Origin of the sequence: Streptomyces sp. NPDC059917, assembly GCF_042730635.1 — a bacterium.
In the GTDB taxonomy this organism is placed as follows: Bacteria; Actinomycetota; Actinomycetes; order Streptomycetales; family Streptomycetaceae; genus Streptomyces.
On the sequence record NZ_JBHWLC010000045.1, the window covers coordinates 1 to 56,604 of the forward strand.

Here is a 56,604-nt window from a genome sequence, read left to right on the forward strand (position 1 = left end):
CCCCCCACGTGGGGGGCGGGCGGCCCTTTCCGTTCCGTATTGGTGTGACCGGCTCGGTTACGGGAGGGCGAGCATGCGCTCCAGGGCGAGCTTGGCGAAGCTCTCGGTCTCCTTGTCCACCTGGATCTGGTTGACGAGGTTGCCCTCGGCCAGGGACTCCAGGGTCCACACCAGGTGGGGGAGGTCGATGCGGTTCATGGTCGAGCAGAAGCAGACCGTCTTGTCGAGGAAGACGACTTCCTTGTCCTCGGCGGCGAATCGATTCGCCAGGCGGCGGACCAGGTTCAGCTCGGTGCCGATGGCCCACTTGGAGCCGGCCGGGGCCGCCTCCAGCGCCTTGATGATGTACTCCGTCGAGCCGACGTAGTCGGCGGCGGCCACGACCTCGTGCTTGCACTCGGGGTGGACCAGCACGTTCACGCCGGGGATGCGGGCGCGGACGTCCTCGACCGACTCCACGGAGAAGCGGCCGTGCACCGAGCAGTGCCCGCGCCACAGGATCATCTTGGCGTTCCGCAGCTGCTCGACCGTCAGGCCGCCGTTCGGCTTGTGCGGGTTGTACAGGACGCAGTCGTCCAGAGACATGCCCATGTCGCGGACGGCGGTGTTGCGGCCGAGGTGCTGGTCGGGCAGGAAGAGGACCTTCTCGCCCTGCTCGAAAGCCCAGTCCAGGGCCCGCTTCGCGTTGGACGACGTACAGATCGTGCCGCCGTGCTTGCCGGTGAAGGCCTTGATGTCGGCGGAGGAGTTCATGTAGGAGACGGGCACCGTGACGTCGGCGATGCCGGCCTCGGTCAGCACGTCCCAGCACTCCGCGACCTGCTCGGCGGTGGCCATGTCGGCCATCGAGCAGCCGGCGGCCAGGTCCGGCAGGACGACCTTCTGGTCGTCCGTGGTCAGGATGTCCGCGGACTCGGCCATGAAGTGCACGCCGCAGAAGACGATGTACTCGGCCTCCGGCTTGGCGGCCGCGTCCTTGGCCAGCTTGAAGGAGTCGCCGGTGACGTCGGCGAACTCGATCACCTCGTCGCGCTGGTAGTGGTGGCCGAGGATGAAGACCTTGTCCCCGAGCTTCTCCTTGGCCGCGCGGGCACGGGCCACCAGGTTCGGGTCCGAGGGCGAGGGCAGGTCGCCGGGGCACTCCACCCCGCGCTCGCTCTTGGGGTCGGCCTCGCGGCCGAGCAGCAGCAGGGCAAGGGGCGTCGGCTGGACGTCCAAAGGCTGGGCGGTGGTCACGACACGCACCCTTTCTGTTCTGCGACTAGGGACTTCTGGAGAGAACTCTCTCCGAGGGGGACTGCGGGGACTGCGGGGGACTGCCACTTCTCGTCTATTTGACGTTATCTATCATAACCGCTTCACGTCACTTTGACGATGCCGATAGTGTCGATGTGACGCATTCGCCCGGCCGACGGGTGTGCGAGCATGAATGTCTGGAACAAGCGCCGGACCCGGAATGAATCGGCGGCCGCGCTCGTTGCCACCGACGGCAAGAGTCCGACCGACGTTTCCCTGCCCCTGCCGGGAAGCCGCCCACTTCGGGAGTGAATGCAGATGTCCGTTCAGGACGAAAAGACCACTGTGAGCGACGGCATCCTCCTGTCCGACGCCGCCGCCGAGAAGGTCAGGACCCTGCTGGAGCAGGAAGGCCGCGAGGACCTGGCGCTTCGCGTCGCCGTCCAGCCCGGCGGTTGCTCCGGCCTGCGCTACCAGCTCTTCTTCGACGAGCGCTCCCTCGACGGCGACGTGGTCAAGGACTTCGACGGCGTCAAGGTCGTCACGGACCGGATGAGCTCCCCGTACCTGCACGGTGCGTCGATCGACTTCGTCGACACGATCGAGAAGCAGGGCTTCACGATCGACAACCCGAACGCCACGGGCTCCTGCGCCTGCGGCGACTCGTTCAGCTAGCCCCTGAGCCGGTAGGCACACACGCACGGAAGGGGCCCGACCACCTGATGGTGGTCGGGCCCCTTCCGCGTGTGCGGGTGCCGGTTTCCGCGCGTGCCGGTGCCGGTTCCCGGCTACTGGCGGGGCAGCTCCTTGCCCGTGGTCCCGTCGACCACCTTCCGGGCGCCCAGCGGCTGCTCCAGCGTCACCGACACGGACATGTCCTTGGCGAGCATGATGCAGGCCCCGCCCGGGTTCGTCGGGGTGTCCGTGATCTTCACCGTCACCGCGTCGGCGCTCTCCCGGGCCTCGGCGGCGTACGCGCTGCACGCCCCGCCCCAGAAGTTCACCGTCAGCTTCCGGTCCGCCGCGGAGTACGAGAACCCCGGCACCGTGCGCCCGGGCCGCGGCGCGGGGGCCGCGTCCCGCGCCGCGGGCTGGGCCACCGTACGACCCGCGCCGCCCCCGGTGCCCGCCACCTCGAAGAGCCAGGCGGGCACCAGCCCGCGGGCGCCGTCCACGGTCCCCGCGGCCAGGCCCAGCACCGCCGTGCGGACCGTCTCCGTCCGCGGCGGCTTCATCGGGCGCGGCTCCGGGTTGCAGGGCGGGGTCTCGCCCGGCGCGATCGGGGCCACCGGCTCCAGCGGCACGGACGTGGCGCACCCGCTCGGCCCGGTCCCGGGACCGGGGGCGGACGCGGCGTTCAGCCGGTCCAGGGCCTCCTGCGCGCCGACCACCTGCTGCTCGCCCGACTTCACCGGCGCCTTCAGCTCGCCGCCGGCGGCCACCACCTGGCCGTCCGCGCCCACGCTCACCGTGCTCTGCCAGCCCTGCGTGGGCAGCCCGCCGACCACCGGGTCCGCGGTCACCACCCGCACCGAGCCCTGGAGCTGCCGGGCGTCCAGCTTCGCGCCCTGCTGGCCCGCCGCCGCGAGCAGCGGGGCCGCGGCGGCCTTCGCCGCCTCCTCGCTCACCGGCTTGCCCGCGCCCGCGACCGTGCTCGCGCCCGCGTCCGAACCGGCCACCGCGGCGGGACCTGGGCCCTGGCCCCCGCTGGGGGCCTGCGCGCCGCCGCCGGGCAGGGTCGCGGGACCACAGGTGTCCTTGCCGCGCCGGCAGTCGTCCGAGCCGCCCGCGAGGTGCCGGGTGAAGGTCCAGGTCCCGGGCGCCTTGAGGTTCACCTGGAGGCGCGGGCCGGAGGGGTCCCCGACCACCCCCGCCTGCCAGAGCTCGCCCACCAGCCGCGGGGCGGCCGTGATGCCCAGGGCGCTCGCGAGCCGGGCCACCTCGGCCTCGGTGACCTCGCCGCCCGCGGCGAAGGACGGCGCGGCGGCCGGGCCCTGGGGGAGGGGGCCCTCGGCCCGGTAGGTCACCCCGGAGCCGTTCGGGTTCGGCTCGCCCGGCGCGATGCCGGGGGCCGAGGGGCCGACGGAGCCGGGAGCGCCGGGCGAGGCCGCCCTGGCCGCGGCGTCCCCCGCGGACAGCGACGCCGCGGCCGCGCCCGTGCCGCCGTGGGCCGTGGCGGCCCAGTACGCCGTACCGCCACCGGCCAGCAGGACGGCGGCCGCGACCGAGGCGACCGCCCAGCGGGGGCGCCGTCGTGGGGCACCGCCCGGCCGCGCCGCGACGTCGGCCAGTTCGGTCGAAGCGGCCGCTTCGACCGGTTCGGTGTTGTCAGTCGGACCGGAATGCTCGGTGGTCACCGGATCGCTCCTTCGCCTGCCTCGCCGTGCGTGATGCGAGTGGGACGGAACAGGAGCGAAACCGGTTCCCCGGTCCCGAGGGATCGGTACCGGGGTCAGTACCCGTACTGCGCGGTGGAGGCGATCAGCCGCGCGGAGGCCGGCGGCACGCGCACCCCGTGGATCTGCGAGGGCGCCACCGGGGCCGGCCGGGGGCCCGCCGGGACCGACCAGTGGGGCGCCATCCGGGCGCAGTCGCCCAACAGCCGGGCGAAGCCCGGCCGGCGCGAGACTTCCGTGGTCCGCCCGGGAGCGGTGTACTGCGGGTGCCCGAAGCCATCGGTAGAGGTCATGAGGGCACCGTAAGCAGTGCCGCCGGTGCGAAGAAAGGCCTACTACGGGGTAGTTTCAGCCGGTCGGCCTCGCGGCGTCTACCGGGTAGGTTTGATTGTCAGCTTGCCGCCCTCCGCAGGAGCATCCACGCCGTGCGCATCGCAGTCACAGGCTCCATCGCCACCGACCACCTCATGACCTTCCCCGGCCGCTTCGCCGACCAGCTGGTCGCGGACCAGCTGCACACGGTCTCCCTCTCCTTCCTCGTCGACAACCTCGACGTGCGACGGGGCGGTGTCGGCCCGAACATCTGCTTCGGTATGGGGCAGCTCGGAAGCCGCCCGGTCCTCGTCGGCGCCGCCGGCTACGACTTCGACGAGTACCGTGCCTGGCTCGACCGCCACGGCGTGGACACCGAGTCCGTCCGCATCTCCGAAGTGCTGCACACCGCGCGCTTCGTGTGCACCACGGACGTCGACCACAACCAGATCGGCTCCTTCTACACCGGCGCCATGAGCGAGGCCCGGCTGATCGAGCTGAAGTCCGTCGCCGACCGCGTGGGCGGCCTGGACCTCGTCCTGATCGGCGCCGACGACCCCGAGGCGATGCTGCGCCACACCGAGGAGTGCCGGACGCGCGAGATCCCCTTCGCCGCCGACTTCTCGCAGCAGATCGCGCGGATGGACGGCGAGAACATCCGGACGCTGATGGAGGGGGCGACGTTCCTCTTCTCCAACGAGTACGAGAAGGGCCTCATCGAGTCGAAGTCCGGCTGGACCGACGCGGAGATCCTCACCAAGGTCGGCACCCGCGTCACCACGCTGGGCTCGAACGGCGTCAAGATCGAGCGGGTCGGCCACGACCCGATCGTCGTCGGCTGCCCCGAGGAGACCGCGAAGGTCGACCCCACCGGTGTCGGCGACGCCTTCCGCGCCGGTTTCCTCACCGGCCTGGGCTGGGGCGTCGGGCTGGAGCGCGCGGCGCAGATCGGCTGCATGCTCGCGACCCTCGTCATCGAGACCCTCGGCACCCAGGAGTACACCCTGGCCCGCGCCCACTTCATGGAGCGCTTCGCCAAGGCCTACGGCCCGGAGGCCGCGGCCGAGGTCCAGGCGCACCTGGCGTAACGACGCCACCCGGCGCCGCTCACACCAGGCGCCGCACCGTGTGAGCGACCCCCACCCCACCCGGGGCGGGGGTCGCTCCCACGTACTCCTGGCCCCGCATCCCGCACCACGCCGGAATGTCCAGCCGCGCCACCTCGTCGTCCGACAGGACCGTGACCGTCCCGCCGACCGCCACGCTCCCGATCGCGTTCCCCAGCTCGATCACCGGCTGCGGGCACCGCAGCCCGAGCGCGTCGACGACCAGCGAGTCGGCCGAAGCCGCCGGCTGCGCGGACGGCGCCACGCCGAGCCGCGTCCGCACCCCGGCCACCACGGCCGGCAGCACCTCCAGGAAGCCGTTCACCTCCTGCGCCGTCGTGCCCACCGGCAGCGAGATCCGGACGTTCCCCTCCGAGAGCACCCCCATCGCCTTGAGCACGTGGCTCGGGGTCAGCGTGGAGCTCGTGCACGAGGACCCGGACGACACCGAGTACCCGGCCCGGTCCAGCTCGTGCAGCAGGATCTCCCCGTCGACGTAGAGGCAGGAGAAGGTGACCAGGTGCGGCAGCCGCCGCAGCGGATCGCCGACCACCTCGACGTCCGGGACCAACCGCGCCACCCGCCGCCGGATCCGGTCCACCAGGACCGAGAGCCGCTCCGACTCGGCCCGCGCCTCGGCCCGTACGGCCCGCAGCGAGGCCGCGGCCGCCACGACGGCCGGGATGTTCTCGAAGCCGGGGGAGCGGCCCGACTCCCTTTCCCCGCCCGGGCCTTGGGGCGCGAAGCGGACCCCCTTGCGGACGGCCAGCAGGCCGACCCCGGGCGGACCGCCCCACTTGTGCGCGCTCGCGGTCACCAGCGACCAGCCCTCGGGCGCCGGACCCCAGGGCAACGACTGCGCCGCGTCCACGAGCAGCGGCACCCCGGCCGCCCGGCAGCGCTCGGCCACCTCGGACACCGGCTGGACCGTCCCCACCTCGTGGTTGGCGGACTGCAGGGCGGCCAGCGCGGTGTCGGGGCGCAGCGAGCGTTCGAACACCTGCGGATCCACCGCTCCGGTGCGGTCGACCGGGACTTCGGAGAAGGAGCCACCGCGTGACTCGACTGCCGCCGCCGAATGGAGGACAGAACTGTGTTCGACCGCGGACACCACGAGGTGCGCGCCGACGCGCCGACGGCCCGCCAGGGCGCCCTCGATGCCCGCGTGAACGGCGTGCGTCCCCGAAGGAGTGAAGACGAGTTCGTCCGGGCGGCAGCCGACGGCCTCGGCCGCCGCCTCCCGCGCCGCGTCCAGCAGCAGCCGGGCCCGCCTGCCCTCCCGGTAGAGCCGGGCCGGGTCGGCCCAGCCCTCGTCCAGCGCGGCCTGCAGGGCCTGCCGGGCCACAGGGTGCAGCGGAGCGGCGGAGGCGACATCGAAGTACGGCATCCGCCCACGCTATCCGGCGGCCCTGCGGGGTCGGACGTCCGCCGAGGTCAGGGGCCGTCAGATGCCGTCCGGACACCGCCATTCAGGTGCACGGAGGCCTTCCCCCGTACGGCGGATCCACCCCTTCGGGCGCAGTAGCGGCGCGTTGGGCACCCTCCCCGCGCGACCCCAAATAGCGTCCAGTAGGGTTTGGTCCGCATAAACATCCAAACCCCTGCCTGCGTCAGGGCCGGCGACCGACCCGAACACGGCCGCGGCCGACCGCGCGGGCCGAGACTCTCGGGAAGGCGCTACGTGAGTCCCTACGGCTCCGACCGCTCGCCGCGGCGCCCGATGCGGCGGAAGCTGCTGCAGGCGCTGACTGCGGGCGTGGTCCTGGCGACCGCCACTGGTTGCTCGTATTCATATAAGAACTTCCCCAACCTCGGTATGCCGGACCCGGTCACCAAAGAGGCGCCGATCATCCTCTCCCTGTGGCAGGGGTCGTGGGCGGCAGCGCTGATCACGGGCGTCCTGGTCTGGGGCCTGATCATGTGGAGCGTCATCTTCCACCGGCGTAGCCGGACGAAGATCGAGGTTCCGCCGCAGACCCGGTACAACATGCCGATCGAGGCCCTGTACACGGTGGTCCCGCTCATCATCGTCTCGGTGCTGTTCTACTTCACCGCGCGTGACGAGTCGAAGCTGCTCTCCCTCTCCGCCAAGCCGACGCACACGATCAACGTGATCGGCTACCAGTGGAGCTGGGGCTTCAACTACATCGAGAACGTCGACGGCGACGCGGCGACCCCGAAGGCGGGCACGGTTCCCAAGGAACTGGCCTCCATCCCGGACCGCTTCACCAAGGACTTCCCCGCGGGCGCCGAAGGCGTCTACACCAAGGGTGTCCCCGGAGACGTGAACCCGGACAAGGCTGCGGAGGGCGTCAAGTGGCCCGGTCCGACGCTTTGGCTGCCCAAGGGTGAGAAGGTTCGCTTCATCCTGTCGTCCAACGACGTCATCCACTCCTTCTGGGTGGTCCCCTTCCTGTTCAAGCAGGACGTCATCCCGGGGCACACCAACGTCTTCGAGGTCACCCCGACCGAAGAGGGCGTCTTCATGGGCAAGTGCGCCGAGCTGTGTGGCGTCGACCACTCCCGGATGCTCTTCAACGTCAAGGTCGTCTCCCCCGAGGAGTACCGCAAGCACCTCAAGGACCTGGCGGAGAAGGGGCAGACCGGTTACCTCCCGGCCGGCATCAAGCAGACCGACCCGGCCCGCAACGCTGAGGTGAACAAACTGTGAGCATCCTCAACCAGCCTCAGGGTGCCGCCGCCGACTCGTATGAGAACGAGCTTCCGGTACGGCGCAAGCAGCCGGGCAACGTCGTCGTGAAGTGGTTGACCACCACCGACCACAAGACGATCGGCACGATGTACCTGGTCACGTCGTTCGTGTTCTTCATCATCGGCGGGATCATGGCGCTCTTCATGCGCGCCGAGCTGGCCCGTCCGGGCACGCAGATCATGTCGAACGAACAGTTCAACCAGGCGTTCACCATGCATGGCACGATCATGCTGCTGATGTTCGCCACCCCGCTGTTCGCCGGCTTCGCGAACTGGATCATGCCGCTGCAGATCGGCGCGCCCGACGTGGCGTTCCCGCGGCTGAACATGTTCGCGTACTGGCTGTACCTCTTCGGTTCGACCATCGCGGTGGCCGGCTTCGTCACCCCCTCGGGTGCCGCCGACTTCGGTTGGTTCGCCTACTCCCCGCTGTCGGACGCCGTCCGCTCGCCGGGCATCGGCGCCGACATGTGGATCATGGGTCTGGCCTTCTCCGGCTTCGGCACGATCCTCGGTTCGGTCAACTTCATCACCACGATCATCTGCATGCGCGCTCCCGGCATGACGATGTTCCGCATGCCGATCTTCGTCTGGAACGTCCTGCTGACCGGTGTGCTGGTCCTGCTCGCGTTCCCGGTCCTCGCCGCCGCGCTCTTCGCGCTGGAGGCCGACCGGAAGTTCGGTGCGCACGTCTTCGACGCGGCCAACGGCGGCGCACTGCTGTGGCAACACCTCTTCTGGTTCTTCGGACACCCAGAGGTGTACATCATCGCCTTGCCCTTCTTCGGCATCATCTCCGAAGTGATCCCGGTCTTCTCGCGCAAGCCGATGTTCGGTTACATCGGCCTGATCGCCGCGACGATCGCGATCGCCGGCCTCTCCGTGACCGTGTGGGCCCACCACATGTACGTCACCGGTGGCGTGCTGCTGCCGTTCTTCTCCTTCATGACCTTCCTGATCGCGGTACCGACCGGTGTGAAGTTCTTCAACTGGATCGGCACCATGTGGAAGGGCTCGTTGTCCTTCGAGACCCCGATGCTCTGGGCCGTCGGCTTCCTGATCACCTTCACCTTCGGTGGTCTGACCGGCGTCATCCTGGCCTCGCCCCCGATGGACTTCCACGTCTCCGACTCGTACTTCGTCGTCGCGCACTTCCACTACGTCATCTTCGGCACCGTGGTCTTCGCGATGTTCTCCGGCTTCCACTTCTGGTGGCCGAAGTTCACGGGCAAGATGCTGGACGAGCGCCTGGGCAAGATCACCTTCTGGACGCTGTTCGTGGGCTTCCACGGCACGTTCCTGGTGCAGCACTGGCTGGGTGCCGAGGGCATGCCGCGTCGTTACGCGGACTACCTCGCCGCCGACGGCTTCACCGCGCTGAACACGATCTCGACGATCAGCTCGTTCCTGCTCGGCCTGTCGATGCTCCCCTTCATGTACAACGTCTGGAAGACGGCGAAGTACGGCAAGAAGATCGAGGTCGACGACCCGTGGGGCTACGGCCGCTCGCTCGAGTGGGCGACGTCCTGCCCGCCGCCGCGGCACAACTTCCTCACCCTGCCGCGGATCCGTTCCGAGTCCCCGGCGTTCGACCTGCACCACCCGGAGATCGCGGCCCTGGACCACCTGGCGGACCACGGCACGGCTTCCTCGGCGGTCACCGGCGGCAAGGAGTCCGGCAAGTGAAGATCCAGGGCAGGATGTTCCTCTGGCTCTCCCTGTTCATTCTGATCATGGCCGTCGTGTACGGCGTGTGGTCGAAGGAACCGGTCGGGACCACCGCTCTCTTCCTGGCCTTCGGCCTGAGCGTCATGATCGGCTACTACCTGGCCTTCACGGCCCGGCGCGTGGACGAGATGGCCCAGGACAACCTGGAGGCCGACGTCGCGGACGAGGCCGGCGAGCTGGGATTCTTCTCCCCGCACAGCTGGCAGCCGCTCTCCCTGGCCATCGGTGGCGCCTTCGCCTTCATGGGCGTCATCTTCGGCTGGTGGCTGATGTACTTCTCGGCGCCGCTGATCCTGATCGGTCTGTGGGGCTGGGTGTACGAGTACTACCGGGGCGAGAACGCCAACCAGTAGTCGGACCCGCCGCGTAACCCACTTGGGGCCCGGACACCTCGTCAAGAGGAGTCCGGGCCCCTCGTTTGCAGTCACCCCGCGCGCCGTAATAGTCATATCTTCATAGCGTGGACTCATGAACCACACTCCGCGTCTTTGGACGGTAGTCGGCTGCTCCCTGCTGGTCGCGTCCCTCGGGGCCGGCGCCACCGCCTGCGGGTCCGGCGACAACAACCCGCTGTCAGCCCGCCCCTACGACGCGGGCGACGAGGTCGCCTTCAACCAGGCGTCGGGCGGCCGGCCGGTCGACCCCGACCGCCCCCTCGAAGTCACCGCCAAGAAGGGCGACGGCCGGATCACCGACGTGAGCGCCGTCGACACCCACGGCCGTCACCTCGCCGGCGAGCTCTCGGCCAAGGGCGACCGCTGGCACAGCACCGCGCCGATGGCCGCGGGCGTCCGATACACCGTCACCGTCGGCACGGAGGACGAGCGCGGCGCCCAGGGGCAGCGCACGCTGAACTTCGACACCACCCCGGCCAAGAAGGTCGTCCACATCGAATTCGGCCCGGAGGCGGGCAAATACGGCGTCGGCCAGCCCCTGACGGCCGAGCTCACCGAACCGGTCAAGGACAAGGCCGCCCGCGCCGTCATCGAGCGCGGCCTGGTCGTGGAGTCCCAGGGCAACGTCCAGGGCGCCTGGCACTGGGTGGACGACAAGAAGCTGCACTTCCGGCCCAAGGACTACTGGCCCGCCAACACCGAGGTCTCCGTACGGAGCAACCTGGAGGGCATCAAGATCGCGGACGGGCTCTACGGCGCCGCCGCGAGCTCGCTCAAGCTGGAGATCGGCGACCGCGTCGAGGTCACCACGGACGCCTCCTCGCACTACCTGACCTTCAAGCGCAACGGAGAAGTGATCAACACCATTCCGGTCACCACCGGAAAGCCCGGCTTCTCCACCCGCAACGGCGTCAAGGTCGTACTGGGCAAGCAGTACTTCGTCCAGATGCGCGGCGACACCGTCGGCATCGGCGGCAGCGAGTACTACAACCTCCCGGTGTACTACGCCACGCGGGTGACCTGGAGCGGTGAATACGTGCACGCCGCGCCGTGGTCCGTCGGCTCCCAGGGCTACGAGAACGTGAGCCACGGCTGCACCGGCATGAGCACCGGCAACGCCGCCTGGTTCTACGAGAACATCAGCGAGGGCGACATCGTCCGGGTGATCAACAGCATCGGCGACGACATGGACCCCTTCGGCAACGGCTACGGCGACTGGAACCTCGACTGGAAGGAGTGGCGCGAGGGCAGCGCGCTCCTCAAGGGCACCCAGGACGGCCGCAGTCCCGTCGACGCGGCCCGGCTGCGCCCGCAGGTCTGAGGCACCGTCGGATATCCGGCGCCCCCGGACGCACAGCGGCCCCTGGAAGCCCGTAGGACGGCTTCCAGGGGCCGCTGAGCGATCTCCCGGACCAAACGGCCGAACGGCCCGACTCAGGCGTTCAGGGACAGGCGCGAGCGCAGTACGTCCGCCAGGGCCTCGGGGAAGTCCACCGGGTCGACCGGCAGCGTCACCGCGCGGTCGGCGCGGCTCCAGGTGGCCAGCCAGGCGTCCTGCGGGCGCCCGATCAGCAGGAGCACCGGGGGGCAACGGAAGATCTCGTCCTTGATCTGGCGGCACACGCCCATGCCCCCGGCCGGTACGGCCTCACCGTCCAACACGCAGGCGTCGATGCCGCCCGCGTCCAGTTCCTTGAGGACGGCGGCCATGGTGGCGCACTCCAAGAACTCCACCGGCGGCAGGTCCGCTGCGGGCCTGCGCCCGGACGCCAGCCGCACCTGCTCCCGGGTGTTGGCGTCATCGCTGTAGAGCAGAACCCGCGCAGTCGCCCGCATTTCGTTCCTCCACGTGTCACATGAATCACGTTGATGATGTCGCGGATGCTACTCCGTCCGACACCCTGTCAACATCGGTTCGCAGGGGCCTCCGATGGGCCGTTCGGGCCTTGCACACGCCCCGGACACTCCGAACGGCACCCCCCGGGGTGAGGGCGGGATAAGCGACCGACATAATGTCGGTCGTGGCGACAGCAACGACAGTAGATACCGGGCACGCGCACCCGACGGTCAACAGGCCGAACCTCGTCAGCGTCGGAACGATCATCTGGTTGAGTTCCGAGCTGATGTTCTTCGCGGCCCTCTTCGCGATGTACTTCACCCTGCGATCGGTGATGGGCGCCGAGCATTGGGCAGAACAGGCCGAGGCCTTGAATCTGCCCTTCTCGGCGACGAACACCACGGTCCTGGTGCTTTCCTCGCTCACCTGCCAGCTCGGCGTATTCGCCGCCGAGCGCGGTGACGTGAAGAAGCTCAGGACGTGGTTCATCATCACGTTCGTCATGGGTGCGTTCTTCATTGGCGGGCAGGTGTTCGAGTACACCGAGCTGGTCAAGAAGGACGGCCTGAGTCTCTCGTCCGACCCGTACGGCTCGGTGTTCTACCTGACCACCGGCTTCCACGGGCTGCACGTGACGGGCGGCCTCATCGCCTTCCTCCTGGTCCTCGGCCGGACGTACGCGGCCAAGAGGTTCACCCACGAACAGGCCACGTCGGCCATCGTCGTGTCCTACTACTGGCACTTCGTCGATGTCGTCTGGATCGGCCTCTTCGCCACGATCTACCTGATCAAGTAGCGAACACGTCGCCGGGCCCGGCCCGGCACTCCATCCAGACACACCGACGCAGAAGATCCTGACACCGGGGTAATCCGTGAAAAAGCTCTCCGCACGACGACGCCATCCGCTGGCGGCGGTCGTCGTTCTACTCTTCGCACTGGCGGTCACTGGGGGGCTGTACGCCGCCTTCGCGCCCGCGGGCAACGCGCAGGCAGACGAAACCTCCCAGTCCCTCGCCATCGAGGAGGGCAAGAAGCTCTACGCCGTGGGCTGCGCAAGCTGCCACGGAACCGGCGGTCAGGGTTCCTCTGACGGCCCGAGCCTGGTGGGCGTCGGCTCCGCCGCCGTCGACTTCCAGGTGAGCACGGGCCGTATGCCCGCCCAGCAGCCCGGCGCTCAGGTGCCGAAGAAGCCCGTCATCTACACCCAGGCGCAGACCGACCAGCTGGCCGCGTACATCGCGTCCCTCGGTGCCGGTCCGATCACGCCGACCGAGAAGCAGTACGACCCGGCGGGTGCCGACATCGCCGCAGGTGGCGAACTGTTCCGCAACAACTGCGCGCAGTGCCACAACTTCACCGGTGAGGGCGGCGCGCTGACGCACGGCAAGTACGCCCCGAACCTCGAGGGCGTCGAGCCGAAGCACATCTACGAGGCCATGCTCACCGGCCCGCAGAACATGCCCTCCTTCCCGGACAGCACCATGCCGGAGAAGCAGAAGAAGGACATCATCGCGTACCTCCAGAACGTGAACGGCGAGAAGTCGACCAGCCCCGGTGGGCTCAAGCTCGGTGGCCTCGGCCCCGTTTCCGAGGGTCTCTTCGGCTGGATCTTCGGACTGGGTGCGCTGATCGCTGTCGCCGTCTGGGTCGCGGCCCACACCGCTAAGGCCAAGAAGTCATGAGTAGCCAAGACATTCCCGAAGAGAAGCACCTGCCGAGCGAGCAGGGCGACGCGCACCACGGTGGCGTAGCGCTGGCGGACGACCCGTTCGCCGACCCGGGCCTGCCGGCCCACAAGCCCCGTATCCAGGACATCGACGAGCGGGCGGCCAAGCGCTCCGAGCGCACGGTCGCGATGCTGTTCACGCTGTCGATGCTGGCCACGGTCGGCTTCATCGCCTCGTACGTGACCCTGCCGGTCGACAAGATCGTGTACATCTTCCCCATCGGGAAGGTGAGCGCGCTCAACTTCGCCCTCGGCATGACCCTGGGCACGGCCCTCTTCTGCATCGGCGCGGGCGCGGTCCACTGGGCCCGCACCCTGATGTCCGACGTCGAGGTCGCCGCCGAGCGTCACGAGATCGCGGCTCCGGCCGAGGTCAAGGCGCAGGTCCTGCAGGACTTCGCCGACGGCGCCAAGGAGTCGGCCATCGGCCGGCGTCCCCTGATCCGCAACACGATGCTGGGCGCGCTGGCCATGCTGCCGCTCTCCGCCGTCGTGATCCTGCGCGACCTGGGTCCGCTGCCCGAGGACAAGCTCCGCAAGACGCTGTGGGCCAAGGGCAAGCTGCTCATCAACGACAACACCAACGAGCCGCTGCGTCCCGAGGACGTCATCGTCGGCTCGCTGACCTTCGCCCGGCCCGAGGGCCTGGAGGAGGACCAGCACGACTTCCAGACGCAGATCGCCAAGGCTGCCCTGATGATCGTCCGCATCAAGCCGGAGGACATCAAGGACAAGCAGGAGCTGGAGTGGTCCCACGAGGGCATCGTGGCCTACTCGAAGATCTGCACCCACGTCGGCTGCCCGATCAGCCTGTACGAGCAGCAGACCCACCACGTGCTCTGCCCGTGCCACCAGTCCACCTTCGACCTCTCCGACGGCGCCCGTGTCATCTTCGGCCCGGCCGGCCACGCGCTTCCGCAGCTGCGGATCGGCGTGAATGCCGAAGGCTTCCTCGAGGCGCACGGCGACTTCGAAGAGCCCGTCGGTCCTGCATTCTGGGAGCGCGGATGAGCACTGCCACTGAAACGACGGAGCGCAAAGCGCCTGCCGGTGAGCGCGTAGCCGACTGGGCGGACGGTCGCCTGGGCATCTACAGCCTCGCCAAGGCGAACATGCGCAAGATCTTCCCGGACCACTGGTCCTTCATGCTCGGTGAGATCTGCCTCTACAGCTTCATCATCATCATCCTCACGGGTGTGTACCTGACGCTGTTCTTCCACCCGAGCATGAACGAGGTCGTGTACCACGGCTCGTACGTGCCGATGCAGGGCGTCCAGATGTCCGAGGCCTTCGCCTCGACCCTGGACATCAGCTTCGACGTGCGCGGCGGTCTGCTGATCCGCCAGATCCACCACTGGGCGGCGCTGATCTTCGTCGCCGCGATGGTCGTGCACATGATGCGCGTGTTCTTCACCGGTGCGTTCCGCAAGCCGCGTGAGGTCAACTGGGTCTTCGGCTTCCTGCTGCTGTTCCTCGGCATGTTCACCGGTTTCACCGGTTACTCGCTGCCGGACGACCTGCTCTCGGGCACCGGTGTCCGCTTCATGCAGGGCGCCATCCTGTCCGTCCCGGTCGTCGGCACGTACCTGTCGATGTTCCTGTTCGGCGGGGAGTTCCCGGGCGGCGACTTCGTCGCGCGCTTCTACTCGGTGCACATCCTGCTGCTGCCGGGCATCATGATGGGCCTGCTGGTGGCCCACCTGATCCTGGTCTTCTACCACAAGCACACCCAGTTCGCGGGCCCCGGCAAGACGAACAACAACGTCGTCGGCATGCCGCTGCTGCCGGTCTACATGGCCAAGGCCGGAGGCTTCTTCTTCCTGGTCTTCGGTGTCATCGCGGCCGTCGCGGCGATCGCCTCGATCAACCCGATCTGGGCGCTCGGCCCGTACCGCCCGGACCACGTGTCCACCGGTGCGCAGCCCGACTGGTACATGGGCATGCCGGAAGGCCTCATCCGCGCGATGCCGGGCTGGGAGATCAACCTCTGGGGCCACACGCTGGTCCTGGGCGTCTTCATCCCGCTGCTGCTCTTCCCGCTGGTGCTGTGCTCGATCGCGGTCTACCCGTTCATCGAGTCCTGGGTCACCGGGGACAAGCGCGAGCACCACATCCTGGACCGCCCGCGCAACGTCCCGACCCGGACGGCCTTCGGTGTCGCCTGGATCGCGGAGTACATCGTGCTCCTCGTCGGCGGCGGCAACGACATGTTCGCCCAGTACTTCCACCTGTCGATCAACTCGATCACCTGGTTCGTCCGGATCGGCTTCTTCGTCGTCCCGGTGCTCGCCTTCATCGCCACCAAGCGGATCTGCCTCGGCCTCCAGCGCCGGGACCGGGACAAGGTGCTGCACGGTCGCGAGACCGGCATCATCAAGCGCCTGCCGCACGGTGAGTTCGTCGAGGTCCACGAGCCGCTCTCGCAGGGCAAGCTGCACACGCTCACCTCGTACGAGCAGTACAAGCCGGTCGAGATCGGCCCGACGGTCGACGAGAACGGTGTCGAGCGCAAGGTGAAGGGTCTGGAGAAGCTCCGCGCGAAGCTGAGCAAGGGCTTCTACGGCGAGAACAACCAGATCCCGAAGCCCACGGCTGAGGAGTACAAGGAGATCCAGAGCGGCCACGGCCACCACTGACTCCGCATGACGGACTGATTCCGGTCAGTCTTCGCGTCGCCACGGCAAGAGCCCCGTCCAGTCACTGGACGGGGCTCTTCGCCGTCCGCTCCGGCTGGATAGGCTGGGGCCCCATCCATCGACTGTGGACCCATCAGGAGCGGACCATGAACGTTGTGACCCCGGCAGGCGGCGACAGCGTGGCGGCCCGTACCTGGCCGGGCGTACTGGACGCCCTGCTGGACGGCCGCGACCTCGGCGCGGACGACACGGCGTGGGCGATGGACCGGATCATGAGCGGTGAGGCCACCGACGCCCAGATCGCGGGCTTCGTGGTCGCCCTGCGGGCCAAGGGCGAGACCGTCGCGGAGATCAGCGGCCTGGTGCGGACCATGTACGAACACGCCAACCTGATCGAGGTCCCCGGCCGCACGGTCGACATCGTCGGCACCGGCGGCGACGGCGCCAAGACGGTCAACATCTCGACGATGTCCGCGATCGTGGTCGCCGGTACGGGCGCCAAGGTGGTCAAGCACGGCAACCGCGCCGCGTCCTCCTCCAGCGGCGCCTCGGACGTCCTGGAGAAGTTGGGCGTCAACCTCGAACTGACCCCCGCGCGGGTGGTCGAGGTGGCCGAGGAGGCGGGCATCACCTTCTGCTTCGCCGTCAAGTTCCACCCGGCGCTGCGGTACGCGGCCTCCGCCCGCAAGGAACTGGGCATCCGCACCACCTTCAACGCGCTGGGCCCGCTGACCAACCCCGCGCGGGTACGGGCCCAGGCGACCGGTGTCGCCGATGCCCGGCTGGCCCCCATCGTCGCGGGCGTGCTCGCCGAGCGCGGCTCCTCGGCGCTGGTCTTCCGCGGCGACGACGGCTTCGACGAGCTGACCACGACGGCCACCTCCCGGGTCTGGTGGGTGCGCGACGGCGCGGTCACCGAGCAGGGCTTCGACCCGCGCGACATCGGCATCCCGCTGGTCGACGTCGCCGCGCTGCGGGGCGCGGACCCGGCGTACAACGCGGACGTGGCCCGCCGCCTGCTGGCGGGGGAGACCGGCCCGGTCCGCGACGCCGTCCTGCTGAACTCCGCGGCCGCCCTGGTGGCCCTGGACCCGGGCAGCGGCCCGCTGGAGGAGCAGCTGGCGGCGGGCGCGGCCCGCGCGGCCCAGTCGATCGACTCGGGCGCCGCCCAGGCCGTCCTGGAGCGGTGGGTGAAGGCGAGCAACGCGTAGCCGCCGCCCCCGGCTCCGTCGATTTCGCGTCATGCCCCGGTCCGACATGCGGACCGGGGCTTGTGCGCGGCGGATCTTGTGGCAGGATGCTGACCAGGTCACGAGTGACAGCGTTTAGGCCCCGGCTTGCTGTCCGGCAACCCTCCTTCCGTGGCGGGGTGCCCCGGGTGATGACCAGGCCGTAGGCAGCGAGGCTTACGGCAAGCGCGGATCCCTCGACACCAGGGGTCCTGGTCTCTCGAGGAGCTTTTTCCGTGAGCAAGCGAATGCGATAGGGCGACTCGCCCCTTCTTCACCCCCGGAAACAGGGTCCTGTCCGCGTACCTCCGGGTACCGCCGGCGCCACCCCTTCCTCCCGGGGCCTTTCCGTACCCCGCCGCATCCGGCCGCGTACGGCCCCTTGAAGCCATTCACCCCTGCCTGCCGGGAGATTCCGCCATGTCCGCTTCCCTGAACGCCGCCACCACCGCCACCGCGACCGCCGACGCCGCCTGCGACGCCGCTTGTGTCGAGCCGCTCCAGGTGCTCGGCCGGGATGTCACCGTGCCGCTCGTCACCGGCGGCGAAGTCACCTACGCGGCCCTGGACTACGCGGCCAGCGCGCCCGCCCTGCAGCGGGTCTGGGACGACGTGGCCGCCTACGCCCCGTACTACGGCAGCGTGCACCGCGGGGCCGGGTACCTCTCGCAGCTCTCCACCGACCTCTTCGAGCAGAGCCGGGCCACGGTCGCCGAGTTCCTCGACTGCCGGCCCGCCGACCAGGTCGTCTTCACCCGGTCCACCACGGACTCGCTGAACCTGCTCGCCGCCGTCCTCCCGGCCGACTGCCAGGTCTTCGTCTTCGAGACCGAGCACCACGCCTCGCTGCTGCCCTGGCGCGACGCGCAGGTCACCTACCTCAACGCCCCGCGCACCCCGGGCCAGGCCGTCGCCACGCTGGAGCGCGCGCTGGCCGACCGCGAGCCCTACGGTCCGGCGCTGGTCTGCGTGACCGGGGCGTCCAACGTCACCGGTGAGCTGTGGCCCGTCAAGGAACTCGCCGCCGCGGCGCACGCCCACGGCGCGCGGATCGTCCTGGACGCCGCCCAGCTCGCCCCGCACCACCCCGTGTCCGTCCAGGAGCTGGACGTCGACTGGGTCGCCTTCTCGGGGCACAAGCTGTACGCGCCCTTCGGCTCGGGCGTGCTCGCCGGGCGGGCCGACTGGCTCCAGGAGGCCGAGCCGTACCTCGCGGGCGGCGGTGCGTCGCGCAAGGTGGCGCGGCGCGAGGACGGCGGCGTCGACGTCGAGTGGCACACCACCGCGGCCCGCCACGAGGCCGGTTCGCCGAACGTCATCGGCGTCTACTCCATCGCCTCCGCCTGCCGTGCGCTCACCGAGGCCGGGTTCGACACCCTGGTGGCCCGTGAGCAGCACCTGATCGCCAAGGTCCGCGAGGGCCTGGCCGAGGTCCCGGCGGTGCGGATCCTGTCGCTCTTCGGTGACGACGCCCCGCGGGTCGGCGTCATCTCCTTCGTGGTGGACGGGTGGAACAGCTCGCACTTCGCCGCCGCGCTGTCCGCCGAGTACGGCATCGGCGTCCGTGACGGGCTCTTCTGCGCCCACCCGCTGGTGCGGACCCTGCTCGGCAGTGCGCCGCAGGAGCCGGGCGAGTGCGGGGCGCCGGAGGCGGAGCCGGGCGAGCGCTCGCTGAACGCGATCCGGGTCAGCTTCGGTGCGGGTACGCCCGACGAGCACGTGGAGCGGTTCGTGGGGGCCGTGCGGGAGCTGGTGGCCCAGGGCGCGCAGTGGACGTACCGGACGGAAGAGGGCCGCTGCGTCCCGGCCGTCTGACGGCCCGCCTCGAACGCCGACGGGGCCGAGGCGCACACCCCTGACCGGGGTCGGGGCGGGCGGGGCGCGGCCGGGCCGGTGACCCGCACGAGTGTCTCCTCGGCTCGCGGCCGCGGCCCGGTCGGACAGTGCGCCCGGCGGGGACCGCTCGTCCTTGCGGGGACACTCCTGCGTGCCCCCGTCCCAGCCGCACCCCGCGCGGTGGTCCGGCGTCGTGGCGGTGGCGTCGCGACGGGGTGGGGCGTCCCCGCAGGACGAGCGGTCACCACCGGGCGCTGTCTCCGACCGGGCCGCGGCCGCGAGCCGAGGAGACGCTCCACCTCGGCGCGGCGACGCCGCCGCGACCACCCCCGACCCCGGTCAGGGGTCCACACCCAGCCCCGCCGGCGTTTGAGGCGTGCCGGGGCACGGGCGCCCGCCGCCAGGTGTCAGGCGTCCAGGCCGATCGCGAAGGCCGCTTCCAGGTCGTGCTGGGAGTACGTGCGGAACGCCACGTGGGTGTCCGTCGCCTCGACGCCCGGGATCTTGCTGATGCGGCCCGGGATGATGTCCGCCAGGTTCTCGTGGCGCGGCACGCGGACGAGGGCGATCAGGTCGTAGGTGCCCGTGACGGAGTAGACCTCGCTGACGTTGTCCAGCGCGGCGATCGACTCCGCGATCTCGGGGATGCGGTCCACGCTGGTCTTGATGAGCACGATCGCGGTGATCACGGCTGGCTGTCTCCCTCGGTGGCCGTCGCTGGTCGCCTCACTCTAGTCGTACGCCGATATCGCACCCACGCGTAGAGGAACCCGAGGGAGAAGCCCACCACGTGGGCCAGGTAGGCCACTCCGGGACCGCTCCCCGCGCGCTGCGCCGCCAGCCACTGGAGGCCGAACCAGAACATCAGCACGATCCAGGCGGGGAAGCGCAGCGGGACGAAGAAGAGGAACGGGAAGAGGCTGGTGACCCGGGCCTTGGGGAAGAGGCACAGGAAGGCCCCCAGGACGGCCGAGATGGCCCCGGAGGCGCCGACCAGGGTCTGGTCGGAGGAGGCGTTGGCCGCCGCGTACGCGGCCAGGGCGAGGTAGCCGGTGCTCACGTAGAAGACGAGGAAGTGGGCGCGCCCCATGCGTTCCTCGGTCATCGCCCCGAAGACGTAGAGGAAGAGGCAGTTGCCCAGCAGGTGCAGCCAGCCGCCGTGGACGAAGAGCGCGGTCAGCGGGGTCAGCGCGGCGCGCGCGGTGCCGGTGAAGAGCTCGTCCGGTACGACGCCCCAGCGCCGGAAGTACGCGGTCCCGGCCACCACCAGGTCCTCGCCCGTGCCGTAGACCGGGTTCATCCCCGAGGCGGGGGAGAGGATGAAGACGACCGCGCAGGCCGCGATCAGCGCGTACGTCACCACCGGGCCGCGCGCGGCCTCGCGGACGGCCGGCCACCTTGCGCTCATGGGACAGAGCATGGCGTAACCGGAGGGATCGGGACGGCTCGCCCCGCCGCGTCTCACATGGGGGAATGCGCCCCACGCGAGGGGGACGTCAGGCCGTAGGGTTACGAGCCGCGGTCCCGCCGAGAGGCGCGGACCGCTTTAATTGAAAGAGCGACGAAGGAGTGAGCGGCCTGATGACGGTTCCCCTGCCGACGGAGACGACCCGGTGGCGCTGCACGCTGTGCGGCAACCTCACGCGGTTCGACGTGACCCGTTCGTCGAAGGTCGTGGAGTACGTCCACCTGGACCTCGCCGGGGAGCCCAAGGTCGAGGAACGCGAGGTGGTCAATGAGACCATCGAGTCGGTCCGCTGCCGCTGGTGCAACGCGGTGGACCAGATCGAACTCGTGGACCGGCCGGGTACGGACTCCTGAGGGAGCCGGTGCCCGCGGTCGAGAAGTAACGGTAGGGGTGACGGATTGTGGAGCCAGCAAGCGGCGCTGAGCCGGCCGACGCGGCCGGCGACGCCGCGGAGGTGCTCGACCGCCCGCTGCCCGAAGGCGTGCGGCGCCGGGTGGTCGCGCTGGTCTCGGACGCCTTCGGCGGGTTGACGGTCGCCGACCTTCCGGGTCAGTTGCGCCAGTACGCCCGGTTCACCCCGACGCGACGGGCGAAGTTCGCGGGCAACGCGATGGCGGCGGCCGTGGAGACGGACGCCGTCTTCCGCGGCCGGGTCGCCGAGAAGCTGCGCGAGGCCCAGCCGGAGCTGTCGGCCGCGCTGGAGTCCGGCGCGCCGCCCGCGGCCGCGGACCCGCTGGACGTGGCCGCCGCCGCGTACGTCCTGCGGCCCGCGGGCTGGGTCAAGCTCGTGGCCGCGGCCGGCGAGGAGGCGCAGCGCGCCGACGCCGAGCGGGTCGGCGAGGAGACCCAGCGCGAGCTGGAGCGGCTGCGCGAGGAGCTGGCGCAGCTGCGCGAGCAGCAGCGCACCGGCGGCGAGCAGGTGCGCGCCGAGCTGGAGTCCTCCCGCAAGGAAGCCGAATCGCTTCAGCGCAAACTGCGCAGCGCCCTCAACGACGTCAAGCGGGGCGAGGCGGCCCTGCGCAAGGTGATCGCCGAGATCGACGGGATCCGCAGCGAGACCGGCGCCCGGGTGGTGGCGGCCGAGAGCGAGTCGCGGCGGCTCAAGTCCCGCCTGGCGGAGGTGGAGTCGGCGCTGGAGACCTCGCGCCGGGCCACCCGCGAGGGTCGCAGCATCGAGGACATGCGGCTGCGGCTGCTGCTCGACACGGTGCTCGACGCGGCCCAGGGGCTGCGCCGGGAGCTGGCGCTGCCGCCGGTCTCGACGCGTCCGGCGGACACGGTGGAGGCGGTGGAGCCGGGCCGGATGACCCCGAAGGACATCGCGGCGCGGGCGCTGTCGGAGACGGATCCGGCGCTGCTGGACCAGCTGCTGGCGCTGCCGCAGGCCCATCTGGTGGTGGACGGCTACAACGTCACCAAGACCGGCTATCCGACGATGCCGTTGGAGAAGCAGCGGCTGCGGCTGCTGGGCGGGCTGTCGATGCTGGCCGCCCAGAGCGGCGCCGAGATGACCTGTGTCTTCGACGGGGCCGAGCTGGCCGCGCCGGTGCTGCTGGCGCCGCCGCGCGGGGTCCGGGTGCTGTTCTCCAAGGCGGGCGTCACGGCGGACGAGTTGATCCGCCAGCTGGTGCGCGCGGAGCCGCCGGGGCGGCCGGTGGTCGTGGTCTCCACCGACCGCGAGGTGGCCGACGGCGTGGCCAAGGCGGGGGCGCGGCCGGTGACGTCCGCCTTGTTGCTGAAGCGGCTTTCGCGCGTTTCGTAACTCCTGGCCGGGATCACTGATTTGTCGGGATTTTCGGAACGTACCGTCAAGTGACCGCTACGGGGCGTGCGATGTAGGTAAAGAAGCTGGTCGGTGACCGATTTTTTTGTCGTCAGGATTTGAACTGATCACAGGAAGGTCACTAGGGTCGGCCCAAACCTTCGTGCGATGGATCACTCATTCGGGGTGCCGGGCGGAGGGGCTGCCGAGTGTGCGTACTGCGGTGGCTCTAGGAAGAAGGAGCTCGCCCCCGTGGCGTCCCACCGTCGACCCAAGCAGCCGAGCCGCCTCCGCGTGACCGTCCTGACGGCCACCGCCGCCGCGGCCGTCGTCCTCTCCGCCAACGGCGCCAGCGCCGCCCCGCAGCCGAGCAAGGACGAAGCCAAGGCCAAGGTCGACGCGCTCTACGAGGAGGCCGAACAGGCCACCGAGAAGGCCAACGGGGCCAAGGAGCGCCAGGACAAGCTGGAGAAGGAGATCGGCCAGATCCAGGACCAGGTGGCGAAGGGGCAGGACGAGCTCAACACCCTGCGCACCGCACTCGGTTCGATGGCCAGCGCCCAGTACCGCACCGGCGGCATAGACAACTCCCTGGCGCTGTTCCTCTCCGCGAACCCGGACGACTACCTCGACAAGGCGTCCACGCTGGAGCAGTTGAGCGGCCAACAGGTCGAAGCCGTCCAGAAGATCCAGGCCAAGCAGCGCAGCCTGGCGCAGAAGCGGCAGGAGGCCGCGGGCAAGCTCGCCGACCTCGACGCCACCCGCAAGGAACTGAACCAGAAGAAGAAGGACTCCCAGGACAAGCTCGCCGCGGCGCAGGCGGTCCTCAACTCCCTCTCCGCCGAGCAGCGCTCGCAGCTCGGCGCCGACGAGAAGAAGGCCAGCGGCGGCGCCGCCGACAAGGCGAACGCCGGCGGCGGGGCGAAGGGCTCCGGCCGGGCCGGAGCCGCCCTGGAATACGCCAAGCAGCAGCTCGGCGACGCCTACCACATGGGCGACACGGGCCCCGACTCGTGGGACTGCTCGGGGCTGACCCAGTGGGCCTACGGCCAGGCCGGTGTGGACATCCCGCGCGTCACCTACGACCAGGCGAACGCCGGCCGCCGGCTGAGCCTGAGCGAACTCCAGCCGGGCGACCTGATCCTGTTCTACGACGACCTGCACCACGTCGGCCTGTACGCGGGCAACGGCATGACCCTGCACGCCTCCAACCCGCGCGGCGGCGTGAAGTACGAGGCCGTCGCCAACATGCCCTTCCAGTTCGGCGTCCGGGTCTCCGGCTGAACCTCGCGGCGCGCCCCGAACACCGCCCATCCGGGCGAATTACCGGGGCGCGCGCCGCCCCCTCGCCCCGCCGGTGACCTGCGTCTGTCGGCGGGGCGTCACTGTGCGTGCCCACCGGCGGTCGTTGGTCGGGGCGTGTTCGCGCCGCTACTGTCTGCCAGCGCGGAACCCGGCACACGGCCGTCCACGGGGGGCGGACCCGGGCCCCGCGCTAGCGGAAGGCGGCTCCACGTGGCATCCCATCGCCGGCCCGCGCCCACGGGCCACGACCGGAACACCAGGGTCACGGTCCTGACCGCCGCCGCGGCCACCGCCGCGGTCGCGATGACCGGCGTACCGGCCAGTGCGGCCCCCGCCGACCCGCCCGGCGGGAGCCGGGCCCAGGTGGACCGGCTGTTCGAGGAGGCCGAGCAGGCCACCGAGCGGTTCAACGCGGCCGGGGAGCGCAGCGCGAAGCTGCGCGCCGAGGTCCTGCGCGCCCAGGACGCCGTGGCGCGCGGCCAGGACCGGATCAACACCATGCGCGGGGTGCTCGGCAGCTTCGCCGGGGCCCAGTACAAGTCCGGCGGCCTCGACCCGGCCGTCGAGCTGATGCTCTCCGAGGACCCCGACGAGTACCTCGACAAGGCCAGCGCCCTCGACCGGCTGACCGGCCGCCAGACCCGCCAGCTCGACGAACTGCGCGAGGAGCAGCGCAAGCTGGACCAGGAGCGCCGGGTCGCCTCGGGCAAGCTCGCCGAGCTCGACGAGCTGCGGGCCGACACGGCGCGCCAGAAGCGCTCCGTGACCGCCAAGCTCGCCGCGGCCCGGCGGCTCCTCAACGCGATGCCGACCGAGGAGCGGGCCTCCTTCGAGCGTTCCTCGCGTTCCGGCGGGCGCGCCGACGCGCTGCCCGAACTCCCCGGCTCCGGCGCCGCTTCCTCGGGGCGCGCCGCGACCGCCGTGATGGCGGCCCGGGCCGCGGTCGGGCGCCCGTACGTCTGGGGGGCCACCGGGCCCTCCGGCTTCGACTGTTCCGGGCTGATGGTGTGGTCCTACCGGCAGGCGGGCGTCTCGCTGCCGCGGACCTCGCAGGAGCAGCGGCACGCGGGCCGCCGGGTCTCCCTGTCCGAGGCCCGGCCCGGCGACCTGGTGACCTACCGCTCGGACGCGAGCCACGTGGGCATGTACGTCGGCAACGGCCAGGTGGTGCATGCCCCCTACCCGGGGGCCGCCGTGCGGTACGACCCCGTCGGGATGATGCCGGTGTCCTCGGTGACCCGCCCCTGAGGTGACCGCGCCCCGGCGATGAGCGGCCCCTCGGGCGCCGTCGCGGATGGTGCGGGCGGTGCTCGCCGTGCCCGGGGTGCGCGTGCGCGCGTACGATCGCCGGATGGTCCGGGGTCCCCTGCGCGCGCTGTTCCCGCTGCTGGCCGTGCTGCTGCTGGCCTGCGGGTCCGGCTGCGCCCGGCCCTCCGACGGGACCGCGCCGCCCGACGGCGCCGAGCGGGCCGTCAGGGCGGCGGTGTCCGCCTGGTCGGCCCGGCCGCCCGCGGCGCTCGCCGCCGTCCCGCTGGAGGGCTGGAGCTACGAGGTCACCTCGGTGCGCCGGGACGGCGCCCGGGCCACCGCGGCCGCGGAGCTGCGCTACCGGCTCACCGGCTACGACTCCGCTCCGGCGGGCTCGGCCCGCTCCCTGACGCTGAGCGAGGACGCCGGCGGCTGGCACGTCACCGGTGACCGGCCCGCTCCCGGGGCGCTGCCGCAGCTGTGGGACCAGGGGCCGGTGTCCGTGGTGCGCGGGGAGCGGGCGCTGGTGCTGGGCGGCCGGGGGCGCTCCCGGGAGAGCCTGGAGGAGATCGCGGTGGTCGCGGGGCGGGCCGTGCCCGCGGTCGACGCGGCCTGGCCGCGGCCGTGGGCGGGCCGGCTGGTGGTCGTGGTCCCCGCGGACGTGGAGGCGATGGCCGCGCTGCTGGGGCGGCCCGCCGACGCCTACCGGGGACTGGCGGCGGTGACCAACGGGCTGGTGGGCGTGGACCCGGCCCCGGCGGACCGGGTGGTCGTCAACCCGCAGGCGTACGAGGGCCTGAGCGAGCTGGGCCGCCAGGTGGTCATCACCCACGAGAGCACGCACGTCGCCACCCGCTCCGCGACCACCGCCTCGACCCCGCTGTGGCTCTCCGAGGGCTTCGCGGACTGGGCGGCGTACCGCTCGACCGGGCGCACGCCGGCGCAGGCCGCGCCGACCCTGCGCCGGGCCGTGGGCCGGGGTGAACTTCCGTCCGCGCTGCCCCCGAACGAGGCGTTCACCTTCGGGGGTGACGCGCAGGCGATGGCCCGCGCCTACGAAGGGGCCTGGTTGGCCTGCCGCTTGATCGCGGACCGCTGGGGCGAGGCGGCCCTGGTCAGGCTCTATGTCGAAGTCGGCCAAAATCCGCTGTCGACGGCCCTGCGGAGCACCCTGGACACCGACCTCCCAAACCTCACCCAAACGTGGCAATCGACCCTGCGGGAGGAGCTGCGGTGAGCGGTAGCCTCGCCGCACGATGCACAAGACGCTGATCGTGACCAACGATTTCCCGCCACGCCCGGGCGGCATCCAGGCCTTCCTCCACAACATGGCCCTGCGCCTGGATCCGGACCGGGTCGTCGTGTACGCCTCCACCTGGAAGCGGGGCGCGGAGGCCGCCGCGGCCACCGCCGCCTTCGACGCGGCGCAGCCCTTCCCCGTGGTGCGGGACGGCGCGACGATGCTGCTGCCCACCCCCCGGGTCACCCGCCGGGCCACCGCCCTGCTGCGCGAACACGGGTGCGAGGCGGTCTGGTTCGGGGCCGCCGCCCCCCTCGGGCTGATGGGCCCGGCGCTGCGCCGGGCGGGCGCCCGCCGGGTGGTGGCGACCACGCACGGGCACGAGGCGGGCTGGGCCCAGCTGCCCGGCGCCCGCGGGCTGCTGCACCGGATCGGCGAGGGCACGGACACGGTCACCTACCTCGGCGAGTACACCCGGTCGCGGATCGCGGGCACGCTGAGTGCCGCGGCGGCGGCGCGGATGGTGCGGCTGCCGCCCGGGGTCGACGAGAAGACCTTCCACCCCGGGTCGGGCGGCGACCTGATCCGGGCCCGGCTGGGGCTGACGGACCGCCCGGTGGTGGTGTGCGTGTCCCGGTTGGTGCCGCGCAAGGGCCAGGACACCCTGATCCGGGCGCTGCCGCTGATCCTGGCCGAGGTGCCGGGCACGGTGCTGCTGATCGTGGGCGGCGGTCCCTACGAGGGCGCGCTGCGGGCGCTGGCCGCGTCGAGCGGGGTCACGGACTCGGTGCGCTTCACCGGGGCCCTGCCGTGGGGGGAGCTGCCCGCGCACTTCGGGGCGGGGGACGTCTTCGCGATGCCGTGCCGGACCCGGCGGGGCGGCCTGGACGTGGAGGGCCTCGGGATCGTCTACCTGGAGGCCTCGGCGACGGGCCTGCCGGTGGTGGCGGGGGACTCCGGGGGCGCGCCGGACGCGGTGCTGGACGGGGAGACGGGCTGGGTGGTGCGGGGCGGCTCCGCGACCGACGCGGCGGAGAAGATCGTCACGCTGCTGCGCGATCCGGCGCTGGCCCGGGCGATGGGGGAGCGGGGCCGGGCCTGGGTGGAGGAGCGGTGGCGCTGGGACCTGCTGGCGGACCGGCTGCGCGGGCTGCTGTGACCGGGGCGGCCGCGGGGATCGCGATGATCGCCAATCGGCCGTAACAAGGCCGCTCCCGGCCATATCTGACTGTCACTCAGATATCTGTCAGTACGACATCTGGGTGGACGATAGCATTCCGCCCATGATGCGACCATGACATCACAGCTGACGCGCCGTCACCTACTGGGGATCGGCGCCCTCCAGACCGCCGCGGCACTCGGGTTCACCAGGATCGGGCTGTCCTCCGCGGCCGCCGCCGAACCCGCCGCCGCGCAGTACGCGCCCGCCATCGTCGTCGGCTCCGGCTACGGCTCCGCCGTGGCCGCCTTGCGGCTCGGACAGGCGGGCGTGCGGACCGTCGTCCTCGAAATGGGCCGCCTCTGGGACACCCCGGGCCCCGACGGCAAGGTCTTCCCCTCCACCTCCGCGCCCGACCAGCGCTCCATGTGGTACCGCACGCGCACCGAGGCCCCGCTCGCCCAGTTCCTCTGGCTCGACGTGGTCAACCGGAACATCAGCCCCTACCCCGGCGTCCTGGACCGGGTGAACTACGGCGACATGTCCGTCTACGTCGGCCGCGGCGTCGGCGGCGGCTCCCTCGTCAACGGCGGCATGGCGCCGACCCCCAAGCGCTCGTACTTCACCGAGGTGCTGCCCCGTGTCGACGCCGACGAGATGTACGGCACCTACTACCCGCGGGCCCGCCAGATGCTCGGCGTCAACGACATCGACCCGTCCTGGTTCGAGTCCACCGAGTGGTACCGCTTCGCCCGCATCTCCCGCAAGCACGCCCAGAACACCGGCCTGAAGACCACCTTCGTGCCCAACGTCTACGACTTCGAGTACATGAAGCGCGAGGCGGCGGGCACCGCCACCAAGTCCGCGCTCGCGGGCGAGGTCATCTACGGCAACAACCACGGCAAGAAGAGCGTCGACAAGACCTACCTCGCCGCCGCCCTCGGCACCGGCAACGTCACCATCGAGACCATGCAGCGCGTGGTCGCCGTACGCCCGGACCCGGCCGGGGGCTACGTCCTCACCGTCCAGACCAGCGACGTGACCGGGCGGGTCACCCAGACCCGCGAACTGGGCTGCAAGCAGCTCTTCCTGGGCGCGGGCAGCCTCGGCACCACCGAGATCCTGCTGCGCGCCCGCGAGACCGGCGCGCTGCCCGCGCTCAGCGGGGAGGTCGGCCGCGGCTGGGGCCACAACGGCAACGTGATGACCGCCCGGGCCAACCACCTCTGGGACACCGTCGGGGCCAACCAGGCCACCATGCCCGCCCTCGGCATCGACGACTGGGACAACGCCTCGAACCCGGTCTTCGCCGAGATCGCCCCGCTGCCGATGGGGATCGAGCACTGGATCTCGATGTACCTGGCGATCACCAAGAACCCCGAGCGCGGCCACTTCACCTACGACGCCGTCAGCGACTCGGCGAAGCTCCAGTGGACCCGGGACCAGAACACCCCGTCGGTGAACGCCGCCAAGCGGCTCTTCGACCGGATCAACCGGGCCAACTTCACGATCTACCGCTACGACCTCTTCGGCGACAACAAGAACTTCGCCGACAACTTCACCTACCACCCGCTCGGCGGCTGCGTGCTCGGCGCCGCCACCGACGACTACGGCCGGGCCAAGGGCTACCAGGGGCTGTACGTCGTCGACGGCTCGCTCGTCCCCGGCTCGCTCGGGGTGAACCCCTTCGTCACCATCACCGCGCTCGCCGAGCGGAACATGGCGCGGATCCTCGCCGAGGACCCGCGCTAGCGCCGTGACCGGCCGGGGGATCAGCCCCGGTAGAGGGCCTCGACCTCGTCCGCGAAGTCCTTCGCCACCACGTTGCGCTTCAGCTTCAGCGACGGCGTCAGGTGGCCCGACTCCTCCGTGAACTGGGAGGGCAGAATGCGGAATTTCCGCACCGATTCCGCCTTGGAGACCGCCGCGTTGCCGTCGTCCACGGCCTGCTGGACGGCGGCGTTGAGGTCCGCGTCCTCGCGCAGCGAAGCCGCCGTCGAACCGGCCGGCTTGCCGTGCTCCGCGGCCCACCGGCCGAGGAACTCCTCGTCGATGGTCACCAGCGCGGCCACGAACGGCCTCGCGTCGCCGACCACCATGCACTCCGCGACCAGCGCGTGGGCGCGGATCCGGTCCTCGATCACGGCGGGAGCGACGTTCTTGCCGCCCGCGGTGACGATGAGTTCCTTCTTGCGCCCGGTGATCGTGAGGTAGCCGTCCTCGTCGAGGGTGCCGACGTCGCCCGTGCGGAACCAGCCGTCGGCCAGCGCCTCGGCGGTCGCCGTCTCGTTCTTCCAGTACTCCTGGAAGACGTGCTCGCCGTGCAGCAGCACCTCGCCGTCGTCCGCGATGCGCACGACCGATCCCGGCAGCGGCTGGCCGACCGTACCGATCTTCGTCCGGTCCCACGGGTTGAAGGCGGTCGCGGCGCACGACTCGGTCAGGCCGTAGCCCTCCAGCACCGTGAAGCCGATCCCGCGGAAGAAGTGCCCGAGGCGCTCGCCCAGCGGGGCGCCACCGGAGATCGCGTACTCGCCGCGCCCGCCCAGCACCGTGTGCAGCTTGCTGTAGACGAGCTTCGAGAAGACCTTGTGCTTGAGCTTGAGCCCGAAGGACGGGCCGCCCGGGGTGTCCAGCGCGCGGCTGTAGGCGATGGCGGTCTCGGCCGCCGCGTCGAAGATCTTGCCCTTGCCGTCGGCCTGCGCCTTGGCGCGCGCCGAGTTGTAGACCTTCTCGAAGACCCGCGGCACGCCCAGGATGAGGGTGGGCTTGAAGGACTGGAGCTCGTCGGTCAGGTTCTTGATGTCCGGTACGCAGCCCAGCCGGATGGGGGCCAGTACGGCGGCCACCTCGACCAGGCGGCCGAAGACGTGGGCCGCCGGGAGGAAGAGCAGGACCGAGCACTCGCCGGTGCGGAAGAGCGGGCTGAGCCGCTCCACCACGTTGCCGCACTCGGCGAAGAAGTTGCGGTGGGTCAGCACGCAGCCCTTGGGGCGGCCGGTGGTGCCCGAGGTGTAGACGATGGTGGCCGGGTCGTCGGCGTTGGCGAGGCCGCTGCGCTCGTCGACCTCGGCGTCGGTGACCCCGGCGCCCGCGGCGCGCAGGGCCTCCAGGGCGCCCGCCTCGATCTCCCAGACGTCGCGCAGCTCGGGGAGCCGGTCGCGCAGGGCGGCGACGGACGCGCTGTGACCCGGGCTCTCGACGATCACGGCGCTGGCGCCGGAGTCGCCGAGGATCCACTGGATCTGCTCGGGCGAGCTGGTCTCGTAGACGGGGACCGTGACGGCGCCCGCGCTCCAGATCGCGAAGTCGACCAGCACCCACTCGTAGCGGGTGCGCGAGATGAGCGCGACCCGGTCGCCGGGCCGCACGCCGGCCGCGATCAGGCCCTTGGCCGTGGCCCGGACCTCCGCCAGGAACTCGGTGGCGGTCACGTCCTGCCAGCCGCTGCCGACCTTGCGCGCCATGACGGCGGTCTGCGGATGCTGAGCGGCGTTGCGGCGGATGAGATCCGTCAGGTTCCCGTCCGACGGGACCTCGTACAGGGCCGGAAGGCTGAACTCGCGCAAGACTGCTGCTCCTCTGGGCGCCATCGCCACCATGTGGACCGACCGGACGTTACCCACGAGTAGTGGGTTCCCGATAGGGGGAACCGGCCAGATGTTCCGTGCGTCACATGACACGGCCATACCGGGCCGACATTAGTCGACGCCTTCCACGACTCGGAAGTAACCGCAGGTCCGGGCGGCTGTACGAGATCCTCCCCACCCCGTCTATGCCCCGTGCCCGCACGCCCCTAGGGTGACGTCATGGGTGGTACGAAAAGCGGCATCGAGCGCACGGAACGCAAAGGCACCAAGAGCGGCACACGGGTCGGCCGGGACACCCGGGTGCACGTGGTGAGCGACGTGCACGGCAACGCCGAGGCGCTGGCCCGGGCCGGAGAGGGCGCGGACGCCCTGATCTGCCTGGGCGACCTGGTCCTCTTCCTGGACTACGCCGACCACTCGCGCGGCATCTTCCCGGACCTCTTCGGCGTGGAGAACGCCGACCGGATCGTGGCCCTGCGCACCGAGCGCCGCTTCGACGAGGCGCGCGCCCTGGGCCGCGAGCTGTGGGCCGGCCTGGACCGCGAACAGGTGATCGAGGGCGCGGTGCGCCGGCAGTACGAGGAGATGTTCGCCGCCTTCCCCACCCCCACCTACGCCACCTACGGCAACGTCGACATCCCCGGGCTCTGGCCGCAGTACGCCCGCCCCGGCACCACCGTCCTGGACGGCGAGCGCGTGGAGATCGGCGGCCGGGTCTTCGGCTTCGTCGGCGGCGGCCTGCCCACGCCGATGCGCACCCCGTACGAGGTGGACCTCGAGGAGTACGCGGCCAAGGTCGAGGCGATCGGCGAGGTCGACGTGCTGTGCTCGCACATCCCGCCGGAGGTCCCCGAGCTCTGCTACGACACGGTCGCCCGGCGCTTCGAGCGCGGCAGCGCGGCCCTCCTCGACGCCATCCGCCGGACCCGCCCCCGCTACGCCCTCTTCGGGCACGTGCACCAGCCGCTGGCCCGCCGGATGCGGATCGGCGCCACCGAGTGCGTGAACGTCGGGCACTTCGCGGCCACCGGAAGGCCATGGGTCCTGGAGTGGTGAGGTCCACCCGCGCGGTAGCCTTCACGCGGCGGCCGCGGGCCGCCACACTTCTGAACTTCCCCAGCTGCCGCTGGGAGGTGACACCGGCCCGGAGGAGCGACCGCGATGGCGGAACACACCAGCTCGAGCATCACGATCGAAGCGGCGCCGGCTGACGTCATGGCCGTGATCGCGGACTTCGCGCGCTACCCCGAGTGGACCGGCGAGGTGAAGGAGGCCGAGGTGCTGGCCGCCGACGCCGCGGGCCGCGCCGAGAAGGTGCGCCTGCTGCTCGACGCCGGGGCGATCAAGGACGACCACACCCTCAACTACACCTGGAAGGGTGCGGACGAGGTCAGCTGGACCCTCGACAAGTCGCAGATGCTGCGCCAGCTCGACGGCTCCTACCGACTGGCCCCGCTGGACGGCGGCAAGCGGACCGAGGTCACCTACCAGCTGACCGTGGACGTCAAGATCCCGATGCTCGGCATGATCAAGCGCAAGGCCGAGAAGGTCATCATCGACCGCGCGCTGGCGGGCCTGAAGAAGCGCGTCGAGGCCGTCTGAGCACGCCCTCCCGGGCACCCCGCCGTACCTGCCGTACCGAACCGGAGCCGTCGCTCGTGCACACCTTGCTGATCACCGGCCCCGGCGGGGCGGGACGCACCACCGTCGCCGCCGCCACCGCCCTCGCGGCGGCCCGGCGCGGCCGGCGGACGCTGGTCCTCTCCGGCGACCCCGGCGACCCGCTGGGCGCCCTGCTCGGCCCGGCCCTCGGGGCACCGGCCGAGGTCGCCCCCGGACTCACCGCGGTCCCCGTCGCCGAGGACGGCCTGTGGGCGGCCCGGATCGACTCCGCGGACGAGTTCCGTGCCGAGCTGGTCGGCCTCCAGGAGCGCGGCTCCACCGTCCTCGGGATGCTCGGGGCCCGGCCCCTGGGCGGCGAGGAACTCACCGAACTCCCCGGCGCCGAACAGTTCGCCCTGCTGCGGGCCCTGCGCCGGGCGGCCGGTGCCGCCGCGGCGGGCGCCTTCGACCTGGTCGTGGTCGACATGCCGCCCGTCCACCAGGCCATCGCCACCCTCGCGCTCCCGGCCCAGCTGCGCCGCTACCTGGCCCGGCTGCTGCCCGCCCAGCGGCAGGCGGCCCGGGCGCTGCGGCCCGTCCTGGCCCAGCTGGCGGGCGTACCGATGCCCGCGCAGTGGCTGTACGAGGCGGCCGCGCGCTGGGACGAGGAGCTGGCCGGCGTCCAGGCCGTGGTGGAGGCGGACACCACCTCCGTACGGATGGTCGCCGAGCCGGGACCGGGCGCCGACGGCGCGCTGCGGCTCGGGCTGCTCGGCCTGGCCCTGCACGAGCTGCCCGTCGGCGCGGTCGTGGCCAACCGGCTCGTCCCCCGGGACGGCGCGGACCCCTGGCTGGCCGGCCTGGCCGCGCAGCAGGACAAGTACCTCACCACCTGGGCCGGGGACTTCCCGGGCGCGGCCCGGCCCGCTCTGGAGCACCTGGGCGCGGACCCGCGGGGTCCGCGGGACCTGGTCGCGCTGGACGCGCGGGACGAGCTGGCGGACGTACCCGCGGGCCCGCGCGGGGCGTGGGCGGTCGAGGACCGGCTGACCGAGGACGGGGTGCTCGTCTGGGTGGTGCCGCTGCCGGGGGCGACCAAGCGGGACCTGGACCTGGTGCGGCGCGGGGACGAGCTGCTGCTGACGGCGGGCCCGTTCCGCAGGATCGTTTCGCTGCCGTCGGCGCTGCGCCGGTGCACCGTCACGGGCGCGGGCCTGCACGAGGGGACCCTGCGGATCCGGTTCACCCCGGACCCGGGCCAGTGGCCGCTTACGCCCTGAACGGGACGGGGCCGTTCGGGTAACGTCGAGGGTGTTCCCACCGCCCCGCAGCCTGCCCAGGAGAGTCCGCCATGAGCGAGGCCACCGACCGTCCCGCAGACGACGACGCCTGGGCCAGGGCGTGCGCCGAGGACCTGGCCGCCGAGCGCGAACGCCGCCGCTCGCAGGGCGGGGGAGGTGCCGAGACGGGGAGCCCCGCCGAGGAACTCTTCAAGCTCTTCGAGGCCGTCGCCGACAAGGTCGCCGGGCTCAACAACCCGCTGATCGGCGCGGCCGCGCAGGGCGCCGCCCGCCAGTTCGTCAGCCAGGCCAAGAGCGCCGTCAAGCCCGTGATCGAGCGCAACCCCGAGGTCTTCGACCACCTGGCCGCCGCGGGCTCCGAGCTGCTGGCCGCCTACCGCTCGGCCGTCGAGGGCCACGAGCGCCGCTGGACCCGGGACGAGCCCTCGCCGCGCACGGACCCCGGGGCCCGGTCCCGCCCCGAGGGCGAGGACGGCGGGGACGGATCCGGCCCCGGCGAGCGCATCGATCTCGACTGACTCCCGTCCAACGCTCGGGTACCGTGGGCCCCGGCGGGGTTTGACCGGAAACCGAGGGACTAATGGGACTCACCATCGGCGTCGACATCGGCGGCACGAAGATCGCGGCCGGCGTGGTCGACGAAGAGGGCACCATCCTTGAGACGTACAAGGTGCCCACCCCGCCGACCGCGGACGGCGTGACCGACGCGATCTGCGCCGCAGTGTCCGAAGTAGGCAGCAGCCACACCATCGACGCCGTCGGCATCGGCGCCGCCGGATACGTCGACGACAAGCGCGCGACCGTGCTCTTCGCACCCAACATCGACTGGCGCCACGAGCCGCTCAAGGACAAGGTCGAGCAGCGCATCGGCCTGCCGGTCGTCGTCGAGAACGACGCCAACTGCGCCGCTTGGGGCGAGTACCGCTTCGGCGCGGGCCAGGGCCACGACGACGTCATCTGCATCACCCTGGGCACGGGCCTGGGCGGCGGCATCATCATCGGCAACAAGCTGCGCCGCGGCCGCTTCGGGGTCGCCGCCGAATTCGGCCACATCCGGGTCGTCCCCGACGGCCTGCTGTGCGGCTGCGGCAGCCAGGGCTGCTGGGAGCAGTACGCCTCCGGGCGCGCGCTCGTCCGGTACGCCCGGCAGCGGGCCAACGCCACCCCCGAGAACGCGGCGGTCCTGCTCGCGCTCGGCGACGGCACCCCCGAGGGCATCGAGGGCAAGCACATCAGCGAGGCCGCGCGCGCGGGCGACCTGGTGGCCATCGACTCCTTCCGCGAGCTGGCCCGCTGGGCCGGTGCGGGTCTCGCCGACCTGGCCTCCCTCTTCGACCCGTCCGCGTTCATCGTGGGCGGCGGGGTCTCGGACGAGGGCGACCTCGTCCTCGACCCGATCCGCAAGTCCTTCAAGCGTTGGCTGATCGGCGGCGCCTGGCGGCCGCACGCGCAGGTCCTGGCCGCCCAGCTCGGCGGCAAGGCCGGACTCGTCGGCGCGGCCGACCTGGCCCGCCAGGGCTGAGCCCGCACCGCACGTACGTCTGCCCGTCGCGCCCCCTGGGGGAGCGGCGGGCAGCTGCGTAGGTTGGCCCGCATGGACCTGCCTGTGGACGTGCCCGCGGCTCTGCCGCCGTTGCCGTGCTCGCGCACCGAACCGGACGGCTCCGCCGTGGTCCGGGTGCTCGGGTACAACGTGCGCTCCTTGCGCGACGACGAGGAAGCGCTGGTCCGGGTCATCCGGGCGTGCGCCCCCGACCTGGTCTTCGTCCAGGAGGCCCCGCGGTTCTTCCGCTGGCGCAAACACGCGGCGCGCCTCGCCTCGAAGACGGACCTGGTGGTCCTGAGCGGGGGTGCGACGGCGGCCGGGCCGCTGCTGCTGTGCTCGCTGCGGGCCTTCGTGGAAAGCACGCGGGACGTGCTGCTGCCACTGCGCCCCGGGGAGCACCGGCGGGGCTTCGCGACGGCCGTGGTGCGGATCGGGGGCGTGCGGGTGGGGGTGCTCAGCGCGCACCTGTCCCTGCGGGCGGGGGAGCGGTACGAGCAGGCGGGCATGCTGCTGGAGCGGCTGGCCGGGATGGACGTCGCGCACGTGGTGGCCGCCGGTGACATCAACGAGGGGCCCGAGGGGGCGGCCTTCCGGCGGCTGGCGGGGGAGCTGCAGGACTGCTGGGCGGTGGCGCCGTGGGGCGGGGAGCACACGTGGGTGCGGGCGGGGGGTCCTGGGCGGCGCATCGACGCGGTGTTCGCTTCGCGGGGCGTGGAGGTCCTGGGGGCCGGGGTCCCGGTCGGCCTGCCCGGCGTCAGCCTCGCCGACCTCCGCGCGGCCACGGACCACTACCCGGTCCTGGCCGCCCTCCACCTCCCGGCGCGGTAGCCGCCCTCCACCGCCTGGCGATCGAGAGCGAAGGGGGCGGGCTAGACCACCGCTCCGCGGCCCGGGTGATCGTCCTCGTCGTCGTCACCGCGCGTCATCCGCGCGACCAGCGTCGCGAACCCGCCCAGGAAGCCGCCGATGCCCAGGGCCGTCAGCCACCACGTCATCTCCCACTGCAGCAGCACCGCCACCAACAGCAGCAACGGCCCGCCCACCACCGCCAGCCACGCGAAGCGCGACGTGACGTCGCCCGACGGGAGCGGCGGCGGCTCCGGCGGCACGAAGTGCCCCTCGTCCGCCGCGTCCCCGGCCCCGTCCGCCGCCGGCTCCGGCAACGAGTGGTCGCGCGGGCCGACCCCGACGCCCGGGGCGAAGACCACCGAGCTGCCCAGGACCGGCGGTCCGGCCGGCCCCGCGTCCTTCTCCGGCGGCTTCGGCGCCACGGCCGGTTCCGGCTTGACGTCCTCCTCCGGCAGCATCAGGTTCTCGATGGGTCTGAAGGGCCGCGCCCCCGGCGGGTCCGGCGGCTCCTGCCCGTACCCGGCGACGATGGCCGCCCACGCCGCCTCCTCGTCCAGCGGCGGTACGCCTCCCGACGACTCCTCGTGCTCAGCCACCGCTGGCCGCCCCCTCCCTGCCGATGCTCTCCGCGAGCCGCCCGATGAACGCATAGCTGTCCGCGAAGATCCGCTCCGCGTCATGGTCCAACGTCGCGACGTGGTAGCTCTGTTCCAGCAGGGTTTCGGTGACGTCGGTGGACGACACCCGGGCGAGGATCCGGGCCGAGTCGACCGGCGGGACGACGTGGTCCTGGGGGCTGTGCAGGAGCAGCACCGGCTGGGTCACCTGCGGCAGCTCGGTGTCCACGATCCGCAGGAACTGGCGCAGCGAGTGCGCGGCCCGGGTCGGCACCCGGTCGTACCCGACCTCCTCCGAGCCGCCCTTGGCGATGTCGCTGGCGATGCCCGGCGTGGAGCGCAGGAAGTGCTGGGCGACGGGGAGCGCGAAGGCCAACGGGTCGTGGACCTTGTTGGCCGGGTTGACGAGGACGACACCGCTGATCGCGTCCCCGTGCTTGGCCGCCAGCCGCAGCGTGAGCGCCCCACCCATCGACAGCCCGAACACGAAGACCTGCTCGCACCGCTCCAGCAGCTCCCGCAGCGCGCGGTCGACCTCCGCGTACCAGTCCTGCCAGCCGGTGAGCTGCATGTCCTGCCACCGGGTGCCGTGCCCGGGGAGCAGCGGAAGCGACACCGTCAGCCCGCGCTCGGCCAGATACTCGGCCCAGGGACGCAGGGACTGCGGGGAACCGGTGAAGCCGTGGCAGAGGAGGACGCCGACCTCTCCGCCCTCGTGGCGGAACGGCTCGGCTCCAGGGAGGACGGGCACCTGAATCTCCTTGATCATCACGTTCTGGGGGTGGGTGCGGTGTGCTACTTCACCGTACGCGACCGCGCTGACACCGACCAGGGTCGTCGGGCCGCCACAGGGGCGGTCACGGGTTAAGGTCTGTTCGACGGACAAAGGAAGGCTTTCGAGTTGATCTACGGCGCAATGAAGTTCTCCATCGGCGGTTCCCTGAAGCTCGCCTTCAGGCCGTGGGTGGAGGGCCTCGAGAACATTCCCGCCGAGGGGCCGGCGATCCTCGCGAGCAACCATCTGTCCTTCTCCGACTCCTTCTTCCTGCCTGCGGTGCTGGACCGGAAGGTCACCTTCATCGCCAAGGCGGAGTACTTCACCTCGCCGGGCGTCAAGGGCAAGCTCACGGCCGCCTTCTTCAAGGGCGTCGGCCAGCTGCCGGTGGACCGCTCCGGCGCGCGCGGTGCGGGCGAGGCCGCCATCAAGAGCGGCATCGAGGTCATCGAACGCGGGGAGCTGTTCGGTATCTACCCCGAGGGGACCCGTTCACCCGACGGGCGCCTGTACCGGGGCAAGCCCGGTGGGCTGGCCCGGGTGGCGCTGGCCACCGGCGCCCCCGTGATCCCCGTGGCGATGATCGACACCGAGAAGATCCAGCCGCCCGGCAAGGTCGTCCCGAAGCTGATGCGCCCGGGCATCCGGATCGGCAAGCCGCTCGACTTCAGCCGCTACCACGGCATGGACGGCGACCGCTTCATCCTGCGTTCGGTGACCGACGAGGTCATGTACGAGATCATGAAGCTCTCCGGCCAGGAGTACGTCGACATCTACGCGACCGCCGCCAAGCGGCAGATCGCCGACGCGGAGAAGGCCGCCAAGGCCGACCACGCGGCCCTGGCCAAGGAGTCCAAGGACGCTCAGGGCGCCAAGGAAGCGGACGCCGAGCGGAGCTAGCGCGCGGCCCGGGCGAGGTGCCGCGGGCGGGGCGAGGGGTGTGGGGCGCGGCGGGCGGTGCCCGCCGCCCGTGAGGGGTGGGGGAGATGGCGAAGCGCGAACGCGTCGTACGCATGTCGGTCGAGCTGCCGCTGTGGCGGGCGCTGACCGCCTACCGGCTGCTCACCGCGGTGTACGCGGTGCTGCTCTTCGCCTTCGCCCACCGCGAGTTCGACCGACCCTGGGTGGCGGCCTGCTACCTCGGCTTCCTCGTGCTGTGGACCCTGGCCACCTTCTCCAGGGTGTCCAACGCGGCGAGCTGTACGAAGCCCTTCCTCGGCGCGGACCTCACGGTCGCGGTCGTCGGGATCCTGCTGACCCCGCTCGCCGACGCCCATGCGCGGATCGCCGGCGGCGGCCCGACCCTCCCGTCGATCTGGAGCGCGGGCGCGGTCCTCGCCTTCGCGATCAAGGGCGGTTGGCGCTGGGCGGGATTCGCCTCCTCCTTCGTCGCCGTGGCCAACATCGTGATCCAGCGCGGCGAACCGACCCGGGACACCTTCCACAACGTGCTGCTGGTGTGGGTCGCCTCCATCGCCATCGGGTACGTCGTCGAGGTCGCCCGGGCCAGTGAGGCGACCCTCGCGCGCGCCCTGGAGATCGAGGCCGCCACCCGCGAACGCGAGCGCCTGGCCCGGGACATCCACGACGGGGTCCTCCAGGTCCTCGCCATGGTCCAGCGGCGCGGCGCGGAGGTCGGCGGCGAGGCCGCCGAACTGGGCCGGATGGCCGGGGAGCAGGAGGTGGCGCTGCGCACCCTGGTCTCCAGCGGCCTGGTGCCACCCTCCCGGATCTCCCGCGACGAGTCGCGGGGGGCGTTCGTCGACAGCGTGGACGTGGCGGAACCCGGCGCGGACGAGGGGGAGCTGGACCTGCGCTCCCTGCTCGCGCCGCACGCCGGGTCGCTCGTGAGCTTCGCGGAACCGGGCGCCCCGGTCCCGCTCCCGGCGCCGGCGGCCCGGGAACTGGCCGCCGCCACGGCCGCCGCCCTGGACAACGTCCGCAAGCACGCGGGGGCCGGGGCCCGGGCCTGGATCCTGGTCGAGGACTGGGGCGACGAGGTGATCGTCACGGTCCGGGACGACGGCCCGGGCATCGCGGCGGGCCGGCTCGACCAGGCCGCGGGCGAGGGCCGGCTGGGCGTGGCCCAGTCGATCCGGGGGCGGTTGCGGGACCTCGGCGGCACCGCCGAGCTGGTGTCCGTACCGGGCCAGGGCACCGAAGTGGAACTGAAAGTACCGAGGGGGAGGACGGGTTCGTGAGGAACACCGAGCACAGCGCGGGGGACCGGTCGGCGGCCGACATCAAGGTGATGGTCGTCGACGACCACCCCATGTGGCGGGACGCGGTCGCCCGCGACCTCGCCGCCGCGGGCTTCGACGTGGTGGCCACGGCGGGCGACGGGCCCGAGGCGGTCCGCCGGGCCCGCGCCGCCGCGCCGCAGGTCCTGGTCCTCGACCTGAACCTGCCGGGCATGCCCGGTGTGCAGGTCTGCAAGGAACTGGTCGGCGCCGACCCCGCCCTGCGCGTGCTGGTGCTCTCCGCCAGCGGTGAGCACGCCGACGTGCTGGAGGCGGTCAAGTCCGGTGCCACCGGCTACCTGCTGAAGTCCGCGGGCGCCGGTGAACTCATCGACGCCGTGCACCGCACCGCGGTCGGCGACCCGGTCTTCACCCCGGGCCTCGCCGGGCTGGTCCTGGGCGAGTACCGCCGGCTGGCCGCGGACCCCGCCCCGGCCGCCGCCGACGAGCCGAAGGCCCCGCAGCTGACCGACCGGGAGACCGAGGTGCTGCGCCTGGTGGCCAAGGGTCTGTCGTACAAGCAGATCGCGGAGCGGCTCGTCATCTCGCACCGCACGGTGCAGAACCACGTCCAGAACACCCTGGGCAAGCTCCAGTTGCACAACCGGGTGGAGCTCGTCCGCTACGCCATAGAGCGCGGCCTCGACGACGCGTAGGGCGCCGGGACCGGCTTCGACGGGCCGCGCGTAGATCGTACGAATTCCCGTACGAGTGAACGAGAGTGCGCAACCACCCTTCAATTCACCGGAATTGACTCTTCCAGCGTGGGTCGAGTGACCTGCGTCACCACTAGCGTGGCCGCCGTGCGGGCTCAGCGGGCCCCTTGGCGAAGGGAAGATTCCATGAAGGTCGGAGTGCTGACCGGCGGCGGCGACTGCCCCGGACTCAACGCGGTCATCCGCGCGGCGGTGCGCAAGGGCGTCCAGGAGTACGCGTACGACTTCATCGGCTTCAAGGACGGCTGGCGCGGAGCGGTCGAGGGCGACACCGTCCCGCTCGGCATCCCCGAGGTCCGCGGCATCCTGCCCCGCGGCGGAACGGTCCTCGGCTCCTCGCGCACCAACCCGTTCAAGGTGGAGCAGGGGGTCCGCCGGATCAAGGAGAACCTCACCAAGTACGAGGTCGACGCCCTGATCGCGATCGGCGGCGAGGACACCCTCGGGGTCGCGGCCCGACTGTTCGACGAGTACGGCATCCCCTGCGTCGGCGTGCCGAAGACCATCGACAACGACCTGTCGGCGACGGACTACACCTTCGGCTTCGACACCGCCGTCGGGATCGCCACCGAGGCCATCGACCGGCTGCACACCACCGCCGAATCGCACATGCGGGTCCTGGTCGTCGAGGTCATGGGCCGGCACGCGGGCTGGATCGCCCTGCACTCGGGGCTGGCCGGCGGCGCCAACGTCATCCTCATCCCGGAGCAGCGCTTCGACGTGGACCAGGTGTGCGCGTGGGTGACCTCCCGGTTCAGGGCGAGCTACGCGCCGATCGTGGTCATCGCCGAGGGCGCCATGCCCAAGGACGGCGAGATGGTGCTCAAGGACGCCACCAAGGACTCCTTCGGGCACGTCCGGCTGTCGGGCGTCGGCGAGTGGCTGGCCCTGGAGATCGAGAAGCGGACCGGCAAGGAGGCCCGTACGACGGTGCTCGGCCACGTCCAGCGCGGCGGCACCCCGAGCGCCTTCGACCGCTGGCTCGCGACCCGGTTCGGCCTGCACGCGATCGACGCGGTGCGGGAGCGGGACTTCGGCAAGATGGTCGCGCTCCAGGGGACGGACATCGTCCGGGTGCCGATCGCCGAGGCCACGGCGAAGCTGAAGACCGTGGACCCGGCGCTGTACGCCGAGGCCGGGGTCTTCTTCGGCTGACGGGCACACCCGGAACATGGGTCGTATCGTGACGAAAGGCGTGTGCGGCACGGGTGCGACCCATGGGTCCGGCGGACGGGAGCGAGCGTGGAGATCCTGGCATTCGGTGTGACGGCCGACGAGAGGCCGCTGATGGAGCGCGCCTTCGCGGGGGACCACGAGGTCCGCTGTCTGGACGTCTTCCTGAGCGAGGACACCGCGCCGATCGCGGCGGGCTACGAGGTGGTCTCCACCAGCGTGAACGCCGACCTGAACGGGCGGGTGCTGCGCACCCTCGCCGCGGGCGGTACGCGGATGATCGCCCAGCGCTCCACCGGCTTCAACAACATCGACCTGGAGGTCGCGGGCCAACTGGGCTTCACCGTCGGCCGCGTCTCCTACTACTCGCCGTACGCGGTCGCCGAATTCGCCTGGACCCTGGCGATGGCGGTCAACCGGCGGATCGTGCGCGCCTCCAACCGCACCCGTGACTTCGACTTCCGGCTGAACGGCCTGATGGGCCGGGACCTGCGCGGCCGCACGGCGGGCGTCCTCGGCACCGGGAAGATCGGCGAGGCGTTCACCCGGATCGCCCACGGGTTCGGGATGAACCTGCTGGGCTGGGACGTCGCGCAGAACCCGGCGTGCGTGGAGCTGGGGATGAAGTACGTCGAGAAGGACGAGCTGTTCGCGGCGGCGGACCTGATCAGCCTGCACGTGCCGCTGCTGGACTCGACGCACCACATCATCGACTCGGCCGCGCTGCGGGCGATGAAGGACGACGCGATCCTGGTGAACACCAGCCGGGGCGGGCTGGTGGACACCGACGCGCTCGTCAGCGAGCTGCGGGCCGGGCGGTTCTCGGGGGTGGGGCTCGACGTGTACGAGGCGGAGGCCGGGGTGTTCTTCCTGGACAAGTCGCTGGACGCGGTGGAGGACGACACGCTGGCGCGGTTGGTGACCTTCCCGCACGTGGTGGTCACCTCGCACCAGGCGTACTACACGCGGGACGCGGTGGAGCAGATCATCACCACGACCGTCGCCAACGTGCGCGACTACCTGGCGGGCCGCCGATCGGAGAACACCCTGGTCCCCCGCCTCTGAAGCCCCTTCACCCCCGCGCGGCGCCCCCGGCGGGCACCCGGCGCGCGGCCGCCAGCAGGTCGCGGACCACGTCCGCGCCGCGCAGGCTCAGCACCGACTCCGGGTGGAACTGGACCCCGGCGAAGCCGCCCGCCGCGCTGCGCAGGGCGTGCACCTCGTACGTCGCCGGGTCGCGGGAGACCTCCACGCCCGTCGCGGCCAGCCGGGCCGCCGCCGGGTCGTCGCAGCGGGCGGTGTAGGTGTTGTAGAAGCCCACCACCTCGGGGCTGCCGAAGAGGTCGACGGTGGTCTGCGCCCCCTGCGCCGGCTCGGCCTTGCGCACCAGCGGCAGCCCCAGCTCGGCCGCCAGCAGCTCGTGCCCCAGGCAGACGCCCAGGATCCCGCCCCGGTGCGCGGCCAGCAGCTCCCGGGCCAGCCCCCGCAGGAGCCGCATCCGGGGGTCGGCGGCGTCCGCCGGGTCGCCCGGGCCGGGTCCCAGCACGACCGGGCCCGTCCACGCGAGGGCGGCGGCGCGCAGCCCCGGGTCGTCGTAGCGGCGTACGGTCACGTCCAGCCCGCACACCCGCAGCACGTGCGCCAGCATCGCCGTGAAGGTGTCCTCCGCGTCGATGACCAGCGCGTGCCCCGAGGCCGCCGCGGGCCGGTCCTGCATCCGGAGCCAGAACGGCGCCAGGTCCCGGCGCCGGGCCGCCAGCGCCGCCTGCACCCGGGGGTCCTCGCCGAGCCGGACCGGGCCCGCGACGGGCCGGGGTGCGGCCGGCCGCACCCCGAGCGCGGCCAGCACCCCGGCGGCCTTGGCGTGCGTCTCGGCCACCTCGCCCGCCGGGTCGGAGTGCCGCACCAGCGTCGCGCCGACCGGGACGCGCAGGGCGCCGTCGGCGTCGATGTCGGCGGTGCGGATCAGGATGGGGGAGTCCAGGCTCTGCGCCCCGTCGGCGTCGCGGCCCAGCAGGGCGAGCGCGCCCGCGTAGTAGCCGCGGCCGCCGGACTCGTAGCGCTCGATGACGCGGCAGGCGTTCTGCACCGGCGAGCCGGTGACGGTCGCCGCGAACATCGTCTCGCGCAGCACCTCCCGCGCGTCCAGGGTCGAGCGTCCGCGCAGCTCGTACTCGGTGTGCGCGAGGTGGGACATCTCCTTCAGCCGCGGTCCGACGACGACCCCGCCCCGGTCGGCGACCGTGCACATCATCTTGAGCTCCTCGTCGACGACCATCGACAGCTCCTCGGTCTCCTTGCGGTCGCCGAGGAAGGCGAGGAGGGACTCGGCGGTGGGTCCACCGGCGGGATAGCGGTAGGTCCCGCTGATCGGGTTCATCACCACCGTGCCGCCGGTCATCCGTACGTGGACCTCGGGGCTGGCCCCGACCAGGGTCCTGCTGCCCGTGTGCACGACGTACGTCCAGTACGCGCCCCGCTCGGCCACCAGCAGCCGCCGGAACAGCGCGAGCGCGTCGGCCCGACCGAAGCCGGGGATGCTGCCGCCGTAGGTGCGCCGGATGACGAAGTTGGCGCCCTCGCCGCGGCCGATCTCGTCCTCGATGACCCGCCGCACGGTGTCGGCGTACTCCTCGTCGCCGACGTCGAAGCCGCCGCCCTCGACCCGCACCTCGTGGTCGGGCAGGGCCGCCAGCGCCTCGGCGAGCGGGACCGCGTGCAGCTGCTCGGCGACCAGCACGCTCAGCGGTGTGCCGTCGTCGCGCACGTCGAAGCCGCGCTCGCGGATCTGCCGGAACGGCACCAGGGCGAGCGTGGGCAGGTCCGCGAGCGGGAGGTCGGCGAGGCGCTCCACCTCGTGGACCGGGCCGGTCAGCACCTCGACGGTGTCGTGGTCCAGGCCGGGGGTGCGCCGGCGCAGCAGGGCGAAGGGCGGGGCGGCGTCGTCGAGCAGCCGGGTGAAGGGGTTCGCGGGGCTCGGGTTCATGGGTCGGGCTTCCTTCCAGCGGGATACGTGGAGGGAGCGGCCCGGAAAACACCGAAGGCCGCCCCCGGGGGCGGCCTTCGCGTCTGTTCGGTGGGTACGCGAGTCAGTGGGCCGCCAACGGAGCGGTCCACCACCAGTTCTGGTTCGAGTGCGCGTACATGTCCGGCACCCTAGCCCATCCCCCGCCGTGCGCGGCAGATCTCCGTCTCACGATCTGATCGCCGGGCTGGACGGTGCGTGTGACGACGTAATGTGTACGAGGTGACCGTGAACGCTGAAAACCAAGCCCCCGCCGCCAAGGCGACCTGGCGAGACCTTCCCGCGGCGCAGCAGCCTTCGTACCCCGATGCCGAGGCTCTGCGCGCTGTCGTCGCGGACCTCGAGTCGTATCCTCCGCTCGTCTTCGCGGGCGAGTGCGACCAGCTGCGCGCCCGACTGGGAGCCGTCGCCAAGGGCGAGGCGTTCCTGCTCCAGGGCGGCGACTGCGCCGAGGCATTCGACGGGGTCTCCGCCGACCACATCCGCGCCAAGCTGAAGACGCTGCTCCAGATGAGCGCCGTCCTGACCTACGCGGCCTCCGTGCCCGTGGTCAAGATCGGCCGCATCGCGGGCCAGTACTCCAAGCCGCGCTCCAAGGACACCGAGACCCGCGACGGCGTCACGCTGCCGACCTACCGCGGCGACTCGGTCAACGGCTTCGCCTTCACCGAAGAGGCCCGGATCCCGGACCCCGAGCGGCTGAAGCGGATGTACCACGCCTCCGCCTCGACCCTGAACCTCGTGCGCGCCTTCACCACCGGTGGTTACGCGGACCTGCGCCAGGTGCACGCCTGGAACCAGGACTTCGTGAAGGCCTCCCCGTCCGGGCAGCGCTACGAGCAGCTCGCGCGGGAGATCGACAACGCGCTGAACTTCATGAAGGCCTGCGGCACCGACCCGGCCGAGTTCAAGGCCGTGGAGTTCTACGCCTCCCACGAGGCGCTGCTCCTCGACTACGAAGGTGCGCTGACCCGCACCGACTCGCGCACCGGCAAGCTCTACGACACCTCGGGCCACATGGTCTGGATCGGCGAGCGCACCCGCCAGCTGGACCACGCGCACATCGAGTTCTGCGCGCAGATCTCCAACCCGATCGGCATCAAGCTCGGTCCCACGACCACCGTGGACGAGGCGCTCACCTACATCGACCGCCTCGACCCGGAGCGCATCCCGGGCCGACTGACCTTCGTCGTCCGCATGGGCGCCGACAAGGTCCGCGACAAGCTCCCCGAGCTGGTCGAGAAGGTCACCGCTTCGGGCGCGATCGTCGCCTGGATCACCGACCCGATGCACGGCAACACCTTCGAGGCGGCTTCCGGCCACAAGACGCGTCGTTTCGACGACGTGCTCGACGAGGTCAAGGGCTTCTTCGAGGTGCACAAGGAGCTCGGCACGCACCCGGGCGGCATCCACGTCGAGCTGACCGGTGACGACGTCACCGAGTGCGTCGGCGGCGGCGACGAGATCTTCGTCGACGACCTGCACCAGCGCTACGAGACGGCCTGCGACCCGCGGCTCAACCGCAGCCAGTCGCTGGACCTGGCGTTCCTGGTGGCCGAGATGTACCGCGACCAGTAGGCGTCGCGATCAGTAGGTAGCTTCCTATGAGGGTGGGGCGCGGATCGATGTGATCCGCGCCCCACCGTCGTATCCAGGCCTTTTAGGGAACCCTAAGTTTGGGTAGGGTTAGGTAAGCCTCACCGAACGGGGGGTGGCCCGCTCCGGGAGGTGAACCGCGTGTACGTCTGCTCTTGCTTCGGCATCACGGACAAGCAGGTCAAGGCCCACGCGGACGCGGGCGCGTGCACGCCCCGCCAGATCGCCTCGGCCACCAAGGCCGGCACCGACTGCGGCTCGTGCGTACGGACCATCCAGGGCATCCTCGGCCGGGGCGCGTGCCCCCGCCGCGAGCTGCTGGAGAAGGGCGACGCCGCCGCCGTGCTGGCCGCCGACCCGATCCTCACCGTCGCCGACGAGGTCCTCGCCCCGGCCGCGTGAGTTCCGGGGCGCCCTTTTCCGTCCACGGGATCCGGTCCGCCCGCCGCACCCGTTCGGGCTAGCTCTCCGGCTGCTCCAGCAGCTGCGCGATGTAGAGCGGCTCACCGATCTGCTCGATGATCTCCAGCTGGGTGTCGAGGTAGTCGATGTGGTGCTCCTCGTCCTCCAGGATCTCCTCGAACAGGCGCGCCGACGTGATGTCGCCCTTGCCGCGCATGACCTCGATGCCGCGCTTGAGGCGGTCGATCGCCTCGACCTCGACCTGGCGGTCCGCCTGGAACATCTCCGTCAGGGTCTGGCCGACCCGGACGTGGAAGAGCCGCTGGTAGTTCGGCAGACCGTCGAGCATCAGGATGCGCTCGGTGATCTTGTCTGCGTGCTTCATCTCGTCGATGGACTCGGCACGGGTGTACTTGGCGAGCTTGGTCCAGCCCTTGTTGTCCTGGATGCGGTAGTGCAGCCAGTACTGGTTGATCGCGGTCAGTTCGCCGGTCAGCTGCTCGTTGAGGAATTCAAGAACCTCGGGGTCGCCCTGCATGGCAGCGGGCTCCTTCCAAGTGGTGTGACGGGGCAGGTGCGCGCATCCTCGCACCGCCGCCCAGGGGCGTCCAGTAAGTGCCTCCTTAGTGGGAGTTACTCTGACTTGCCCGAATCAGCCCAGACCTGGTCATGACCACCCCGGCCAGTCTGTCACCATGGAGTCATGGGTCACCCGGAAAGCCGCGAAACTGCGGAAGCAGCGCAGCTGGAGCTTCCTCCGGGGCAGCGCTTGCAGCGGGGCTGGCCGGTCACCCACTACGGTCCCGTGCCCAAGTTCAAGCCGGACCGCTGGGAGTTCAGGGTCTTCGGCGCCACCGCCGACGGGGACAAGCACTGTTGGAACCACGAGGAGTTCTCGGCGCTGCCGTTCTCCTCCGTGACGGCCGACCTGCACTGCGTGACGAAATTCAGCATGGCCGGGGCCGAATGGGGCGGTGTGCTCACCCGCGAGCTGCTGGAGTTGGCGCCGCCCGCGCCGACGGCCACCCACGTGATGGTGTGGGCCGAGTACGGCTTCAGTTCGAACCTGCGGCTCGCCGACTTCGCCTCCGAGCGGGCCCTCTTCGCCACCCACCAGGGCGGTGAACCCCTGACCGCCGAACACGGCTTCCCGCTGCGGCTGGTCGTCCCGCACCTGTACGCCTGGAAGGGCCCCAAGTGGGTCCGCGGCATCGAGTACATGACCGCCGACCGGCGCGGTTTCTGGGAAGAGCGCGGCTACCACAACATCGGCGACCCCTGGCGCGAGCAGCGCTACTCCTACCAGGAGGAGCCGGGCGACGGCCCGGAGCTCTGAGCCACCGCGCCCCGCCCGCCCGGCCGGAGCCCTGATCGACCGCGTCAGTGCAGCTCGCGCAGCTCCTTGAGCAGCGCGACGTCCGCCGCGTGCCCCTCCTTGCCGCCCGGCGTCTCGATGACCAGCGGTACGCCGTCCATCGCCGGGTGCGAGAACAGCTCGGCGAAGGCGTCGCGCCCGATGTGCCCCTGGCCGATGTTGGCGTGCCGGTCCTTGTGGGCCCCCACGCCCTCCTTGGAGTCGTTCGCGTGGATCAGCTTCAGGCGGCCCTCGCCCACCGTGTCCACCAGCAGGTCCAACGTCTGCTTCGTCCCGCCCGGTTCCGCCAGGTCGTGGCCGGCCGCGAAGATGTGGCAGGTGTCCAGGCAGATCCCGAGCTTGGGGTGGGCGTCGAGCGCCTCGAAGTACGGGCCGAAGTCCCAGGTCCGCGAGCACAGCGAGAAGCCCTGCCCGGCCGTCGACTCCAGCAGCAGGAAGGGGTCGTCGTCGTGCGTCAGCTCGTCCAGCAGCGGCAGCATGTGCTCCCTGACCTGCGCGTACGCCAGCTCGCGCGGGCGGCCGCCGGTCGCCGAACCGGTGTGGACGACCACCCCGCGGGCGCCGATCTCCCGGCCCCTGCGCAGCGAGTGGCGCAGGGACTCCACCGACTTCTCCACCGTCGCCTCGGTGTGCGAGCCGAAGTTGATCAGGTACGGGGCGTGCACGTAGACCGGGATCGCGTCCTGCGCGCACCCCTCGCGGAACAGCTCGTCCTGCGCCGGGTTGCCCACCGGGGTCGCCCAGCCGCGCGGGTTGGCGACGAAGACCTGGACGGCCTCGGCGCCCATCTCCCGTGCGTACGTCAGCCCGACCGAGGCCAGGCCGCCCGCGACGGGCACGTGCCCGCCCACCGGATTGCGCACCGCGCCCGGCGAGGGCGTCCCTCGCGTCCCGCGCATCCCTACAGCCCCTTGGTCTTGACGGTGATCGTGCTGCCCTCGGGGGCGCTCTGGCCGGCCGGCACCGACTGGGTGTCGACGGTGTTGCTGAAGGAGAGGAACGGCCGTTCCACCTTCACCTTGAAGCCCGCGCCCTCCAGCGCCCGCTTCGCGGCCTCCGCGTCCTGGCCGACGACGTTCGGCACCGGGACCTGACGCGGCCCCTTGGAGACCGTCAGCGTCACCGTGTCGCCCGCGGCCGCCTGGGCGCCCGCGCTCAGCGACTGATTGGCGACCGAGCCCGCCGGGCTGGCCGAGTTGACCTGCTCCGGCGCGACCTCGACCTTGAGGCCGAGCCCCTCCAGCCCGGCGCGGGCCTGTTCGACGCCCGCGCCGACCACGCTGGGCACCTGGACCGGGCGGCCCTTGCTGACCACCAGCGCCACCGCCGCGTCCGGGGCCAGCTGCGCGCCGCCCTCGGGGCTGCTGCTGATCACCGCGCCCTGCGGGAGGTCCTGGCTGAAGGCCTGGCTCACGATGCCGGGCGCGAGGCCCGCCTTGGTCAGCTCCGCCTTCGCGGCGTCGAGCGGCTTGCCCTTGACGTTGGGCACGAGGACCACCTGCGGGCCGCGGGAAATCACCAGCGTCACCGCGCCGTTGCCGCGGATCCGCTTGCCGCTCTCCGGGTCGCTGTTCATCACGGTGCCGCGCTCGACGGTGTCGCTGAATTTGCGCTCGACCCCCTTCACCCCGAGGCCCGCCGCCGACAGCTGGGCGCGGGCCTGGTCCTCGGTCTTGCCGAGCAGCCGGGGGACCTGGGTGAACTGACCCGCGCTTATGTACCAGACCCCGGTGCCCAGGCCCAGGGCCAGCAGGATCCCGGCGACGATCAGGTACGTGCCGCGCCGGGGGCGGGGCCGGCGCAGCGCGCGCGGGCGCCCGGTGCCGGGCGGCGGGCCGGGGTGCTCCAGCCGGGAGGTGTGCTCCGCCGGGGCGGCCGTCGGCGCGGTGCGCGGGATCACGCCGGTCCGGTCCTCGGCCGCGGTCCGCTCCTCGGCGCGCGCCTGCGGCGGTACGGTGTCCAGCTCGCCGTCGGTCAGCGCGGACCGGGCCTCGCGGACCAGCGCGAGCAGCGCCACCGCGTCGTAGGGGCGCAGCTCGGCGTTGCGGGCGCAGGCGGTGGCGACCAGCTCGTCCAGCGCCACCGGCAGCCCGGGGACGGCGGCCGACGGGGGCGGCACGTCCTCGTTGAGGTGGCGGAAGATGACCTCGGCCGGGGTGCCGCCGGTGTGCGGCTTGGTGCCCGTGAGCATCTCGTACAGGACGACGCCGCAGGCGTAGACGTCGACGCGGGCGTTGGTGAGCCCGTTCTCGATCTGCTCGGGGGCGAGGTAGGAGACCGTGCCGAGCACCGAGCCGGTGGTGTCGGTGACGGAGTCGACGCTGCGGACCAGGCCGAAGTCGGCGACCTTCACCCGGCCGTCGTCGCCGATCAGGACGTTCTCGGGCTTCACGTCCCGGTGCACCAGCGCGGCGCGGTGGGCCGCGCCGAGGGCGGCCAGCATCGGCTCCAGGATGTCCAGCGCGGCCCGCGGCCGCAGCGCGCCGCGCTCGCGGAGCACGTCGCGCAGGGTGCAGCCGGAGACGTACTCCATGGCGAGGAAGACGAACGGGCCGTCCGTGCCCTGGTCGAAGACGCCGACCACGTTGGGGTGGGCGAGCCGGGCCACGGACTTGGCCTCGCGGATGAACCGCTCGACGAAGGCGCCGTCGGCGGCGAGGGCCGGGTGCATCACCTTGAGCGCGAGCACGCGGTCGAGGCGGGTGTCGACGGCCCGGTAGACCGTGGCCATCCCGCCGACCGCGATGCGGGCGTCGATGCGGTAGCGGCCGTCGAGCACGCGCCCGACGAGGGGGTCGTCCAGGGTCGTATCCACCCGGCGATTCTACGAGGGCCCCGTCGGCGGTCGTCGCCGGTCCCGCTCCTTGCAGCGCACCTGTGACGCGACCCCCTCCGCCGGAGGCGGGGGGAGCGGAGCGTCGTGGCGGGTCGCCGTGGCCTCCGGCGGGCCCTCAATCGCCGGGCGGGCCGGGTTGGGCCGGGCCGAGTCGGCCCGCGGGAGGTGGCCGTTTCAGCCCGCCCGGCGATTGAGGGCGCGGGGTGGGTCAGAAGGCCGGGCGTTCCGGGTCGAGGGCGGCGCGGCCCTCGACGGGGGAGGAGGCGGCGGCGAAGTGGCGACGGGGGATGCGACCGGCACGATGGGCGAGGCGACCCGCCGTCACGGCGTCCCGCATGGCCGCCGCCATCAGCACCGGCACCTGCGCCCGGGTCACCGCGGAGGCCAGCATCACCGCGGCGCAGCCCAGCTCCATCGCCAGGGCCGCGTCGGACGCGGTCCCGGCCCCGGCGTCCAGGACCACCGGCACCCCGGCCCGCTCGACGATCAGCTCGAAGTTGTGCGGGTTGCGGATGCCCAGCCCCGACCCGATCGGCGACCCGAGCGGCATGATCGCCGCGCAGCCCACGTCCTCCAGCTTGCGGGCGAGCACCGGGTCGTCGTTCGTGTACGGCAGGACCGTGAAGCCCTCGTCGACCAGGGTCTCGGCGGCGTCGAGCAGTTCGACGCCGTCGGGCAGCAGGGTCCGCTCGTCGGCGACGACCTCCAGCTTGATCCAGTCCGTGCCGAGCGCCTCGCGCGCGAGGCGCGCGGTCAGCACGGCCTCGCCCGCGGTGAAGCAGCCCGCGGTGTTGGGCAGGACGGCGATGCCGAGCCGGTTCAGCACGGACAGCACGGATCCTTGGACGGTGGGGTCCAGGCGCCGCATCGCGACGGTGGTCAGCTCGGTGCCGGAGGCGATCAGGGACCGTTCCAGGACGTCGAGGCTGGGCGCGCCGCCCGTACCCATGATCAGGCGGGACGAGAAGGTCCGGCCGCCCAGGACGAAGGGGTCGTCGGTCGTGGTGGCGGTGGCGGTGTCGAGGGACATGGTTCAGCCTCCCTGGACCGCGGTGAGGACCTCGACGCGGTCGCCGTGGCCCACCGTGGTGGCGGGCCACTGGCCGCGCGGGACCACGGTCTCGTTGAGTGCGGCGGCGACCCCCTTGGGCGCGGCGGTCAGGGTGGCGACGACCGCGTCGAGGGTGGTGCCCGCGGGGAACTGGCGGGGCTCGCCGTTGACGGAGACGGTCATGCGGGGGACTCCTCGCGTACGGCGGAGAAACGGCGCGGGCTGAAGGGGCGGGCCACCTCGGGCAGCTCGCCGGTGGTCAGTACGTCGGCCAGCACGTCGCCGGTGACGGGGGTGAGCAGTACGCCGTTGCGGTAGTGCCCGGTGGCCAGGTGCAGCCCCGGCAGTTCGGTGGGGCCGAGCAGCGGGGCGTTGTCGGGGGAGCCGGGGCGCAGGCCCGCGCGGGTCTCGGTGAGCGGCAGCTCGGTGATCCCGGGCACCAGCTCGTGGGCGTCGCGCAGCAGCTCGTACACCCCGCCCGCGGTGACGGTGGTGTCCCAGCCCAGCTCCTCGCTGGTGGCGCCGATGACGAGCTCGCCGTTCTCGCGCGGGACCAGGTAGACGTGGCTGCCGCGGACCACGGCCCGGACGGTCCGGGACAGGAAGGGCGCGTAGGCGGGCGGCACGGTGAGCCGCAGCACCTGCCCCTTGACCGGTCGTACGGGGGGCAGCGCCCGCGGCGGTACGCCGGCCAGCCTGCCGCTGAGGCTGCCCGCGGCCAGCACCACCTGGTCGGCGGCCAACGCGGTGCCGTCGTCGAGCAGCGCTCCGGCGGCCCGGTCGGCGGTGACGGTGAGCCGGGTGGCGGCCGCCCGGTGGACGCGCACGCCGGCCCGCTCGCAGGCGGCCAGCAGGGCGGCCGCGAGCCGCCGGGGGTCGACCTGGTGGTCGCCGTCCACGCGCAGCCCGCCGCGCACGCCCGGCGCCAGCATCGGCTCCAGGCGGCGGCACTCGCGGCCGGTCAGCCACTGCGCGTCCAGGCCGCAGCGGCGCTGGAGGGCGTGCAGCTCGCGCAGGTGGACCCGGTCGTCGGCGTCGAGGGCGACGGCGAGGGTGCCGCAGGCGCGGTAGCCGATGTCCAGGCCGCCGCTCGCGTCGGCGAGCTCCGCGGCGAAGGTCGGGTAGCGCTCGGCGGAGGCGAGGTTCAGGCCGAGCAGGGTCTCCTCGCCGTAGTGCAGCTCGGTGACGGCGGCGAGCATGCCGGCCGCGACCTGGGCGGCGCCGCCGCCGGGCGCCGGATCGGCCAGGGCGGTGCGCAGTCCGCGCTGCGCCGCCCGCCAGGCGGTGACCAGGCCGATGATGCCGCCTCCGATGACGAGGACATCACATCCCCGGCCGGAATCTCCGCCGGAATTTCCGTAAGAATGCATGGGCGTCCAGCCCCTCCCTTCGCCGGCATGACCCGGATCAGGTTCGTACGGTCGGAGGCCGTCCAGCCTCCCTCTCAGCCCGGTCCGCCGGGCTCCCGCGATAGGTACGGTGGCCAGACTAACCCCGTCGAGGGGGCCCGGTAAGGCTGCCTCCCTATTCCTGACGGATCGTCAGATGATTAGGCTGGGCGCCGTGAACGAGCAGACGCACGAGCAGACCGAGCAGACGCCGGAGCGGACGGCCCCGGCCCCGGACGCCGCGGTCCCACCCGCCGTGGTGATCGTCGGCGCCGGGATGGCCGGGGTGCAGACCGCGGTCGCCCTGCGGGAACAGGGCTTCACCGGTCCGGTGACCCTGCTGGGCGCCGAACCCCACCAGCCCTACGACCGGCCCCCGCTCTCCAAGGCCGTCCTCCTCGGCAAGGCCGAGGGCGCCGCCTTCGACGTGGACTTCGAGGGCCTCGACATCGACCTGCGGCTCGGCGTCGAGGTCACCGCCCTGCGCGCCGGCGACCACGCGCTCGACACCACGGCGGGCGCCGTCCCCTACGGCGTCCTGGTCCTGGCCACGGGCGCCGAGCCGCTCACCCTGCCCGGCACCGAGGGGGTCCCCGGCGTCCACCTGCTGCGCACCCTCGACGACGCCGAAAGGCTGCGGCCGGTGCTGGCCGGGGCGCCCGAGGCCGTGGTGGTCGGCGCCGGGTGGATCGGCGCCGAGTTCGCGACGGCCGCCCGCGGGGCGGGCTGCGCCGTCACCGTGGTCGAGGCCGCCGACCGGGTCCTCGCCGGAGCCCTGCCCGCCGAGGTAGCCGCCCCCATGGCCGACTGGTACGCCCAGGCCGGGGCCCGCCTGATCACCGGGGCCAAGGTCGCCGGCATCGAAGCGGGCGAGGCCGGCGCCCCCGGCCGGGTGCTCCTCGCCGACGGCCGCGAGCTGCCCGCCGCCGCCGTGGTCGTCGGCATCGGCGCCCGCCCCGCCACCGGCTGGCTGGCGGGCACCGGGGTGGAACGCGGGAGCGACGGCTCGATCACCGCCGACGCCCACCTGCGCACCTCCCTCCCCGACGTGTACGCCGTCGGGGACTGCGCCTCCTTCCCGTCCGCGCGCTACGGGGCCCGACTCCTCGTCCACCACTGGGACAACGCGCTGCAGGGCCCGCGCACGGTCGCCGCCAACGTCCTGGCCGCGCTCGCGGGGGAGCCCGCCGCCGTCTACGACCCCGTCCCGTACTTCTGGTCCGAGCAGTTCGGCCGCTTCGTCCAGTACGCCGGGCACCACGCCGGGGCCGACGCCCCGCTGTGGCGCGGGGACCCGGCCGACGCCACCTGGTCGGTGTGCTGGCTGCGGGCCGGGGCGCTGGTGGCGGTGCTCGCCGTGGGCCGCCCGCGCGACCTCGCGCAGGGCCGCAAGCTGATCGAGTCCGGGGCACTGGTGGATCCGGACAAGGTGGCGGACCCGACCGTCGCGCTCAAATCCGCGGTGCTGTAGCGCGCCGGGGGGCCGGGCGGGCCCCCGCCCGGCCCGCCCGACTACCGGCTGTCAGCCCCGGATGGCAGGCTTGTCCTCGTGACCGAGATTGACGCAAAGATCGAAACCCTCGTCCCCGCCTGGCTCTACCTCCCCGACATCGCGGAGATGCTGGGCGTCGAGGTGACCAAAGTCCGACAGATGGTGAAGGAAGGCCAGCTCATCGCGGTGCGCCGCGGCGAGAACCGTTCCCTCCAGGTGCCGGCCGCCTTCATCGACGGCGACAAGGTCGTCAAGGGCCTCGTCGGCCTGCTGACCGTGCTGCGCGACGACCGCTTCTCCGAGGACGAGATCCTGGAGTGGCTGTTCACCGCCGACCCCACCCTGCCCGGCACCCCCGTGCAGGCCCTGAGTGAGAATCGGGGCACGGAGGTGAAGCGCCGCGCTCAGGCGCTCGCCCTCTGACCTGATCCGCTCCACGTGGCGTGCGGGCCCGCCCACGGCTCGTACGCCACGACCACCACGGGGGTTTTTCCCATGCAGCAGCTGTCCGATGCCCGGCTCTACCTGTGCACGGACGCCCGCAAGCGGCAGGGCGATCTCCCCGAGTTCCTCGACGCCGTCCTCGCGGGCGGGGTCGACATCGTCCAGCTGCGCGACAAGGGCATGGAAGCGGGCGAGGAGCTGGAGCACCTCCAGGTCTTCGCCGAGGCCGCCCGGCGGCACGGCAAGCTCCTCGCCGTCAACGACCGCGCGGATGTGGCCCACGCCATCGGCTCCGACGTCCTGCACCTGGGGCAGGGGGACATCCCCGTCCCCGCCGCCCGCGCGATCCTCGGCGCCGGCGTGCTGATCGGCCGCTCCTGCCACGCCGAGTCCGAGGTGGACGCGGCCGTCGCGGAGCCCGGGGTCGACTACTTCTGCACCGGTCCCTGCTGGCCCACCCCGACCAAGCCCGGCCGTTTCGCGCCGGGGCTCGACCTGGTCCGCCACGCCGCCTCCCTCGCCCAGGACCGCCCCTGGTTCGCCATCGGCGGGATCGACGCCACCAACCTCGACGAGGTGCTGGACGCGGGCGCCGACCGCGTCGTGGTCGTCCGCGCGATCACCGAGGCCGACGACCCGGGCGCGGCCGCCGCGGCCCTCGCCCAGCGGGTCCGCGCCCGCCTGAGCTGACGTACTCGCCGACGCGGCGCCGATATTTCGCCGGACATCTGTCCAAAAACATGTCCAATCGGTGGACGCCGCTTCGGTCGCCGCAAGACCGCGTCTAACCTGCGCGTATGGCCCTAGGTACCGCTTCCACCCGCCCGGACCGCGCTCGCACCGTCCGCGACATCCTCGCGTCCGGGAGCCCGTCGTACTCCTTCGAGTTCTACGCGCCCAGGACCGAGCGGGGTGAGCACAGCCTCTGGAACGCCCTGCGCCGGATCGAGGCCGTCGCGCCGAGCTTCGTCTCCGTGACCTACGGGGCCGGCGGGTCCACCCGCGGCGGCACGGTCAAGGCGACCGAGCGGATCGCCGCCGACACCACCCTCACCCCGGTCGCGCACCTCACGGCCGTCGACCACTCGGTCGCCGAGCTGCGCAACGTCCTGGGGCAGTACGCCGACGCCGGGATCCGCAACATGCTCGCGCTGCGCGGCGACCCGCCCGGCGACCCGCTGGGCGAGTGGATCGAGCACCCCGAGGGCGTGCTCTACGCCGCGGACCTGGTCCGACTGATCAAGGAGTCCGGCGA

General features: G+C 71.9%; 54 protein-coding genes and 2 riboswitches (1 of these 56 only partly in view). Of the genes, 37 read left to right on the forward strand and 17 right to left on the reverse strand.

Annotated elements, in window-relative coordinates; all coding sequences use genetic code 11:
* Positions 1-57: 57 nt before the first annotated feature.
* Positions 58-1,245 carry a quinolinate synthase NadA gene (gene nadA, locus ACFWAR_RS24470; RefSeq protein WP_354383704.1) on the reverse strand — a complete coding sequence of 396 codons (1,188 nt, stop codon included), beginning with the start codon at positions 1,243-1,245 and terminating at the stop codon, positions 58-60.
* Positions 1,246-1,554: 309 nt separating this feature from the next.
* Between nadA and erpA the strand changes: the two genes are divergently transcribed.
* Positions 1,555-1,911 carry an iron-sulfur cluster insertion protein ErpA gene (gene erpA, locus ACFWAR_RS24475; RefSeq protein WP_214949940.1) on the forward strand — a complete coding sequence of 119 codons (357 nt, stop codon included), beginning with the start codon at positions 1,555-1,557 and terminating at the stop codon, positions 1,909-1,911.
* A gap of 113 nt (positions 1,912-2,024) precedes the next feature.
* Here the strand turns inward: erpA and ACFWAR_RS24480 are convergent, their stop codons facing one another.
* The gene (locus tag ACFWAR_RS24480; RefSeq protein WP_385780870.1) at positions 2,025-3,593 is read right to left on the reverse strand and encodes a hypothetical protein; all 1,569 of its coding nucleotides are present in this window, start codon (positions 3,591-3,593) and stop codon (positions 2,025-2,027) included.
* 95 nt (positions 3,594-3,688) lie between these two features.
* Complete coding sequence (locus ACFWAR_RS24485; protein ID WP_385780872.1) at positions 3,689-3,925, reverse strand: hypothetical protein; 237 nt, start codon at positions 3,923-3,925, stop codon at positions 3,689-3,691.
* Positions 3,926-4,057: 132 nt separating this feature from the next.
* Between ACFWAR_RS24485 and ACFWAR_RS24490 the strand changes: the two genes are divergently transcribed.
* Entirely contained in the window at positions 4,058-5,032 is a 975-nt protein-coding gene (locus ACFWAR_RS24490; protein WP_385780875.1) for a carbohydrate kinase family protein, read from the forward strand.
* A gap of 19 nt (positions 5,033-5,051) precedes the next feature.
* On the opposite strand, the gene ACFWAR_RS24495 is transcribed toward ACFWAR_RS24490, so the two are convergent.
* A complete protein-coding gene (locus ACFWAR_RS24495; RefSeq protein ID WP_385780878.1) occupies positions 5,052-6,437 on the reverse strand; it encodes a cysteine desulfurase/sulfurtransferase TusA family protein in 1,386 nt (461 codons plus the stop codon).
* Between the two features lie 294 nt (positions 6,438-6,731).
* On the opposite strand from ACFWAR_RS24495, the gene coxB reads away from it, so the two are divergent.
* The 4 genes from coxB (at position 6,732) to ACFWAR_RS24515 (ending at position 11,206) form a co-directional block, all read left to right on the forward strand.
* Positions 6,732-7,721 (forward strand): cytochrome c oxidase subunit II, encoded by a 990-nt coding sequence (gene coxB, locus ACFWAR_RS24500; protein ID WP_385780881.1) that lies wholly within the window; start codon positions 6,732-6,734, stop codon positions 7,719-7,721.
* Entirely contained in the window at positions 7,718-9,448 is a 1,731-nt protein-coding gene (ctaD, locus tag ACFWAR_RS24505) for a cytochrome c oxidase subunit I (protein WP_385780884.1), read from the forward strand. Before coxB ends, ctaD begins: the two co-directional genes overlap by 4 nt.
* Positions 9,445-9,843, forward strand: coding sequence for a cytochrome c oxidase subunit 4 (locus tag ACFWAR_RS24510; protein ID WP_330330035.1), 399 nt, complete (start codon positions 9,445-9,447; stop codon positions 9,841-9,843). Before ctaD ends, ACFWAR_RS24510 begins: the two co-directional genes overlap by 4 nt.
* 115 nt (positions 9,844-9,958) lie before the next feature.
* Positions 9,959-11,206, forward strand: a complete 1,248-nt coding sequence (locus tag ACFWAR_RS24515) for an Ig-like domain-containing protein (protein ID WP_385780888.1) — start codon at positions 9,959-9,961, stop codon at positions 11,204-11,206.
* Positions 11,207-11,319: 113 nt separating this feature from the next.
* Here the strand turns inward: ACFWAR_RS24515 and ACFWAR_RS24520 are convergent, their stop codons facing one another.
* A complete protein-coding gene (locus tag ACFWAR_RS24520) occupies positions 11,320-11,721 on the reverse strand; it encodes a hypothetical protein (RefSeq protein WP_354383695.1) in 402 nt (133 codons plus the stop codon).
* 176 nt (positions 11,722-11,897) lie between these two features.
* On the opposite strand from ACFWAR_RS24520, the gene ACFWAR_RS24525 reads away from it, so the two are divergent.
* The 6 genes from ACFWAR_RS24525 (at position 11,898) to ACFWAR_RS24550 (ending at position 19,128) form a co-directional block, all read left to right on the forward strand.
* Positions 11,898-12,518, forward strand: coding sequence for a heme-copper oxidase subunit III (locus ACFWAR_RS24525; RefSeq protein WP_354383694.1), 621 nt, complete (start codon positions 11,898-11,900; stop codon positions 12,516-12,518).
* Between the two features lie 76 nt (positions 12,519-12,594).
* Positions 12,595-13,404, forward strand: a complete 810-nt coding sequence (locus tag ACFWAR_RS24530) for a c-type cytochrome (protein WP_385780893.1) — start codon at positions 12,595-12,597, stop codon at positions 13,402-13,404.
* Positions 13,401-14,459, forward strand: a complete 1,059-nt coding sequence (locus ACFWAR_RS24535; RefSeq protein WP_385780896.1) for a Rieske 2Fe-2S domain-containing protein — start codon at positions 13,401-13,403, stop codon at positions 14,457-14,459. The genes ACFWAR_RS24530 and ACFWAR_RS24535 overlap by 4 nt, the downstream gene beginning before the upstream one ends.
* On the forward strand, positions 14,456-16,084 hold the full coding sequence (locus ACFWAR_RS24540; protein ID WP_385780899.1) for a cytochrome bc complex cytochrome b subunit: 1,629 nt from the start codon (positions 14,456-14,458) through the stop codon (positions 16,082-16,084). Before ACFWAR_RS24535 ends, ACFWAR_RS24540 begins: the two co-directional genes overlap by 4 nt.
* Before the next feature lie 146 nt (positions 16,085-16,230).
* Complete coding sequence (gene trpD, locus ACFWAR_RS24545; protein ID WP_385780902.1) at positions 16,231-17,295, forward strand: anthranilate phosphoribosyltransferase; 1,065 nt, start codon at positions 16,231-16,233, stop codon at positions 17,293-17,295.
* Between the two features lie 96 nt (positions 17,296-17,391).
* Positions 17,392-17,508: riboswitch (SAM riboswitch) on the forward strand.
* Positions 17,509-17,733: 225 nt separating this feature from the next.
* Positions 17,734-19,128 carry an aminotransferase class V-fold PLP-dependent enzyme gene (locus ACFWAR_RS24550; RefSeq protein WP_385780905.1) on the forward strand — a complete coding sequence of 465 codons (1,395 nt, stop codon included), beginning with the start codon at positions 17,734-17,736 and terminating at the stop codon, positions 19,126-19,128.
* A 428-nt stretch (positions 19,129-19,556) separates the two neighbouring features.
* On the opposite strand, the gene ACFWAR_RS24555 is transcribed toward ACFWAR_RS24550, so the two are convergent.
* Together ACFWAR_RS24555 and ACFWAR_RS24560 are read right to left on the reverse strand one after the other, a co-directional pair.
* Positions 19,557-19,838 carry an Lrp/AsnC ligand binding domain-containing protein gene (locus ACFWAR_RS24555; protein ID WP_352215145.1) on the reverse strand — a complete coding sequence of 94 codons (282 nt, stop codon included), beginning with the start codon at positions 19,836-19,838 and terminating at the stop codon, positions 19,557-19,559.
* A complete protein-coding gene (locus ACFWAR_RS24560; protein WP_385780909.1) occupies positions 19,835-20,557 on the reverse strand; it encodes a rhomboid family intramembrane serine protease in 723 nt (240 codons plus the stop codon). Before ACFWAR_RS24560 ends, ACFWAR_RS24555 begins: the two co-directional genes overlap by 4 nt.
* 173 nt (positions 20,558-20,730) lie before the next feature.
* Here ACFWAR_RS24560 and ACFWAR_RS24565 point away from each other — a divergent pair, with 173 nt between their 5' ends.
* The 7 genes from ACFWAR_RS24565 to ACFWAR_RS24595 all read left to right on the forward strand — a co-directional run bounded on the left by ACFWAR_RS24565 (position 20,731) and on the right by ACFWAR_RS24595 (position 29,083).
* Positions 20,731-20,970, forward strand: coding sequence for a hypothetical protein (locus tag ACFWAR_RS24565; protein ID WP_351040472.1), 240 nt, complete (start codon positions 20,731-20,733; stop codon positions 20,968-20,970).
* A 44-nt stretch (positions 20,971-21,014) separates the two neighbouring features.
* A complete protein-coding gene (locus ACFWAR_RS24570) occupies positions 21,015-22,379 on the forward strand; it encodes an NYN domain-containing protein (RefSeq protein WP_385781017.1) in 1,365 nt (454 codons plus the stop codon).
* Positions 22,380-22,631: 252 nt separating this feature from the next.
* Positions 22,632-23,663: an NlpC/P60 family protein gene (locus ACFWAR_RS24575; RefSeq protein ID WP_385780912.1), complete on the forward strand. Its 1,032-nt coding sequence runs from the start codon at positions 22,632-22,634 to the stop codon at positions 23,661-23,663.
* Positions 23,664-23,894: 231 nt separating this feature from the next.
* On the forward strand, positions 23,895-24,932 hold the full coding sequence (locus ACFWAR_RS24580; RefSeq protein ID WP_385780915.1) for an NlpC/P60 family protein: 1,038 nt from the start codon (positions 23,895-23,897) through the stop codon (positions 24,930-24,932).
* 103 nt (positions 24,933-25,035) lie between these two features.
* Positions 25,036-26,169, forward strand: coding sequence for a hypothetical protein (locus ACFWAR_RS24585; RefSeq protein ID WP_385780918.1), 1,134 nt, complete (start codon positions 25,036-25,038; stop codon positions 26,167-26,169).
* 19 nt (positions 26,170-26,188) lie between these two features.
* A complete protein-coding gene (locus ACFWAR_RS24590) occupies positions 26,189-27,331 on the forward strand; it encodes a glycosyltransferase family 4 protein (RefSeq protein WP_385780921.1) in 1,143 nt (380 codons plus the stop codon).
* A 135-nt stretch (positions 27,332-27,466) separates the two neighbouring features.
* Positions 27,467-29,083 (forward strand): GMC oxidoreductase, encoded by a 1,617-nt coding sequence (locus ACFWAR_RS24595; RefSeq protein ID WP_385780924.1) that lies wholly within the window; start codon positions 27,467-27,469, stop codon positions 29,081-29,083.
* 20 nt (positions 29,084-29,103) lie between these two features.
* Here the strand turns inward: ACFWAR_RS24595 and ACFWAR_RS24600 are convergent, their stop codons facing one another.
* Positions 29,104-30,900 (reverse strand): AMP-dependent synthetase/ligase, encoded by a 1,797-nt coding sequence (locus ACFWAR_RS24600; protein WP_385780927.1) that lies wholly within the window; start codon positions 30,898-30,900, stop codon positions 29,104-29,106.
* A 240-nt stretch (positions 30,901-31,140) separates the two neighbouring features.
* Here ACFWAR_RS24600 and ACFWAR_RS24605 point away from each other — a divergent pair, with 240 nt between their 5' ends.
* The 6 genes from ACFWAR_RS24605 to ACFWAR_RS24630 all read left to right on the forward strand — a co-directional run bounded on the left by ACFWAR_RS24605 (position 31,141) and on the right by ACFWAR_RS24630 (position 36,198).
* Complete coding sequence (locus ACFWAR_RS24605) at positions 31,141-31,977, forward strand: metallophosphoesterase (protein WP_385780930.1); 837 nt, start codon at positions 31,141-31,143, stop codon at positions 31,975-31,977.
* 105 nt (positions 31,978-32,082) lie between these two features.
* Entirely contained in the window at positions 32,083-32,523 is a 441-nt protein-coding gene (locus ACFWAR_RS24610) for an SRPBCC family protein (RefSeq protein ID WP_385780933.1), read from the forward strand.
* 56 nt (positions 32,524-32,579) lie between these two features.
* Positions 32,580-33,803, forward strand: coding sequence for an ArsA family ATPase (locus ACFWAR_RS24615; protein ID WP_385780936.1), 1,224 nt, complete (start codon positions 32,580-32,582; stop codon positions 33,801-33,803).
* 71 nt (positions 33,804-33,874) lie between these two features.
* Positions 33,875-34,342, forward strand: a complete 468-nt coding sequence (locus ACFWAR_RS24620; RefSeq protein WP_385780939.1) for a DUF5304 domain-containing protein — start codon at positions 33,875-33,877, stop codon at positions 34,340-34,342.
* A gap of 62 nt (positions 34,343-34,404) precedes the next feature.
* Positions 34,405-35,346: an ROK family glucokinase gene (locus ACFWAR_RS24625; RefSeq protein ID WP_354383676.1), complete on the forward strand. Its 942-nt coding sequence runs from the start codon at positions 34,405-34,407 to the stop codon at positions 35,344-35,346.
* A gap of 72 nt (positions 35,347-35,418) precedes the next feature.
* Positions 35,419-36,198: an endonuclease/exonuclease/phosphatase family protein gene (locus ACFWAR_RS24630; RefSeq protein ID WP_385780942.1), complete on the forward strand. Its 780-nt coding sequence runs from the start codon at positions 35,419-35,421 to the stop codon at positions 36,196-36,198.
* Positions 36,199-36,239: 41 nt separating this feature from the next.
* Here ACFWAR_RS24630 and ACFWAR_RS24635 read toward each other — a convergent pair whose 3' ends face one another.
* A complete protein-coding gene (locus ACFWAR_RS24635; protein ID WP_385780945.1) occupies positions 36,240-36,815 on the reverse strand; it encodes a hypothetical protein in 576 nt (191 codons plus the stop codon).
* The gene (locus ACFWAR_RS24640; protein ID WP_354383673.1) at positions 36,808-37,587 is read right to left on the reverse strand and encodes an alpha/beta fold hydrolase; all 780 of its coding nucleotides are present in this window, start codon (positions 37,585-37,587) and stop codon (positions 36,808-36,810) included. Before ACFWAR_RS24640 ends, ACFWAR_RS24635 begins: the two co-directional genes overlap by 8 nt.
* 150 nt (positions 37,588-37,737) lie before the next feature.
* Between ACFWAR_RS24640 and ACFWAR_RS24645 the strand changes: the two genes are divergently transcribed.
* The 5 genes from ACFWAR_RS24645 to ACFWAR_RS24665 all read left to right on the forward strand — a co-directional run bounded on the left by ACFWAR_RS24645 (position 37,738) and on the right by ACFWAR_RS24665 (position 42,805).
* A complete protein-coding gene (locus ACFWAR_RS24645) occupies positions 37,738-38,511 on the forward strand; it encodes a lysophospholipid acyltransferase family protein (RefSeq protein WP_385780947.1) in 774 nt (257 codons plus the stop codon).
* An 86-nt stretch (positions 38,512-38,597) separates the two neighbouring features.
* A complete protein-coding gene (gene macS, locus ACFWAR_RS24650; RefSeq protein ID WP_385780949.1) occupies positions 38,598-39,812 on the forward strand; it encodes a MacS family sensor histidine kinase in 1,215 nt (404 codons plus the stop codon).
* A gap of 50 nt (positions 39,813-39,862) precedes the next feature.
* Complete coding sequence (locus tag ACFWAR_RS24655; RefSeq protein WP_385781020.1) at positions 39,863-40,507, forward strand: response regulator; 645 nt, start codon at positions 39,863-39,865, stop codon at positions 40,505-40,507.
* A gap of 186 nt (positions 40,508-40,693) precedes the next feature.
* Complete coding sequence (locus ACFWAR_RS24660) at positions 40,694-41,722, forward strand: 6-phosphofructokinase (RefSeq protein ID WP_385780952.1); 1,029 nt, start codon at positions 40,694-40,696, stop codon at positions 41,720-41,722.
* Between the two features lie 87 nt (positions 41,723-41,809).
* On the forward strand, positions 41,810-42,805 hold the full coding sequence (locus ACFWAR_RS24665) for a 2-hydroxyacid dehydrogenase (protein WP_385780954.1): 996 nt from the start codon (positions 41,810-41,812) through the stop codon (positions 42,803-42,805).
* 7 nt (positions 42,806-42,812) lie between these two features.
* Here ACFWAR_RS24665 and ACFWAR_RS24670 read toward each other — a convergent pair whose 3' ends face one another.
* Positions 42,813-44,726, reverse strand: a complete 1,914-nt coding sequence (locus ACFWAR_RS24670; RefSeq protein ID WP_385780957.1) for an anthranilate synthase family protein — start codon at positions 44,724-44,726, stop codon at positions 42,813-42,815.
* 252 nt (positions 44,727-44,978) lie between these two features.
* On the opposite strand from ACFWAR_RS24670, the gene ACFWAR_RS24675 reads away from it, so the two are divergent.
* Both ACFWAR_RS24675 and ACFWAR_RS24680 read left to right on the forward strand, forming a co-directional pair.
* Positions 44,979-46,343, forward strand: coding sequence for a class II 3-deoxy-7-phosphoheptulonate synthase (locus tag ACFWAR_RS24675; RefSeq protein WP_385780960.1), 1,365 nt, complete (start codon positions 44,979-44,981; stop codon positions 46,341-46,343).
* 150 nt (positions 46,344-46,493) lie between these two features.
* The gene (locus tag ACFWAR_RS24680; protein ID WP_385780962.1) at positions 46,494-46,763 is read left to right on the forward strand and encodes a (2Fe-2S)-binding protein; all 270 of its coding nucleotides are present in this window, start codon (positions 46,494-46,496) and stop codon (positions 46,761-46,763) included.
* Between the two features lie 58 nt (positions 46,764-46,821).
* On the opposite strand, the gene bfr is transcribed toward ACFWAR_RS24680, so the two are convergent.
* Positions 46,822-47,301 carry a bacterioferritin gene (gene bfr / locus ACFWAR_RS24685; RefSeq protein WP_354383663.1) on the reverse strand — a complete coding sequence of 160 codons (480 nt, stop codon included), beginning with the start codon at positions 47,299-47,301 and terminating at the stop codon, positions 46,822-46,824.
* 165 nt (positions 47,302-47,466) lie between these two features.
* Between bfr and ACFWAR_RS24690 the strand changes: the two genes are divergently transcribed.
* Positions 47,467-48,099: a sulfite oxidase-like oxidoreductase gene (locus ACFWAR_RS24690; RefSeq protein ID WP_385780965.1), complete on the forward strand. Its 633-nt coding sequence runs from the start codon at positions 47,467-47,469 to the stop codon at positions 48,097-48,099.
* Positions 48,100-48,143: 44 nt separating this feature from the next.
* On the opposite strand, the gene ACFWAR_RS24695 is transcribed toward ACFWAR_RS24690, so the two are convergent.
* The 5 genes from ACFWAR_RS24695 to thiO all read right to left on the reverse strand — a co-directional run bounded on the left by ACFWAR_RS24695 (position 48,144) and on the right by thiO (position 53,395).
* A complete protein-coding gene (locus ACFWAR_RS24695) occupies positions 48,144-49,037 on the reverse strand; it encodes a deoxyribonuclease IV (protein ID WP_385780968.1) in 894 nt (297 codons plus the stop codon).
* A 2-nt stretch (positions 49,038-49,039) separates the two neighbouring features.
* Positions 49,040-50,953, reverse strand: a complete 1,914-nt coding sequence (gene pknB, locus ACFWAR_RS24700) for a Stk1 family PASTA domain-containing Ser/Thr kinase (RefSeq protein ID WP_385780971.1) — start codon at positions 50,951-50,953, stop codon at positions 49,040-49,042.
* 229 nt (positions 50,954-51,182) lie between these two features.
* A complete protein-coding gene (locus ACFWAR_RS24705) occupies positions 51,183-52,004 on the reverse strand; it encodes a thiazole synthase (RefSeq protein ID WP_385780973.1) in 822 nt (273 codons plus the stop codon).
* Positions 52,005-52,007: 3 nt separating this feature from the next.
* Positions 52,008-52,208, reverse strand: a complete 201-nt coding sequence (gene thiS, locus ACFWAR_RS24710; RefSeq protein WP_385780976.1) for a sulfur carrier protein ThiS — start codon at positions 52,206-52,208, stop codon at positions 52,008-52,010.
* Positions 52,205-53,395 carry a glycine oxidase ThiO gene (thiO, locus tag ACFWAR_RS24715; protein ID WP_385780978.1) on the reverse strand — a complete coding sequence of 397 codons (1,191 nt, stop codon included), beginning with the start codon at positions 53,393-53,395 and terminating at the stop codon, positions 52,205-52,207. The genes thiS and thiO overlap by 4 nt, the downstream gene beginning before the upstream one ends.
* A riboswitch (TPP riboswitch) is annotated at positions 53,393-53,504 on the reverse strand. Its footprint overlaps the gene before it by 3 nt.
* A 66-nt stretch (positions 53,505-53,570) precedes the next feature.
* Between thiO and ACFWAR_RS24720 the strand changes: the two genes are divergently transcribed.
* From ACFWAR_RS24720 to metF, 4 genes are all read left to right on the forward strand, one after another.
* On the forward strand, positions 53,571-54,884 hold the full coding sequence (locus ACFWAR_RS24720) for an NAD(P)/FAD-dependent oxidoreductase (RefSeq protein WP_385780981.1): 1,314 nt from the start codon (positions 53,571-53,573) through the stop codon (positions 54,882-54,884).
* A 78-nt stretch (positions 54,885-54,962) separates the two neighbouring features.
* Positions 54,963-55,328: an Rv2175c family DNA-binding protein gene (locus tag ACFWAR_RS24725; RefSeq protein WP_385780984.1), complete on the forward strand. Its 366-nt coding sequence runs from the start codon at positions 54,963-54,965 to the stop codon at positions 55,326-55,328.
* A 72-nt stretch (positions 55,329-55,400) separates the two neighbouring features.
* Complete coding sequence (gene thiE, locus ACFWAR_RS24730; RefSeq protein ID WP_385780987.1) at positions 55,401-56,039, forward strand: thiamine phosphate synthase; 639 nt, start codon at positions 55,401-55,403, stop codon at positions 56,037-56,039.
* Between the two features lie 107 nt (positions 56,040-56,146).
* A protein-coding gene (gene metF / locus ACFWAR_RS24735) for a methylenetetrahydrofolate reductase [NAD(P)H] (protein WP_354383884.1) crosses the window boundary here: on the forward strand, positions 56,147-56,604 show its 5' portion. The gene runs 457 nt beyond the window's last position; 458 of the gene's 915 nt are visible here — the first part of the coding sequence; it begins with the start codon at positions 56,147-56,149; its stop codon lies beyond the right edge, outside the window.

Coding starts and splice junctions, on each gene's coding strand:
- erpA (WP_214949940.1), top strand. CDS start 1,555: ATGTCCGTTCAGGACGAAAAGACCACTGTGAGCGACGGCATCCTCCTG.
- ACFWAR_RS24485 (WP_385780872.1), bottom strand. CDS start 3,925: ATGACCTCTACCGATGGCTTCGGGCACCCGCAGTACACCGCTCCCGGG.
- ACFWAR_RS24495 (WP_385780878.1), bottom strand. CDS start 6,437: ATGCCGTACTTCGATGTCGCCTCCGCCGCTCCGCTGCACCCTGTGGCC.
- ACFWAR_RS24515 (WP_385780888.1), top strand. CDS start 9,959: ATGAACCACACTCCGCGTCTTTGGACGGTAGTCGGCTGCTCCCTGCTG.
- ACFWAR_RS24520 (WP_354383695.1), bottom strand. CDS start 11,721: ATGCGGGCGACTGCGCGGGTTCTGCTCTACAGCGATGACGCCAACACC.
- ACFWAR_RS24525 (WP_354383694.1), top strand. CDS start 11,898: ATGTCGGTCGTGGCGACAGCAACGACAGTAGATACCGGGCACGCGCAC.
- ACFWAR_RS24535 (WP_385780896.1), top strand. CDS start 13,401: ATGAGTAGCCAAGACATTCCCGAAGAGAAGCACCTGCCGAGCGAGCAG.
- ACFWAR_RS24540 (WP_385780899.1), top strand. CDS start 14,456: ATGAGCACTGCCACTGAAACGACGGAGCGCAAAGCGCCTGCCGGTGAG.
- trpD (WP_385780902.1), top strand. CDS start 16,231: ATGAACGTTGTGACCCCGGCAGGCGGCGACAGCGTGGCGGCCCGTACC.
- ACFWAR_RS24550 (WP_385780905.1), top strand. CDS start 17,734: ATGTCCGCTTCCCTGAACGCCGCCACCACCGCCACCGCGACCGCCGAC.
- ACFWAR_RS24560 (WP_385780909.1), bottom strand. CDS start 20,557: ATGAGCGCAAGGTGGCCGGCCGTCCGCGAGGCCGCGCGCGGCCCGGTG.
- ACFWAR_RS24565 (WP_351040472.1), top strand. CDS start 20,731: ATGACGGTTCCCCTGCCGACGGAGACGACCCGGTGGCGCTGCACGCTG.
- ACFWAR_RS24585 (WP_385780918.1), top strand. CDS start 25,036: ATGGTCCGGGGTCCCCTGCGCGCGCTGTTCCCGCTGCTGGCCGTGCTG.
- ACFWAR_RS24590 (WP_385780921.1), top strand. CDS start 26,189: ATGCACAAGACGCTGATCGTGACCAACGATTTCCCGCCACGCCCGGGC.
- ACFWAR_RS24595 (WP_385780924.1), top strand. CDS start 27,467: ATGACATCACAGCTGACGCGCCGTCACCTACTGGGGATCGGCGCCCTC.
- ACFWAR_RS24605 (WP_385780930.1), top strand. CDS start 31,141: ATGGGTGGTACGAAAAGCGGCATCGAGCGCACGGAACGCAAAGGCACC.
- ACFWAR_RS24610 (WP_385780933.1), top strand. CDS start 32,083: ATGGCGGAACACACCAGCTCGAGCATCACGATCGAAGCGGCGCCGGCT.
- ACFWAR_RS24620 (WP_385780939.1), top strand. CDS start 33,875: ATGAGCGAGGCCACCGACCGTCCCGCAGACGACGACGCCTGGGCCAGG.
- ACFWAR_RS24625 (WP_354383676.1), top strand. CDS start 34,405: ATGGGACTCACCATCGGCGTCGACATCGGCGGCACGAAGATCGCGGCC.
- ACFWAR_RS24630 (WP_385780942.1), top strand. CDS start 35,419: ATGGACCTGCCTGTGGACGTGCCCGCGGCTCTGCCGCCGTTGCCGTGC.
- macS (WP_385780949.1), top strand. CDS start 38,598: ATGGCGAAGCGCGAACGCGTCGTACGCATGTCGGTCGAGCTGCCGCTG.
- ACFWAR_RS24655 (WP_385781020.1), top strand. CDS start 39,863: ATGGTCGTCGACGACCACCCCATGTGGCGGGACGCGGTCGCCCGCGAC.
- ACFWAR_RS24660 (WP_385780952.1), top strand. CDS start 40,694: ATGAAGGTCGGAGTGCTGACCGGCGGCGGCGACTGCCCCGGACTCAAC.
- ACFWAR_RS24670 (WP_385780957.1), bottom strand. CDS start 44,726: ATGAACCCGAGCCCCGCGAACCCCTTCACCCGGCTGCTCGACGACGCC.
- bfr (WP_354383663.1), bottom strand. CDS start 47,301: ATGCAGGGCGACCCCGAGGTTCTTGAATTCCTCAACGAGCAGCTGACC.
- ACFWAR_RS24690 (WP_385780965.1), top strand. CDS start 47,467: ATGGGTCACCCGGAAAGCCGCGAAACTGCGGAAGCAGCGCAGCTGGAG.
- ACFWAR_RS24695 (WP_385780968.1), bottom strand. CDS start 49,037: ATGCGCGGGACGCGAGGGACGCCCTCGCCGGGCGCGGTGCGCAATCCG.
- ACFWAR_RS24705 (WP_385780973.1), bottom strand. CDS start 52,004: ATGTCCCTCGACACCGCCACCGCCACCACGACCGACGACCCCTTCGTC.
- thiS (WP_385780976.1), bottom strand. CDS start 52,208: ATGACCGTCTCCGTCAACGGCGAGCCCCGCCAGTTCCCCGCGGGCACC.
- thiO (WP_385780978.1), bottom strand. CDS start 53,395: ATGCATTCTTACGGAAATTCCGGCGGAGATTCCGGCCGGGGATGTGAT.
- ACFWAR_RS24720 (WP_385780981.1), top strand. CDS start 53,571: ATGATTAGGCTGGGCGCCGTGAACGAGCAGACGCACGAGCAGACCGAG.
- thiE (WP_385780987.1), top strand. CDS start 55,401: ATGCAGCAGCTGTCCGATGCCCGGCTCTACCTGTGCACGGACGCCCGC.